The sequence below is a fragment of the Nocardiopsis eucommiae genome, from assembly GCF_965344335.1.
Classification (GTDB): Bacteria; Actinomycetota; Actinomycetes; order Streptosporangiales; family Streptosporangiaceae; genus Nocardiopsis; species Nocardiopsis eucommiae.
In genome coordinates this window covers 115,344-165,586 of sequence record NZ_CBDRIY010000010.1, presented here as the reverse complement: position 1 = coordinate 165,586, position 50,243 = coordinate 115,344, and the positions used below count along the sequence as shown (strand labels likewise).

The window sequence follows — 50,243 nt, the reverse complement described above, 5'->3', positions numbered from 1 at the left end:
TCTGGGTTTGTGCGTTTGTGAATGTTGGTGTGGGCAGCCCTGTGTGGGCGCAGGCGTGGGTTCCCCTGGTATTGAGGTTAGGCGCTTGGGGTGGGGGCTGTCAGGGGCGGCCACGGGGGGCTGTGGACAACCACACACGCGGGTCACATCGTCGTGTGCTGCGGCTTGGTGATGTGCGCCTACGCCATGTCGTAAGCTGGAGGATACGAGTGCTACTACGCGCTGCTACTGCTCAAGGTGGCAGCGCTTTTGAGTGTTGACGGACGGGTTGGATGACTGAGGACAGCCGATCGGGAGACCGCGAGGACTCCGGAGCAAACGACCACAGCGGTAGCCGCTCCGGTGAGCCTGGCGGTCGCGGGCGCGGTGACGATTCCCGTCCCCGGTCTGGCTACAGGGGCTCCCGGGACGACAACAGGGGCGGTTCCGGCGGCGGTGAACGCCGCAACTTCCGTGGTGGCGACGACCGTCGTGGCGGGTTCCGCCGCGATGACCGTGGCGGCCAGCGAGGTGGCCCCGGTGGTGAGCGCCGCGACGACCGCGGTGGATACCGTGGGCGCGACGACCGTCGTGACGACCGTGGCGCCAGGCGCGACGACGACCGCCGTGGTGGCGGCCGTGACTTCCGGGGCAACGATGACCGCCGTGGCGGTTACCGTGGCGGCCCCGGCGGCGACCGCCGAGACGACCGTGGTGGTTATCGCGGTGGTCCCGGTGGTGAGCGTCGAGACGATCGCGGCGGATACCGTGGCGGCGAGGGCCAGCGCGGTGGCTACCGTGGCGACCGGGACCGTCAGGTCGGCGGGCGTGACGACCGTCGTGACGACCGTGGCGGTTACCGTGGGCGCGACGACCGCCAGGGCGGCGGGCGTGACTTCCGTGGCCGTGACGGGCGGGACGACCGTGGCGGCAACCGCGGCGGTCGGGGCCGTGACTTCCAGCGGGACGACCGCCGTCCGCAGCGGGACAACCGCCGTGACGACCGACGCGATGATCGCCGTGACGACCGCGACCCGGCCGACATCGCTCCGCCGCTGCCGGACGAGGCCACCTACGACCAGCTGGACAAGGACACCAAGCGCGACCTGCACTCGCTGCCCAAGACCCTGGCCGAGCTGGTCGGCAAGCACATCGTGGCGGCCGGTCTCCTGGTGGACGAGGACCCGGAGCGTGCCTACAAGCACGCCGCGTACGCGCGTCGCAAGGCCTCCCGCCTGCCTACGGTCCGCGAGGCCTCGGGTATCGCCGCGTACACCGTGGGCAAGTGGCAGGAGGCCCTGTCCGACCTGCGTGCGGCCCGCCGCATGAGCGGTCGGGACACCTTCCTCGCGATCATGGCCGACTGTGAGCGCGGTCTGGGACGCCCCGAGCGTGCCCTGGAGATCACCAACGACCCGGCGGCCAAGGACCTGGACGCCGACGAGCGCATCGAGCTGCGGATCGTCGCCGCCGGTGCCCGCCGTGACATGGGTGACGTGAAGGCGGCCCTGGCCGAGCTCCAGGTTCCGGAGCTCAAGGAGCGCCGGGCCCGTCCCTACGTGGCGCGCCTCTTCTACGCGTACGCCGACGTCCTGGAGGAGCTGGGCCGCAAGGAGGATGCCCGCGAGTACTTCGCGCGCGCATCCTCCGTGGACCGTGAGGGCGTCACCGACGCGGACGAGCGTCTGGCCGCGATCGAGGGTGTGGAGCTGGTCGACAGCGACGTCGAGGACGGCGTCGTCTGGACCGACGTCGAGGAGGAGGCGGACGAGGCCGCGGCGGAGGCCGAGGCCACCGCCTCCCGTGAGCGCCGTGACGACAAGGGTCGCGACCACCGCCGCGACGATCGTCGTGACGACCGCCGAGGCGGACGTGAGGACCGGGGCTGACCCCCTCGGAACACCGTGACGGAGCGCCGCCGAGTGGCCCGGAGCCACTCGGCGGCGCCGTCGTGTACCTGGGGTCGGTCCCCGAACGGTACGACTCGGTGGTGTGCCTGACCTACCTGGGGGATCGCCCCCTCATGGTGCGCCATCGGCGGCGGGCCTGGGAGTTTCCCGGCGGCCACCGCGAGGGCGGGGAGGACCTGTGCGCCACCGCCCGGCGGGAGGCGTACGAGGAGGCCGGGGCCACCCTCGCCGACCTCCGGCCGCTCGGGTACTACGTGCTGTCGGACGGCCACACCACCGTGGTCACGCACGCCCGTGTGAGCGCGCTGGAACCCCTCGGCGGTGAGTACGAGACCGTCGAGGCACGGGCCTTCGACCAGCTTCCACCGGAGCACGAACTCTCCTGGGCGGACGGTCTGTACGCGTACCTCCTGCGTGTGCTCGGACTGCCCGGGGCTCGCTAGGGCGTCCCGGGCACCGCACACCCACGGCGAGACCGGCCCACATGCCGACCTCGCACGCGCGGGCCGACCTCACGAACCCACACGCCTGACGTGGACCCCTTCGACGCCGACCGCCTCGTACCCGAGCCGGTCGTTGATGGCGAGCATCGGCTGGTTGTCCACGTGGTTCTCCGTGAAGGCGTGAGTGATGCCCCGTTCCCGAGCCCGGTGCAGAGCGGAGACCTTGGCGCACCTCGCCAGCCCGCGCTCCCGGTACCCGCGCCGGGTACCCGTCATCGAGGACCCGACACGGGTGTCCCGATCGGACATGTAGGCGGAGAAGGAGACCGGGGCTCCCTCGTGGAGCATCACCATGCTGATCTCCAGATCGATCAGCGGGTTCTCCCAGACCGAGCGCAGCCAGGACTCGTAGGGAACGAAGTCGCCCTCCAGCTCACCGGGTTCGTCCTCGTCGCAGGCCCTGTCGAGCTCGTAGATCGGTCGCGGGTCGTCGGCGAAGTCGGTCATCGGTCGCAGCTCGAAACCCTCCGGCGTCTCCGGCAGGTCCGGCAGTCCACCGAGGTCCAGGCCGAGGACGTGGTGCTCCTCCCGCAGTTCGTACCCGCGCTCCCGGGCCGCCTGACGGAAGAGTTCGCCACCGGCCTGGACCCCCTCCTGCGCACTGTTCACGCGCAGGGTGGTCGCGCCCTTCTCCACGAGGACGGTCTCCGAGGCGGTGAGGAGCCGTTCGACGAGGTCGGCGTTCCGGTGGTCCTCGGCCAGGGCTCCGATGTAGCTGCGGCCCGTGCGGGTCCCGTCCTCGTTGGTCTGCAGGCGACTCAGCAGGTGTCCGACCACGGTCTCGCCCTCCACCGCGACCAGGCGGGTGTCGTCCATCCCCGGGAGCGGGTGGGACATCCGCCACCGCGTGTGCTGTTCCGTGAGGACCAGGCAGGGGAGGGAGGCGCGGATGAGTGCGTGGGCCTGAGGGGCGTCCGCGGGGCGCAGGTCACGAATCAGGGGGCTCATGCCCGGAGGCTACGCCGATCGGAACCGGGCGCGCACGTGAATTTCGGGGTGCTCCCAGGCCTCCCGGCCCCACGGACGAGGGCTCAGGCCCGCTTCTCCTCCGACTTCCGCCTCGCCTCGGCCTGCTCCTGGGCGAGCCGGTCCAGCCAGTGCACGATCCCGCTCACGTTGGCCTCCGGGCCGCTGAGCGTGTCCAGGATGGCGGCTGACCCGCTCGAAGTCCCCTCCGGGAGCGGCTTGTAGCGGCTGATCACCTTGTCGCGCACCATGGCGATGGCGTGGTCGAGGTCCCCGCCGGTGTCCCGGGAGTCGCGCACGGTCTCCACCCACAGTCGGAGTTCGCTCTCGGCGCGGGCGATGGTCTCGGTGACGGCGTCATGCGCGCCGAAGTGGGAGAACATGAGCCGCTGCGCACCGATGTCACCGAACAGGCGCAGGGTGCGCAGGCAGGCGTCCATGTCGAAGTCCGGCGGCGGGGTGGCCGGGCGCAGGTCTCCGGTCAGGGGGTTGTACACGCCGAGGGCGTCTCCGACGTACAGGTCACCGGTGCCGGTGTCCACCAGCCCCATGTGGTGCTTGGCGTGGCCGGGCGCGTAGTGGGAGACGAGCTTGCGGCCCGCGCCGAGGTCGATCTCCCCCGTCTCGCCCACCGCCCGGATCCGGACGGCGTCGGTCGGGTGCATCCGCCCGAACAGGGAGTCGAGCCGTTCGCCCCACACCATCTTCGCGCTGGCCATCAGACGGCTGGGGTCGGCCAGGTGGCGGGCGCCGCGCTCGTGCACGACGATCTCGGCGTTGGGGAACAGGGCGGCCATGTCCCCGGTGCCGCCCGCGTGGTCCAGGTGGATGTGGGTGACGACGATGGTGGCGAGGTCCTCGGGGGCCAGGCCGAGCCGGATGACGGCGTCACGCAGGACCGGTGCCGAACCGGCGGTGCCGACCTCGATGATGCAGGGTCGTTCGCTACGGATGAGGTAGGCGGAGACGACCCCCGGATAACCGGCGAGCATCGTGTCGATCGCGTAGATCCCGTCACCGAGCGGAGTGATCCCCTCGGGCAGTCCGCTGACGTCCACGTCGTCGTGCACGGCGGGCACCCCTCTTCCTCAAGCGTCCTGTGGTCCGCCACGGACCGAACCCGACTCTAGGACAAGGATGTCACGGCAGCTGAGGGCGGGGTCGCCCGCTTGTCCACAGCCCCGGAGACTCCCTTCCCTCCCCACCCCGCCCGGGTGATCCTGGAAGCAGCACACCAGGACGGAAAGGTGCCCTCGTGCCGACACCCACCTCGTCGAACACCGCCCACCACGCCACCCCCGAAACCGACCTCACGGAACGCCCCGACGGACACCGGAACGACGTCTTCGTCGTCGGCCGGGTCACCGCCGCGCCCTCGGAACGCGAGCTCCCCAGCGGCGACCGGCTGGTGACCTGGCGGATCTGCGTGGCCCGCCCCGACGTGCCCGGTCGGAGGCGCGCCCGAGCCGACTCGATGACCCTCGTCTCCTTCGACCCGCGCCTGTGCGCGGCGGTGGAGGGGTGGCGGGTCGGTGACGTGGTCCGGGTGACCGGTGAACTACGCCGCCGGACCTGGCGCGGCTGGAACGGAATCCACAGCGTGCTGGAGGTGGAGGCGGACTCCGCCTCGCGCGTCCGGGAGGCGGATCGGTGATCCGGTCACCAGCCCAGGGTGGCCAGGGCCTCGGCCGCCGAAGACCTGGCGGGGTCGATCGACTCGTCGGCCCAGACCGCCGCGCACAGGGCGCGCAGGCCGTCCAACCGGTCGCCCTCCCCGGTCAGGTGGACCGTTCCCCGGACCGAGGTGACGGTCCATCCCCCGCACTCGGTGCGTGCGGTGTCCCCGTCGACACGGCGCACCGGGCCCGGGTGGGGCTCGTTCATCCCGGAGACGTCCCACGCCAGGTAGCGGGGGCGCTGGTGGGCGGGAGCGGCCAGGACGTCGCGGGGCGTGGCCACCCCGGACAGCACCAGCAGACCGGCGGCGCCGTGCACGGTGGCCCCCTCGATGTCTGTGTCCAGCCGGTCTCCCACGATCAGGGGGTTGCTCGCGCCGGTGCGCATCATGCCCTCCTCGTGGAGGGGGCGCATCGGCTTGCCCGCCACCACGGGCTCCACCCCGGTGGCGTGCGCGATCACCCGCACGAAGGAACCGTTGGCGGGGGTGACGCCCCACTCGGTGGGCGCGGTGGCGTCGGAGTTGCTGGCCACGTAGAACGCGCCTCGCGAGACCGCGAGGGTGCCCTGGTCGAGGAGGTCCCGGGTCATCGATCGTGAATAGCCCTGCACGACCGCCACCACCGAGTCCGAGGTGACCGTGACCGGCCGGAGCCCCATCCGGCGCACGGCCTGACGCAGCCCGGTGTCGCCGACCACCAGCACGTCGGACCCCTCCGGGAACCGGGAGGCGACCAGGCGCGCCGCCGCCTCAGCGGAGGTCACCACGTCCTCGGGGGCGGCGGGGACCCCCAGCTGGGTCAGGTGTTCCGCGATCCGAGCGGGCGTGCGTCCGGCGTTGTTGGTCACGAAGGCGACCCGGGCTCCGGCGGCACGGGCCTTGCCGACGGCCTCGGGCGCGGCGGGCACGGCCGCGGGGCCGATGTAGACCACGCCGTCCAGATCGAGGAGCATCGCGTCGTGGAGCTCGTTGAGCGGGCGGTCAGCGGCCTGCAACATGGTGTGTGGTCCGATTCCTTGTGGCGGGAGAGGTCATCTCCAGGCTAGGCCGCCGGGGCCTTCCCGCCGCCGGGACGCGGATGTGGGCTCCGTCGCAGCCGGGCGGTGCTCGGTGAGCCACCCGACGGCGAAGTCGACCGCGTCCCCCAGGGAGAACAGCCGGGCGGTCGCTGAACCCACACGTCCGAGGGTGACGGCGCCGGTGGCCTCGAACTCGGCGCCCAGCCGTGGGAAGTCGCTCTCGTCCAGGGCCACACCGGTGTAGGTGACCCACTCGCGTCGACCAGCCGAGTTCCTGATCGCGCAGGAGGAGGGTTCCGTCCTCGGCCGGGGGACCCGGTACTCGGCCAGGTGGAAGCAGGTGCAGGAGTCGTAGCCGGTACCCAGCAGAAGCACACGCGCGCCCGCGCGCTCCATCCTGGCCAGGGGAGAGCTCTCACCGAGCGCGGAGGTGATCGGATGGGGAAGCATCAGGTGTGCCGCTCGCGGACCGAGCGCGGCGAAGGAGGTCTGGGGATGGTCGCTGCGCACCGCGCCGGGCCAGGTGCGGACGCGTTCGGGGATCCGTCCCATGTAGGAGCTGGGGGTGATGGCGGGGTCGAAGGCGGGGGCCTCGGCGCGGATCGTCTCCCACCAGGCCTGGGGCACGGGAGGACTCACCCAGCTGGCGGGATCGGTGTTTCCCATGGTCTGCGTGGGCACCACCAGGTTCCCCGTGGGCCCCACGGCGGTCAGGAGTGCCTGGACCACCGCCTGGTCGGCGCCGCACACCCATCCCAGGGAGCGCAGTGAACTGTGGACCAGCAGGGTGTCACCGGGACGCACTCCCAGGTGGGCCAGGTGCATCGCGAGGGAGGCCGCCGTTCGCGGCCCGTCCGACGGAGAGGGGGATGGGGTGGACACGAGAGCTCCTGTGCTGGTGGACACGGGGGACTCCGGTCATTTTCCCAGCGGGTTCCCCACGAGGCCAGCGGGTTTCGGCGGTCGCTGGGCCGTGGCATGATGCGATTCCCAGGGTGTTCGTGAGGATGAGCCATCGAACTTCAAGCGGAGATAACGCCCCGAGGACATGGACGCCCTGCGCCATCGTGACCAGGGCGTCCACCAGGCCCGTGCAAACCCGCACCGCACCGGCTACGGCTCTGGCGAGGAGGCCGGTGACCGGCCGCCGTCGCCGCTGTGGGGATGCCGCGCCCGGGCGCTCCGAAGACGTGAACGAGGCCGATCGCGCCTCCGCTCGCCGACTGGCGGCCGCCGTCGAACGGGCCCAGCGCCGCCAGAAGCAGCAGCCCCTGCTCTACGCGTATTCGAGTGGCCCCTTACCAGCGTTCGGTACGGGGCCACTGTCGTCCTCCAGGACGAGAATCTACGACGCAAAGGAGCGGGCTACTGGTTGTCGCTCCACCCCGCACATACCTTGCCCCGCAGGTCAGCGTGCTTCACTGGGACGAACGCCTGGGTGAACTTCACCCACTCGTCGCAGGCCAGGCACTTCATCCGGCCGTTGCGCCGCTGGTTGGCCACGGTCTTCGTGTGGTGGTACGGAACAGTTCCATCAGGTGAGGAACCGCGGCATTCCTTGAGCCGGTATCCCCAGCCTGAGCGCTCGTTGATGTAGTGCTTCTTGCGCAAGCCGTCCTTGCGCCTCCCGATCTTGCGGTCGCAGTAATGGCACATCCTGGCCTCCCGATTAGCGGTTGATGGCGGCAGCCAGGATCACCAGGCAGATGATGACGGCCGTGGTCCACGGCCAGTCCGAGTACTGCCCGTTGAAGTTGCGTGGGGCCACAGGTGTCTCCGAACACTCAGGGGGAAGAGGGAACGGGATCTGAGTACCACCTGTCAGTGACACTCCGCAGCGATTGGCCACAACAGGTCACCGGCTTGTGCTGTTCGTCCGACATCTTCCGCCTGCGGTCCCCGTCTCCACGACGCCCTGGTCCTAGAAGACGCGGGCTCTGGCCCGGTACACGCGTGCCTCCGGAGGACCTCGGGAACCGAGGATGGGGAGGGGAAGCCGGTCGGGTACGGGTCTGCTGGGGCTGGAATTCCAGGTGGCGTGGCCGCAACCCCTCACCCATCAGTGATCAAGGACCAGCACACCGATGCCGGGGACGCCAACCCTTCGCGCCACCGGGAGCTGCGGCTTCCGCTCCTGCGTCGCTCCACCCGGTCACCCGGTACCGTTGCCGAGCCTCGCTGCGCTCGGTGGTACCCGGCCCCCGGCGTGCTCAGCTCCAGGACCTCCGACGCTCGGGCCGCCGACTCGTACAGCAGCCGCCACAACGTCTTCTCCCGGAGCGCGACTCCCTCGCGGACGAGCAGCTCCTAGACCACGGCGCGGGTCAGCGTTCGGATGCGGTCCAGCGGGACCGGGCGACAGGGGAGCCGCCGCAGGGGTTCGCCGGTGAGCCACCCCTGTTTCGACCACCACGCCAAGGAGAGCGCGCGCAGTCGGGCATTGACGGTGATCGATAGGTAAACCAGGCCGTGACCTGGTCGGCGTCGGCCTCGCCCTCCAGGACGTCGAGGGAGGCGTCCGCGCCGAACTGGGCTGTGAGCCAGCGGCGGGTGGTGTCCCGGTCCCTGCTGCGGAGGGATTCGCGCGGTCCGTGTGTCGGGTGTGGGCCCCGGGGTGCGGGCACCAGGTGACCCCGGGGCGGTCGCCTACTTCTGGTCGGTCGCGGAGTCCGCCGACTTCTCGGACTGCGTCTCCCCGTCGACGGTCCCGTACCCTCCTCCGCCACCACCGCCGCCGCCTGAGGCGGGGCAGCCAGCGGCCAGGAGTACGACGGCCGACATGGTCAGGGCCATTCCGGCGATCCTGCCCACGGGCCGTGCCGGGGCCTTGGTACGTGTGCTGTCGTCGTGCATGGACACTCCCGTCCGTGGCCCCGGCATCCCTCCAGGTGAGCAGAACACCACCGAAGGCCACTCATGGTGATTACCGCACGACTCATCGTAACGATTTGGCGTCGGGTGGCACGGAAGGGGAGCCCTGTGTCCTTCGGAGAGGTCACCGGTCAGTCGAGGACCCGCATGACCAGGCCCGTGCGGGGTTTGGGGCCGAACGACGTGGACTTGCGGGGGGTGAGCTCGCCACGGTCGGCCACGGCGTAGACCTGTTCCACGCGGAGCGGGGGCACGATCACCGCCGTGCCCTTCTCCTCGCGGGCGGCGGCCTCGGCTTCGGCGGGGTCGTCGTGGATCATCCGCACCTGTTCCTCCGGGAAGTTCCACAGCGGCAGGAGCACCTCGTGCAGCGCGGCCGTGGCCAGGTGGCGCCAGTCGGGGGAGTGGTCGGGCATGGCCTCCCGGAGCACGGCCTCGTCGAACCCGCTCACCAGGTGGGCGTCGCCCTCGGCCGACACCAGGAGCAGAGCGGGGGCCCGCCTCTCCTCCAGGAGCGCCGGGTCGGCTTCGGTGACCGGTTCCACTGTGGCCACGGTCCGGGCGGCGGCCAGGGCCTCGGCGGTGTCCAGGCCGGGCAGGACGCGGTGGATGGCGCCCAGCTGGGGTGGGTGGGTGTCGCTGTCCACGAGCAGGGCCAGTCCGTGCGCCCAACCCGGGTCGGTGCTCTCTTGGCGCAGGCGCCGGTAGGCGGCGTAGCGGTGGTGCCCGTCAGCGATCAGCGCGGAGCGTCCGGCGAGGTCGCCGGTGATCTCCCGTTGGATGCGGGGATCGGTGACCGCCCACAGCCGGTGCTCGGAACCGTCGCGGGTCCGCGTGGAGACCAGCGGCCGACGCGAGGTGGTGGCCTCGGTGGCCGTGGAGGCCGCGCCGTTTCCGCCCCGGTACAGCAGGAAGATCGGTTCGAGGTTGGCGCGGGCCACCTCCATCAGGCGGAAGCGGTCGCGTACCGGGGGGGCGGCCACGTCCTCGTGCGGGCGCACGGCGGGGTCGGGCCCGTCGTCGGGCAGCCCCAGGGCTCCCACCAGTCCCCGTTGGGTCCGGCCGTCGGCGGTGACCTGCTCGTAGACGTAGAGCGCCGGTTCCTCGTCCAGGGTCAGCACCCCGTCGGTGATCCAGCTCCGCAGGAGGTCGGCGGCGGCCCGGTAGCGCCGGGAGGCGGCGTCCTCGGGTGACTGCCGGGAGAGCTCGAACGGCAGTGTGACCCTCGCCGCGTTGTGGGGGTCGGAGCGTTGGAGTTCGCGTGCCTCGTCCGCGTCGGGGATGTCATAGGGCGGCGCCAGCAGGCGTGAGATGTCGAGGACACCGTCGATGAAGCGGTCGACATCGGGGGCCGCGTAGCGCAGCCCGCGGAAGGGGGCCAGGACGAGTGGTTGGCGGGACATCACAGCAACGTACCCGTCAGAGGACGCGCCGCAGGCGGAGCATGTCGCTCAGGGTGGCGTCCACCTTCAGCCGACGGGTGATCAGCGCCACGGCCGGGTCCAGGCGGTCCTCGGCCAGGGCGACGAGGTCGTCGCTGGTCACGGTCACCCGGACCTGCGCGCTCCCGGAGGCCACCAGCGGCCCGGGGGTGACGTCGGTGAGCCCGTCCACGGTCAGCCGCATGTCGAAGGCCGTCTCCAGGTCGGGGACGATCACGCGCACCGTGCGTTCGCGGATGTGTTCCCGGCGTCGGTCCAGGGGTTGGGCGAGAATGCGCTCGTTCGCCCGGGCGATGCCCTCAAGGCACGCGTCGATGCTGCTCATGGGCTCATGATGCCCTATGTGCCGGACGCCCTCCGGAGGTCGCGCCCGGTGTGGGCTCCGTCGTTTGCGTGCCACACGCGCCCGGCTCCCGGTAGCGTTGGCGTCGAACCCCCCTGGAGCACGAGGCCCCTCCCTCCCTGCGCCCTCCTTCCCTTTCCTCCTGCGGTCCCTTCAAGGAGCACGTCATCATGGTCGTCGACGCGGTACGCACCTATCTGGACGCCGCCAATGGCCTCACCGAACTCTCGCGCAAGCAGGCCGTCGCGGCTGCCAAGACCCTGTTGCGCGCCAACGGGGCGACGCCCACCGTGGTCGTCCCGGAGGGCGAGGCGCCGCCGAGGGTGGGTCAGAGCATCCAGACCCTGGCGGGCGAGCTGATCGAGACCAGTCAGGCCAACCGTGCGGCCGTGGCCGAACTGGTGCGCTCCGAGGTCCGTGGCGCGCTGGAGCAGATGGACATGGTGCCGCGCGCGGAGTACGAGCGGATGGTCCGCCGGGTGGCGGAGCTGGAGCGCCGGATGGCGGCCCGGCACGCCGTGGAGCGGGTGCTGGAGCCCCGTGGTGGCGCCTCCTCGGAGCTGCCCGTGGAGGAGAAGGCGCCCGTGGCGCGCGTCGAACCCGAGGCGGCGGAGGAGGCCCCGGTGCCCGTGGTGCCTGAGACGGCCCCGGAGTCCGGCGAGGGCGAGAGCGCGCCGCCGGAGGCCGCGGCCGAGGAGACGGCGGCCGTGGCGGACGGTGACGGCGCGAAGGGCGACGACTCCGGGAACCAGGCCCCCGACGGCGCGGCGAAGCCCAAGCCCAGGACGACCCGCACGCGTTCGACCGCCAAGCGCACCAACAAGGGCAAGGGCGCCAAGAAGTAGAGTCCGTTCCGGGCGCCGGAGCACCGGCGCCCGCGCGGGTGGGTGAAGGGACGGGGAGCGATGGATCCGAGCGAGCAGGCCGAGGCACTGGCGGAGCGGACCCTCGGCGCGACCAGGGAACGGTTGGCCGCACTGGACGAACTGCCCACCCATGAGCACGTGGCGGTCTTCGACACGCTCCAGCAGGAGCTGTCGGGTGTGCTGGGCGCGCTGGGACAGAACGCCCGGGGTTCCCGATAGTGGGCGGAACGGCCGGTACCCTAGGTGACCATGGCAAAACGTAGTCGGCTCGACGCGGAACTGGTCCGCCGAGGTCACGCACGCTCCCGGGGCCAGGCGGCCGAGTTGATCGAGAACGGGTTCGTCCTGGTCTCCGGCATGGTGGCGTCCAAGGCGGCGACCCAGATCGGCACCGACCAACCCGTCGTGGTGCGCACGCCTTCGGAGGAACCGGCCTACGTGTCCCGGGGCGCGCACAAGCTCATCGGGGCGCTGGACGCCTTCGAACTGGACGTGCGGGGACGCCGGGCGCTGGACGCCGGGGCGTCCACGGGTGGTTTCACCGACGTCCTGCTGCGGCGCGGGGTGTCGCACGTCACGGCGGTCGACGTCGGTTACGGTCAGCTGGCCTGGCCGCTGCGGAGCGACGACCGGGTGCGGGTGATGGAGCGGGTGAACGTCCGCGAGCTCACTCCCGAGATGGTCGGTGAGCCCCGCCCCGACCTGGTCGTCGGGGACCTGTCGTTCATCTCCCTCAAGCTGGTGCTCGGTGCCCTGCGTGCGTCGGTGGCCCCCGACGCCGACTTCTCGATGATGGTCAAGCCCCAGTTCGAGGTGGGCAAGGACCGGGTGGGCGCCGGCGGTGTGGTCCGTGAACCCGGGCTGCGGGCCGAGGCCGTCTCCGACGTGGCCGCGCACGCCCTGACGTTGGGGCTGGGCGTCGTGGACGTGACCGCGAGCCCCCTGCCGGGTCCCTCGGGCAACGTCGAGTACTTCCTCTGGATGCGGGCCGGGGCCGCCCCGCTGGACCCGGCCGCGTTGGAGCGCGCGATCCAGGAGGGGCCCTCCTGAGGGCGTGGCCTCCTGTCGCAGGAGTCCGGTAACGTGACCCGGCCGGGTGCGGTCGAGCACCCGGCCAGCACCAGGCTTCCCGTGGGAAGCGAACGTAAGGGGACGGCGATGACCAGCGGACGCAGCGTTCTCCTGCTGGCCCACACCGGTCGGCCGGCGGCCGTGCGCAGTGCCCAGTTGGTCCACGCGCGTCTGAGCGCGGCGGGGCTGACCGTCCGGATGCTCAAGAGCGAGGTCGAGGAGCTGGCGGACTCGGGCTGCGTCCTGTCTCCGGTGGATCCGGTCGAGGCGGCGGAGGCCGCTCAGGGCGTGGAGCTGGTCATGGTGCTCGGCGGGGACGGAACCCTGCTGCGCGCCGCCGAGCTCGCCCGCCCGGCGGGCGCGCCGCTGCTGGGGGTCAACCTCGGGCACGTCGGCTTCCTGGCCGAGGCCGAACGCGAGGACCTGGGCGCCACGGTGAACAGCGTCGTCAACCGCGACTACGTGGTCGAGGAACGGATGACCCTCGACGTGGCGGTCTTCAACGGCGGTCGGGGCGACGGTGCCCCGCCGGTGCGTTCCTGGGCGCTCAACGAGGCGACCCTGGAGAAGGCGGACTCGCGCCGCATGCTGGAGATGGTCCTGGAGGTGGACGGGCGGCCCCTGTCCAGCTGGGGTTGTGACGGCGTGGTGTGCGCGACTCCCACCGGTTCCACCGCCCACGCCTTCTCCGCCGGAGGCCCGGTCGTGTGGCCTGACGTGGAGGCGCTGCTGGTCGTGCCGATCAGCGCGCACGCCCTGTTCGCGCGGCCCCTGGTGGTCGGGCCCGAGGCGACGGTGGCGCTGGAGATCCTGCCGGAGACCACACCGGGCGTGCTCTGGTGTGACGGACGGCGTATGGTCGAATTGCCCGTGGGAGCACGAATCGAGATCACCCGTGCCGATACGCCGGTCCGGCTGGCCCGGTTGCACCGTGCGCCGTTCACCGACCGGTTGGTGGCCAAGTTCGGCCTCCCGGTCACGGGGTGGCGGGGACGGGCCGCACACGGACGCTGATCCAGCGCCGTCGCAAGCAAAGGGCGTCAACTATCAGGAGAGGGATCGGTGCTCGAAGAAGTCCGAATCCAAGGCCTCGGTGTCATCGACGACGCCGTGTTGGAACTGTCACCGGGTCTGACCGTCGTCACCGGTGAGACCGGCGCGGGCAAGACCATGGTCGTCACCGGGCTGGGACTGCTCTTCGGTGGGCGCGCCGATCCCCAGCGGGTCCGTCCGGGCGCCGAGCGCGCGGTCGTCGAGGGACGGTTGACCGTGCCCCGGGGCGGCCGGGTGGCCGACCGGGTGCTGGAGGCCGGGGGCGACATCGACGACGACGTCCTGATCCTCACCCGCGCGGTCTCCGCCGAGGGCAGGTCGCGGGCGACCATGGGTGGCCGTTCGGCCCCGGTCAGCCTGCTCGCCTACCTGGCCGACGACCTCGTGGCCGTGCACGGGCAGTCCGACCAGCAGCGTCTGCTGCGTTCGGACCGTCAGCGCTCGTCGCTGGACCGGTTCGCCGGGGACGACCTCGCCAAGGCGATCAAGCGTTACACCACCGCCTACCGCCGCCACCGGGAGGTCTCCGCCGAGCTCGACGAGTTGGTGGAGCGGGCCCGTGAGCGCGCCCAGGAGGCCGACCTCCTGCGGTTCGGAGTCGAGGAGATCGCGGCCGCCGAACCCCAGCCGGGTGAGGACGCCGAGCTGCTCGCGGAGGAGACCCGGCTGGCGCACGCAGACGGACTGCGGGTGGCCTCGACCACCGCTCACGAGGCGCTGACCGGCGATCCGGCCGCGGCCGAGGTCCAGGCCGACGTGGTCGGGCTGCTGTCGGCGGCCCGTCAGGCGGTGGGCGCCGTGCGTGAGCACGACTCCGACCTCGCCGCCATCGGTGACCGGCTGGACGAGGCGTCCTACATCCTCACCGACGCCGCCACCGAACTGGCCTCCTACGCGGAGTCGGTGGACGCCGACCCGGCCCGGTTGGCCGTGATCCAGGAGCGCCGGGCCCTGCTGACCCAGCTCTCACGCAAGTACGGCGAGACGACGGACCAGGTCCTGGCCTGGGCGGAGACCGCGGCCAAGCGCCTGGGGGAGCTGGAGGGCGACGACGACCGGATCGACGGTCTGCGTGCCGAGGCCGATGAGCTGTACGCGCGGATGGACGAGGCCGCGACCGAGCTGACCGAGATCCGGGCCGGGGCCGCCGAGCGGTTCGGGGCGGCGGTCACCGAGGAGCTGACCGCGCTGGCGATGCCGCACGCGCGGGTGAGCGTGCGCATCACCACGGGCGAGGAGTTCGGGCAGCACGGGCGCGACGAGGTCGAGATCCTGCTGGCCCCGCACCCGAGTTCGCCGCCGCTGGCCCTGCACAAGGGTGCCTCGGGCGGTGAGCTGTCCCGGGTCATGCTGGCGATCGAGGTGGTCTTCGCCGGGGCGGACCCGGTGCCGACCTTCGTGTTCGACGAGGTGGACGCCGGTGTCGGCGGCAAGGCCGCGGTGGAGATCGGCCGACGGCTGGCCCGCCTGGCCGGGTTGGCCCAGGTGATCGTGGTCACGCACCTGCCGCAGGTCGCGGCCTTCGCGGACGCGCACCTGGTGGTGGAGAAGTCCACCGAGGGGCTGGTGACGGAGAGCGGCGTGGTCCGGCTGGACCGGGACGGGCGCGTGCGTGAGCTCTCGCGGATGCTCGCCGGACTGGAGGACTCCGAGCTGGGTCGGGCGCACGCGGAGGAGCTGCTGGACAACGCCGATCCGGACCGCGCCTACCCGGCTGGCTGACCAGGGGCGCGGAGGGGTCGTCCTCGCGGTGCCCGTGTCCGAGGGGCGCGGGCACCGTCGGAGTCACGCCCTGGGTTGATTTGCCCAGAAAACGCCGTCCGGTCGCCTGTAGTGACTTACCGTGATCGAGTTCTGACAGTATGCCACCGATGAAGGTATCGGATGCGCTCAGAGCCACAATGCGATTCCGCCGTTCGCGGGCGGAAGTCCCCTTCGGGCTGGTCGCGCCCGTCCGTTCGGACCGCCGCACCAAGAACCTGACCAAACGGCTGCGACCCGGCGACATCGCCGTGATCGACCACGTCGACCTGGACCGGGTCAGTGCCGAGGCCCTGGTGGGCTGCGGGGTCTCGGCGGTGATCAACGTCGCCCGCAGTATCAGCGGACGCTATCCCAACCAGGGGCCCGAGATGATCGTGGCGGCCGGGATCCCCTTGGTGGACGACGTCGACCCCGAGGTCCTGACCCGCGTCCACGACGGGGAACGCCTGCGGCTGGAGGGCGCCACCCTCTACCGGGGAGGCGAGGTCGTCGCCCGGGGCACCCGCCAGGACAAGGAGAGCGTGGCCGCCGCCATGGCCGAGGCCCGCGCCGGGCTCGCCACGCAGCTGGAGGCCTTCGCCGCCAACACCATGGCCTATCTCCAGCGCGAGCGCGACCTTCTGCTGGACGGCATCGGCATCCCCGTGATCGGCACCTCCATGGAGGGGCGCCACGTCCTGATCGTCGTGCGCGGCTACCACTACCGCGAGGACATCGTCGCCCTGCGGCCCTACATCCGCGAGTTCCGGCCGGTCATCATCGCCGTGGACGGGGGAGCCGACGCGGTGATGGAGGCCGGCTACCGGCCCGACATCATCGTCGGGGACTTCGACTCCGTCTCCGACCAGGCCCTGACCAGCGGTGCCGAACTCGTGGTGCACGCCTACCGCGACGGCCGCGCCCCCGGACTCCAGCGCCTGACCGACCTGGGCCACGAGGCGGTCGTCTTCCCGGCGACCGGCACCAGCGAGGACGTGGCGATGATGCTCGCGGACGGCTCGGGTGCCAGCCTCATCGTCGCCGTGGGCACCCACGCCACCCTGGAGGAGTTCCTCGACAAGGGGCGCTCGGGCATGGCGAGCACCTTCCTCACCCGGTTGCGGGTCGGCGGGAAGCTGGTGGACGCCAAGGGCGTGAGCCGCCTCTACCGCTCCCGCATCTCTCCGTGGGCACTGCTCGGCCTGGTGGCCGCGTGCCTGCTCACCATCCTGGTCGCCGCCTACAGCTCGCCGGCCGGGCAGGTCTATCTCACCTTTCTCGCGGCGCGCTGGGACGCGTTCGTCTACTGGATGACGGGGCTGTTCACGTGATCGACTTCCGCTATCACCTCGTGTCCATCGTCGCGGTGTTCCTCGCGCTCACCGTCGGACTCGTCCTGGGCACCACGATGCTCCAGGACCCCCTGCTCAACACCCTCCAGTCCGAGACCGCCGACCTGCGCGGACAGAGCGAGGAGCTGCGCGCCGAGCGCGACGACTCCGAACAGCTCAACATCGGGGCGGACCAGTTCACCGACGCCGTCGCCGCCGACGTCCTGGAGGACCGGCTGCTCGACCGCGAGGTGGTCCTGGTCGCGGCGCCCGGCGCCGACGAGGAGGTCGTGCGGTCCCTGGGCGGGCGCGTGGAGGAGGCGGGCGGATCGGTCGTCGGTCGTCTGCTGTTCGAGGAGGCGTTCCTGGACAGCGGCAGCGCCACCTTCGTGGACGAACTCGCCCTCCAGACCGCCGCTGATCCCGGTGACCTCTCCGGCAACCCCTACGACAAGGCCGGAACAGCGCTCGGACACGCGCTGGCGGTCCCGTCCGAGGCCGACACGGAGACGGAGGGCGCCGAGGGCTCCGAGGACGCTGGCGGGTCCGAGGACTCCGAGGGCCGGGACGAGGAGAGGTCCGACGACTCCGAGGACGGGGCCGAGAGCCGGAGCCAGAGTGAGGGCGACGGTGACCGGGACACCGGCCACGACGCGGCCGCCGTCCTGTCCGCCTTCTCCGAGGGCGGGCTCCTCACGGTCGAGGGGTCCCCGGCGGAGTCGGCCGACACCGTGGTCGTGGTGGCCCCGGCCGCCAACGCTCCCGAGGAGGACCAGGAACGCGTCAACACCGCACTGACCAGCTTCACCGCGGCCCTGCACCAGCAGGTCGGCCCCACACTCCTCGCCGGGGGAGCCGACTCCGGCCGTCCGGGCGGTGTGATCGCCCAGGCACGGGCCCAGGAACGGACCCATGCCACGGTGGACGTGGCCGGGCGACCCACCGGTGATGTGGTCGCCGTCCTCGCCCTGGCCGACTCCCTCGGCGGTTCCGGCTCCCCGTACGGCATCGGTGAGGGTGTGGTCGGCTTCCTGCCCGACCCGCTGCCCGGGCCGGTCGAGACCGCCGAGACCGAGGCGGACACCGACGCCGAGGCGGCGGCGGGGTCCGGCAACGACGAGGCCCGCCGCAAGGCGCCCCGGAGCGGAGAGTGAGGCCCGTGCGCACGACCGCCACGGCCCGGACCTCCGCCGCCTCCCAGGTGGTCCGCGGGCTGACCGGCGCCGCCCTCGGCGCCCTGGCCGCCCGCTCCGCCTACACGGTGCTCAACCGGGTCGGCGACCGGTCCCCGGCCTGGCGGCGCGTCAACTTCCGGGGCCGCACCGTCACCCTCCAGGAGGGCCCGGCCCTGGCCTCGGGCGTGTGCGCCGCCTGCGTGCTCGCCCCCGGCCTCACCCCGCGCGTGCGCGCCGCCGCCTCCCTGGCCGCCGCGTCCTCGGCCGCCTTCGGCGCCTACGACGACCTGGCCGGGAACACGCGGGCCAAGGGGCTGCGCGGACACCTGGGCGCGTTGGCCCACGGTGAGGTGACCACCGGCGCGGTCAAGATGGCCGGGATCGGCGCCACGGGGCTGGCCTCCGCGTATCTGCTGCGCCGGGGACCGCTGGACACCCTGGTGGACGGTGCCCTGATCGCGGCCAGCGCCAACCTGGTCAACCTCTTCGACCTCCGGCCCGGACGGGCCGTGAAGTTCGCGCTGCTCGCCTCGGCACCCGCGCTGGCCTCCCCGGCCGCGCCGCTGCTGGGCCCGGTGCTGGGAGCCTCGGCCGCCCTGCTCCCCGACGAGCTGGCCGAACGCTCGATGCTCGGTGACGCCGGGGCCAACGCTCTCGGTGCCGCTCTGGGCGTGGCCGCCGCCGCCCGTGCGCCGCGACCGGTCCGCCTGGCCCTGCTCGGCGCCGTGGTCGGCCTGACCCTGGCCAGCGAGCGCACCAGCTTCTCCCAGGTGATCGAGCGCGTCCCCGTGTTGAACCGGCTGGACCGGTGGGGACGCGCGGACTCCGGCTCCCACGGGGCCGGGCGCCCCACAGCCGACCACCCGTCCGGGCCCCCCGCACCGAACGGAGCCGGGCGGAGCACGGCCCGAGGCGGAGCGGAGCCCGTGCCGCGCGCACGGCGCTCCACCGCCGCACCGGCTCCGGGGTGACCCGCGGGGTCGCCACGGCGGCGGCGCTCATCGCGGTGGTCACCGTGGGCGCCCGCCTGGCCGGGTTCGGCCGCACCGTCGTCTTCTCCCAGACCGTGGGCGACACCTGCCTGGGCACCGCCTACGTCACCGCCAACCAGCTCCCCGCCGTGCTGTTCGAGATCGTCATCGGCGGCGCCCTGACCGCCATGGTCGTCCCCGTCCTGGCCGCCTCGGTGCGGCGAGGCGACCACGAGCAGGTCCGCCACACCGCCTCGGCGCTGGTCACCTGGGTGCTGCTGCTCTCCCTGCCGTTGGCCACGCTGCTGGCGCTCGTCTCGGTTCCGGCGATGACCCTGCTGCTGGGGGCGGGGGTCGGCTGCGACCACGCCGCGCTGGTCGGTCTGGCCGCCCGCATGCTCGTGGTGTTCGCGCCGCAGATCGTCTTCTACGGGCTCGCCGCGGTGCTCTACGGCGTGCTCCAGTCCCACCGCCGGTTCCTGGCCCCCGCGCTGGCGCCCCTGGTGTCCAGCCTCGTCGTCATCGCCGCCTACCTGGTGTTCGTGCCCCTGGGCGCCGACCACCGGCAGGACCTCGGCGCCCTGCCGGTCTCCGCCGAACTCGTGCTCTCCCTGGGCACGACCGCCGGGGTGGTGGCGCTCTTCCTCACGGTGCTCGGCCCCGGCTGGGGGCTCGGGCTGCGGCTGCGCCCCCGCGTGACCTTCCCTCCCGGCGTGGGCGCGCGGGTGCGCGCCCTGGCCCTGGCCTCCCTGCTGCCGCTGGTGGCCATGCAGGTGAGCCTGCTGCTGTCGGTCGCCCTCGCCAACTGGGGCGGGGGAGCGGGCGCCTCCGTGCTCTACAGCTATGCCTGGGCACTGTTCACCCTGCCCTACGGGGTGATCGCCGTTCCCATCGCGACCAGTGCCTTCACCGCGCTGGCGGTGGCCGACGCCGAGGGGGACCGGGCCGGGTTCGACCGTCTGCTGTCGGGGAGCGCGCGGGCCTGCGTGGTGATCACCGCGGGGGTGGGGACGGCCCTGGCGGCGGCGGCCGGACCGCTGGCGGAGGTCTTCGCGCAGGTGGAACCGGCACCGCTGGAACGGGCCCTGCTGACCTACGCCCCGGGGGTGGTGGGTTTCGGTCTGGTGGCGCTGCTCAGCCGGGCGCTGTACGCGTCCCACCACGGGCGCTCCGCCGCCACCGCGCAGATCGTGGGATGGCTGGTGGTGATGGCGTGCGCAGTGGGGCTGGTGTGGTCGCTGCCACCGGGATGGTCCATCGCCGGGCTGGGCGCGGCGAGCACCACGGGACTCAGCCTGGCCGCCGCCCTGTTGTGCGCGGGGGTCGCGCGGGTCCACGGGGGCGGCGCGCTGTCCGGGCTGGGCCGATCCCTGTGGGCGGCGCTGGTCGCCGGCTGCGCGGGGTGGCTGGCCGGGCGGGGGGTGGCCACGGAGCTGGTCCGGGTCCTGGGAGACGGGATCGGCTGGACGGTGCTCGTCGCCGTCGCGGCGGGGTGCGCGGCGATGGTGGTCTTCGGCGGGGCGGCGGTCCTGGTGGACCGCTCCGCGCTGCGCACGGTCGTGGACCGTGCTCGGAACATGCGTCAACGAGGGAGGGAGTCACGGTGAACGGCAGGATCGCGTTGGTCGTGGGGACGGTCAGCGGCGGGGTGGGACGCCACGTGCGCTCACTGGGTGAGGGGCTGGTGGGCCGGGGGTTCCGGGTGGCGGTGGTCGGACCGCCCTCCGCCGACCGGGAGTTCGGGTTCTCGTCACTGGGCATGCGCTTCTCCCCGGTGCCGATCGGGCCCTCGCCCGCGCCGGGCGACCCCGGGGTGGTGCTGCGGTTGAACGCGCTGCTGCGCGGGGCGGACGTGGTGCACGCGCACGGACTGCGGGCCGGGGCCCTGTGCGCCCTGGCGGGGGCCCGGCCGCTGGTGGTCACCGCGCACAACGCCCCGCCCGTGGTCGGCGGGGTCCTGGGCGCGGTCTACCCGGTGCTGGAGCGGATCGTGGCCCATCGCGCGCAGGTGGTCCTGGGGGTCTCCGGTGACCTCGTGCGCAGACTCGCGGCGGCGGGGGCGAAGGACGCCCGGATGGCGGTGGTGGCCGCCCCGGAGACGGGCAGGCCGCTGAGGGGGCGGTCGGAGACACGGGCCGACCTGGCGGTGGAGCCCGACCGTCCGCTGCTGCTGACGGTGGCCCGGCTCGCGGAACAGAAGGGACTGGACACCCTGCTGGCGGCGGCGCCGGCGATCGCGGACCGGACACCCGAACCCGTGGTGGCCATCGCCGGGGACGGCCCGCTGTGGGGTGAGCTGCACGACGCCGCCGCCGGGATGCCGGGGGACGTGCGCATGCTCGGGCACCGCTCCGACGTGGCGGACCTGCTGGCGGCGGCGGACGTGTTCTGCCTCACGAGCCAGTGGGAGGGGCCCTCGCTGGTCATCATGGAGGCGCTGCGGGCCGGTCTGCCGGTGGTCTCCACCCGTGTGGGCGGCATCCCCGACCTCTACTCGGGGACGGTCCTGATGGTGCCGCCCGGCGACCCGGCCGCCTTCGCGTCGGCGGTCGGTCGGGTCCTGGACGACCCCGACCTCGCCGCCGACCTGCGGACCCGTTCCCGGGAGGCCGCCCGCAGGCTGCCCTCGGAGGAGGACGCGGTGGAGGCGGCGTGCTCGGTGTACAAGTCGGTGGCGCGCTGGTGAGCGTGGCGGTCCGCCCCATCCGGGCCGTGGACCGGACACGCCGCGCCCGGGCCCGGACGGTCGCGGCGCGGCATGTCCGACGGGTGTGAAAGACGTGTCTCCGGGGAGGGGTGCGTACCGCCGCGTGGGTGACTTCCCCGGAGAGGATTTCGATGCCATGCTGAGTACCGGCTCGGATGGCGTAACCTGTTCTGGTGCGCTCTACGCGCCTGCGTCACCTGCTTCACCACGTGAGGGGAGTATCCCTGTCGCGGCGGTGCCGTCATCACGGAGTACAACGGCGTGCTCCCGGTTCCGTCGGTTCACGTCCTCGGACGTGAGCGGGAGAGACCTCCGGTTATCTGCTGTGCGTGCAAACTGCTCGCGCGCACCGACCGGAGGAGAATCCGTCAGTGAACGTTCCTTTGTGGGTCTGGGCCGCCACCATCGCGGCCATGGTGCTGATCCTCGCCCTGGACCTGGTGATCGTCGACCACCCGTGGAGCAAGACCAAGGGTCCCAAGGAGTTCGGGATCAAGCAGGCCTCCTGGTGGGCCGTCTTCTACATCGGCATCGCCATCGTGTTCGGCTTCGGGGTCATGTACTTCGGCAGCCCGACGTCGGGCGCCGAGTACTTCGCCGGGTTCGTCACCGAGAAGAGCCTGAGCATCGACAACCTCTTCGTGTTCTACCTTCTGATGACCGCGTTCGCGGTCCCGAAGAAGTACCAGCACGAGGTCCTGCTCGTCGGCATCGTCATCGCGATCGTCATGCGCGGCTTCTTCATCGTGCTGGGCGCGCAGGTCATCAACGCCTGGAGCGAGGTCTTCTACCTCTTCGGCGTCTTCCTCATCTACACCGGTTACAAGATCGTCCGTGACCACGTGAAGGGCGACGAGGAGGACAAGGACTTCACGCAGACGCCCGTCGTGCGCCTGGTGAAGCGCTTCTGGCCGGTGACCAAGGACTACCACGGCGCCAAGCTGACCGTGAAGCTCGACGGCCGCCGCCACGTGACCCCGATGCTGCTGGTGATCGTCGCGATCGGCGTCATCGACCTCGTCTTCGCCGTCGACTCCATCCCGGCCATCTTCGGCCTGACGCAGGACGCCTACATCGTCTTCACCGCCAACGCCTTCGCCCTCATGGGCCTGCGCCAGCTGTACTTCCTGCTGGCCGGACTGATGGACCGCCTGGCCTACATCAGCTGGGGCCTGTCCGCGATCATGGTGTTCATCGGCGTGAAGATGATCCTGCACGCGCTCCACGAGAACGGCGTGCACGTCATCGACATCGGCATCGGCACCTCGCTCACCGTGATCCTGGGCATCATGACCATCACCATCGTCGGCAGTCTGATCAAGTCCGGCGTCGACCAGCGCCGCGAGGCCGAGGTCGAGGGCAAGGACGAGGACGCCACGGCCGACCGCTCCTGACCCCGAACCGCCCCGTTCCCGGACGTTTCCGGAGTCCGCTCCGGGCAACCGCGGAAACCCACCTCGTTCGAACGGTTGTTCGTTTATAGTGGTGGTGTCCCGACGCACACGCGTCGGGGCACCACCATTTTCGCGTGGCGGAAGAAACCGCCCCGGGTGATCGTTACTGTGGTCGGACGGGGTGTCGCGTCACCATTCCCCGACATCCCCTGAGCGGCCCGGTTCCGGAGCCGCGGCGGCCCCGCGGGGGTCCGCGACCGCCTCAACGCGAAGCCATACACGGGTCCACCGACGTCACTTCGACGTGGTCCGCGTCCTGTGCGTCAGAGCCGAAGGATGTCTCACTCGATGGTCGAACAACTCGTGGTCCGTGGAGCACGGGAGCACAACCTCAAGGACGTGTCGCTGGACCTGCCGCGCGACTCCATGATCGTGTTCACCGGCCTGTCCGGTTCGGGCAAGTCCTCGCTCGCCTTCGACACGATCTTCGCCGAGGGCCAGCGCCGCTACGTCGAGTCCCTCTCCGCGTACGCCCGCCAGTTCCTGGGTCAGATGGACAAGCCCGACGTCGACTTCATCGAGGGGCTGTCCCCGGCGGTCTCGATCGACCAGAAGTCGACCAGCCGCAACCCGCGGTCCACGGTGGGCACCATCACCGAGGTCTACGACTACCTGCGCCTGCTCTGGGCCCGCGTGGGCGTTCCGCACTGTCCGGAGTGCCACCGCGAGATCGCCCGGCAGACGCCGCAGCAGATCGTCGACCGGGTCATGGAGATGACCGAGGGCACCCGCTTCCAGGTGCTCGCCCCGGTCGTGCGCGGCCGCAAGGGCGAGTACGTCGAACTCTTCAAGGACCTCCAGTCCAAGGGCTACACGCGCGCCGTCGTCGACGGCCAGGCGGTCCGGTTGGACGAGGCGCCCAAGCTCGGCCGCTACGACAAGCACGACATCGCCGTGGTCGTGGACCGCCTCGCCGTCAAGCCCGGCGCGAACGGGCGGCTCACCGACTCGGTGGAGACCGCGCTCAAGCTGGCCGGCGGCACCATCGTCCTGGACTTCGTGGACCTGGAGAGCGACGACCCCGAGCGGGAGAAGGTCTTCTCCGAGCACCTCTACTGCCCCTACGACGACCTCTCCTTCGAGCAGCTCGAACCGCGCTCCTTCTCCTTCAACGCGCCCTACGGCGCCTGCCCCGACTGCTCCGGCCTGGGCACCCGCATGGAGGTCGACGCGGACCTGCTGGTCCCCGACCCGGAGAAGACCCTGGCCGAGGGGGCCATCGCGCCCTGGTCGGGCGGGCCCAACGGCGGCTACTGGGAACGCATCCTCAAGGCGCTGGGTGAGGCCGTGGGGTTCGACACCGACACCTCCTGGGAGCGGCTGCCGCGCCGCGCGCGCAAGGCGATCCTGGAGGGCCACGACACCCAGGTCCACGTCAGCTACCGGAACCGGTACGGGCGCAACCGCTCCTACTACACGGAGTTCGAGGGCGTGATCCCCTGGGTGAAGCGCCGCCACTCCGAGGTGGAGAGCGACCACACCCGCGAGCGCCTCGAGGGCTACATGCGCTCGGTGCCGTGCCCCACCTGTGACGGCACCCGGCTCAAGCCGGTCGTCCTCGCCGTGACGGTCGGCGGTAAGTCGATCGCGGACGTCGCCTCCATGGCGCTCGGCGAGAGCGCCGCCTTCCTGGCCGGGCTCCGGCTCTCCGACCGTGACATGGTCATCGCCGCGCAGGTGCTCAAGGAGATCAACGCCCGGCTGGGCTTCCTGCTGGACGTGGGGCTGGACTACCTGAGCCTGGCCCGCTCCTCCGGGTCGCTCTCCGGCGGCGAGGCCCAGCGCATCCGGCTGGCCACCCAGATCGGGTCCGGTCTGGTGGGCGTTCTGTACGTCCTGGACGAGCCCTCCATCGGCCTGCACCAGCGCGACAACGCCCGGCTGCTGGAGACCCTCCAGAGACTGCGCGACATCGGCAACACGCTCATCGTGGTCGAGCACGACGAGGACACCATCCGCGCCGCCGACTGGGTCGTGGACATCGGTCCCGGCGCGGGCGAGCACGGCGGGCACGTCGTGGTCACGGGCATCGTGGACGAGCTGCTCACCTCGTCCGACTCGCTGACCGGCGACTACCTGGCCGGTCGGCGCGCGATCGAGCTCCCGTCCGAGCGGCGCCCGCTGACCAGGGGGCACGAGCTCGTGGTCCGGGGTGCGCGGGAGAACAACCTGCACGGCATCGACGTGTCGTTCCCGCTGGGCGTGTTCACGGCGGTCACCGGTGTGTCCGGTTCGGGCAAGTCCACCCTGGTCAACGAGATCCTGTACAAGGCCCTGGCCAAGGAGCTCAACGGGGCGCGCGACGTGCCCGGCCGCCACCTGCGGGTGAACGGGATGAACAAGGTCGACAAGGTGGTGCACGTCGACCAGAGTCCGATCGGTCGCACGCCGCGCTCCAACCCGGCCACCTACTCCGGGGTCTTCGACCACGTGCGCAAACTGTTCGCGCAGACCACCGACGCCAAGACGCGCGGTTACCAGCCCGGCCGGTTCTCGTTCAACGTCAAGGGCGGCCGCTGCGAGGCCTGCTCCGGCGACGGCACGCTCCGGATCGAGATGCAGTTCCTGCCGGACGTGTACGTGCCCTGCGAGGTCTGCCACGGGGCGCGGTACAACCGCGAGACCCTCCAGGTGAAGTACAAGGGCAAGAACATCGCCGAGGTGCTGGACATGCCGATCGCGGAGGCCCTGGAGTTCTTCGAGCCGGTCAACGCGATCCGCCGCCACCTCCAGACGCTGGCCGACGTCGGTCTGGGCTACGTGCGCCTGGGCCAGCCCGCCACGACGCTCTCCGGCGGCGAGGCCCAGCGCGTGAAGCTCGCCGCCGAGCTCCAGCGCCGGTCCACCGGCCGCACCGTGTACGTGCTCGACGAGCCCACCACCGGTCTGCACTTCGAGGACATCCGCAAGCTGCTGGGGGTCCTCAACCGGCTGACCGACACCGGGAACACGGTGATCGTCATCGAGCACAACCTCGACGTGATCAAGACGGCCGACCACGTCATCGACATGGGACCCGAGGGCGGTTCCGGCGGTGGCACGCTCGTGGCCGAGGGCACCCCGGAGGAGGTCGCCGCGGTCGCGGAGTCCTACACCGGTCAGTTCCTCGCCAAGATGCTCTGACCCGCGTTCCGGCGCCCGCACGGTCTCCGTGCGGGCGCCGTGTCGTGTGCGGGAACGGGTCCCAGTGTGAGCGCCGGTCTTCGTGCTCCGGCTCCGTGGGCCACGGGAGACGCCGCCCCTCCCGACGGCCCGCGAACGGCCCACGCGCGGGCCCTGCCATCGCTGCCCGGTCCTCGGGGCGACGCGTTCTCCCTTGCGCTCTCCGCCAACTCCACGAAGTTCGCGACAGTCACGGGTGCGTGGTCGGGCAGCAGTTCCACCTGATCACGCCGTGGTTGGTGGTGAGCTCGGCCGTTACGGTCTCGGTGGTGGTCATGGCGATTCCTTGAGGTGATCGACTCGGGTGGGGGTGGAGTGGGGAACGCGGACACGACTCTCGGTGCCGTCAAGGCGGGGCCGTCCCCTTCCCGTCTGACAGGCTGTCCCCATGCTTGGACGACTGCGCGCCGTGACCGTCGACTGCCCCGATCCCGGGGCCCTGGCCGACTTCTACTCCGAACTCCTGGGGCTCCCGGTCACCAGGCGTGACCGCGACTGGGCGGGGATCGGTGACGGGACCCGGCCCGTGATCGACTTCCAACGGGTGGAGGACCACCGGGCCCCGGCCTGGCCGGATCCCGAGCGCCCCCAACAGATGCACTTCGAGATCATGGTCGAGGACATCGGGGCGGCCCACGCCCGGGTGCTGGAGTTGGGCGCGCGTCTGCTCGCCGTGTCCGAGGAGCGGCCCGAGAACCTGTACCGGGTCTACGCCGACCCGGCCGGTCACCCCTTCTGCCTGGAGTTCAGGGCGTGACCGCCGTAGGTCACCGGTGTGCGCCCCCTCCGTTCGGTCGACTGGCTGAGGGCGCCGACCGGTTCTCCTCGGCCCTGGGAAGCCTGCGGCGGGGGAGGACCGCCGACCGCGCGAGCAGGGGCCGGTGCGGGGCACCCGAGCCGACCTACTACGATTCGTAGTGGAATTCAGGCGCAGGTGAGGAGCGGTCGGTCGTGGCTGGAACGAGGACATGCGGGTGCGGGGTGAGCAGGCGTCGTCTGCTCGGAACGGCGGGGGCGGCGGCCGCCGTGACCGCCGTGAGCGCCTGCGGTCAGCCCCCGGACCCCCAGGAGGTGCGCCGGGGCCACGTGGTCGGTCAGACCACGGACGTTCCGGAGGGCGGCGGGGCGGTCTTCAGCCACAGCAAGCTGGTGGTGACCCAGCCCGAGGAGGGCGAGTACCGGGCCTTCAGCGCCGCCTGCACCCACGGCGGCTGCACGGTCCAGGAGGTCGAGGACGAGGTCATCCGTTGCCTCTGCCACGGGAGCGAGTTCGACATCGTCTCCGGCGAGGTCGTCACGGGCCCGGCGGAGGAGCCCTTGGAGAAGTTCACCGTCACCATCGACGGGACCGACATCATCCTCGACTGACCCGGCCCACGCACGACGGAGCCCCACCGAACTCTCGGTGGGGCTCCGCGTGCGTACGGGGCGGGGTACGGGGCGTCAGACCTCTTCGGGGTTGCCCGACTGCGCCGAACCCTCGCTGTCGTCGTGGGCCGCGACCGGGGCGGGAGAGGCCCGGCGGAACGCCGAGGTCGGGAACCGCGCCGCGTAGTCGGACTCGTCGTCCCCGGCGCTGATGAACTCCGTGCGGTTGCGCGGCAGGGACTCGGGGTAGTTGGTGGCCAACCAGGTGACCAGGTGCTCGCGGATCTCGCAGGCGATGTTCCACTGGTTGCCGGTGTCGGAGGCGGTGGCCACCACCCGGACCATGACCTCACCGGAGTCGGTGATGTCCACGACCTGGCAGGACCAGCTGCGCCCGTCCCAGAACCTGCTGGCGGTGATCAGCCGCCCGGTCTCCTCGCGCAGGTCCGCGATGGGCACCTCCCAGTCCAGGGGGAGCTGGACCTTGGCGGTGATGTTGGTCCCGGCCTTGGTCCAGTTCTCGAAGCTGGTGGTGGTGAAGTTGGCGACCGGGACGACCAGTCGGCGCTCGTCCCAGATCTTGATGGTGACGTTGACCAGGCTGAGCTCCTCGACCCGGCCCCACTCGCCCTCGACCACGACGACGTCCCCGATGCGCAGGGCGTCGCTGAAGGCCAGCTGGAGTCCCGCGAACAGGTTTCCGAGGGTCGACTGGGCCGCGACACCGGCGACGATACCGATGACACCGGCGGAGGCCAGGAGCCCGGCGCCGAGCGCCTGGACCTCGGGGAAGGTGAAGAGGATGGAGGCGATGGCCAGGACCACGATGACCGAGGTGATGACCCTGCGCAGCAGCCGTACCTGGGTCTGGAGTCGGCGGGCCCGGCGGTCGGCGTCGCCGTTGCGCGCGGAGAGGCGCTCCAGCACCATGTCGGTGGCCGCGTAGGCCAGGCTGATCCCGAGCGCGGTCAGGGTGCCGATCATCAGGATCGTCATCGCGTGGTCGATGGTCTGGAAGGTGCTCCAGGCCACGTCCCCCCGACTGGGGAGCGCGAGGTTGGCCCCGGCGACCGCCGCGGCGGTGTACGCGGTGACCGCCGAACGCGCGACCACGTAGCGGGCCATCGGCCAGACCTTGCCCAACTTGTGGTTGAGCAGCCACTGGAGGATGAAGACCAGGGCCATCGAGACCGAGACGGCGATGCCGATCGCGATCCACTGGGAGACGGACACGTCGAAGCGCCCCCTTGTCGTTCATGTCGGGAAGTTCAGCTGTACCCGCCCAACCTAGACCATGCAGATATCCAATCGTGACGTTTGCTTGTACTGATTCCTCCGGAGTGACCCGCTCCACGGGGGCGCGTCGCGCGGACCGGTGGCCGTCTGTCCCCGGGAGCGACCAGAATGGGGGTATGGCTGCGACTCCTCACCTGCGCCCCGCCCCCGGGTCCATCCCGACCGAGCCGGGCGTCTACCGATTCCGGGACGCCTCCGGCCGGGTCATCTACGTGGGCAAGGCCAAGAACCTGCGGTCGAGGCTGTCCTCCTACTTCCGGGACTTCGCCGGACTGCACCCCCGTACCCAGCAGATGGTCTCCACCGCCGCCGACGTCGACTGGACGATCGTCGGCACCGAGGTCGAGGCCCTCCAGCTGGAGTACTCCTGGATCAAGCAGTACGACCCGCGCTTCAACGTCAAGTACCGCGACGACAAGAGCTACCCCTACCTGGCGGTGACCCTCAACGAGGAGTTCCCCCGAGTCCAGGTGATGCGGGGCGCCAAGCGCCGTGGCGTGCGCTACTTCGGCCCCTACTCGCACGCCTGGGCGATCCGCGAGACCGTCGACCTGCTGCTGCGGGTCTTCCCCGTGCGCACCTGCTCGCCGGGGGTGTTCCGGGGCGCGCGCAACAGCGGCCGCCCCTGCCTCCTCGGTTACATCGGCAAGTGCGTGGCGCCCTGCGTGGGCCGGGCCAGCCCCGAGGAGCACCGCGAACTGGCGGAGGACTTCTGTTCGTTCCTGGCCGGGGACACCGGGCGCTTCATTCGTCAGCTGGAGGCGCGGATGACCGAAGCGGCCCAGGAGATGGAGTACGAACGGGCCGCACGGATCCGCGACGACATCGAGGCCCTGCGCGCCGCCCTGGAGAAGCAGGCCGTGGTCCTGCCCGACTCCACCGACTGCGACGTCATCGCCATGTCCGACGACCCGCTGGAGGCGGCGGTCCAGATCTTCCACGTGCGGGGCGGCCGGATCCGCGGTCAGCGCGGCTACGTGGTGGACAAGGTGACCGACGCCAGCCCCGGGGAGCTCATGCAGAACTTCCTGCGCCAGCTCTACGGCTCCCTGGACGGGTCCGAGGAGACCGAGGGCACCGGCACGTCGATCCCGCGCGAGGTCCTGGTCTCCCACGAGCCGGACGACCCCGACGCCGTGGCGAGCTGGCTGGCCGAGCACCGGGGCGCGGCGGTGGACCTGCGCGTGCCCCAGCGCGGCGACAAGAAGTCCCTCATGGAGACCGTGGACAAGAACGCCCGCGAGGCACTGGCCCGGCACAAGACCCACCGCGCCGGGGACCTCAGCACCCGGGGCCGCGCCCTGAACGAGATCCAGGAGGCGCTGGACCTGCCCGAGGCGCCGCTGCGCATCGAGTGCTTCGACATCTCCAACCTCCAGGGCGAGCACGTGGTGGCCTCGATGGTGGTCTTCGAGGACGGCCTGGCCCGCAAGTCCGAGTACCGGAGGTTCTCCGTGCGCGGCAGCGGGGCCGGAGGAGCGGAGCAGCACGACGTGGCCGCCATGTACGAGGTGGTCAGGCGCCGGTTCCGCCGCTACCTGGAGGAGAGCGCGCGCGCCGGTGAGGTGGCCCGCATGGGCGGCACCGACGACCACGCGGACACCGACGGGCACGGGCTCACGGGCGGGAGCGGCACCTCCGAGGAGCCCGCGCCCGGCAAGTTCGCCTATCCGCCTAACCTGGTGGTGGTGGACGGCGCCCGCCCGCAGGCGGAGGCGGCGCGGCGCGCGTTGGACGAACTCGGCATCGAGGACGTGGCCGTCTGCGGTCTGGCCAAGCGCCTGGAGGAGGTGTGGCTGCCCGACGACGAGGATCCGGTGATCCTTCCGCGCGCGGGCGAGGGCCTCTACCTCCTCCAGCGGGTCCGCGACGAGGCCCACCGATTCGCCATCCAGTACCACCGGCAGAAGCGCGCCAAGGCGCTCACCGGGAGCAGCCTGGACGAACTGCCGGGTCTGGGTCCGGCGCGCAGGACCGCCCTCATCAAGGAGTTCGGTTCGGTGCGCAGACTCGCCTCGGCGAGTACCGAGGAGATCGCGGCGGTACCCGGGATCGGCCCCAAACTGGCCGAGTCCGTGCACGCACATCTGTCCGGTGGCCCCGGCCGGAGGGACGCGGAGGGTGACGGGGCGACGGCAAGGCAAGGCACAGACGGGGGAGGAGACACATGACGGTCGAACTGGGCGGGGAGCTACCGCCGGACGTGGTCATCGTCACCGGGATGTCCGGTGCGGGTCGGAGTACGGCGGCCAGGGCCCTGGAGGACCTGGACTGGTTCGTGGTGGACAACCTGCCACCCGGGCTGCTGCCCACGATGATCGAGCTCGCGGGCCGCACCCACGGGGCGGTTCCCCGGGTGGCGGTGGTGGTGGACGTGCGTTCACTCGCCTTCACGGAGGACCTGCTGTCCACGGTGGAGGAACTGCGCAAGCGCGACATCACCGCGCGGGTGCTGTACCTGGAGGCGGGTGACGACGCCCTGGTGCGCCGCTTCGAGGGGGTCCGCCGCCCCCACCCCCTCCAGGGCGACGGTCGCCTGACCGACGGCATCGACCGTGAGCGGGAGACGCTGCGCGCGATCCGTGGCGAGGCCGACCTGGTCATCGACACCTCCCAGCTCAACGTGCACCAGCTCAAGGCGCGGGTGATCGGGTTCTTCGGGGAGAGCGACGAGGTGCGCCCGCGCGCCAACGTGGTCTCCTTCGGGTTCAAGCACGGCCTGCCGGTCGACGCCGACCTGGTCCTGGACTGCCGGTTCCTGCCCAACCCGCACTGGGTGCCGGACCTGCGGCCGATGAACGGCCGTGACGAGCCGGTCCGGGACTACGTGCTCTCCCAGGACGGCGCCAAGGAGATGCTGGAGGCGTACTCGGAGGTCCTGAAGCTGACCATCGCCGGGTACCAGCGCGAGGGCAAGCACTACATGACGCTGGCGGTGGGCTGTACCGGCGGCAAGCACCGCAGTGTGGCCATGGCGGAGCAGTTCGGTGAGCGGCTGCGGGCGCAGGGCGTGGACGTGCACGTGGTCCACCGGGACGTGGGCCGGGAGTGACGCGCGTTCCGGCGAGCACGGGGTCGGCGGCGGCACGGTCGCCCGGACGTCCGTGACCTGGTGGTGAACGCACCGGACCCACCCCGGGGGACTCGTGTCCCCCGGGGCCGCCGGAGACGGTTCGCCGCACTGGTGTGACGGCCCCGTGACGCTCACGGCCGATCGCCCGTACCTCTGACATCCTGGTGCTCGCGGACACGCGCCAGGCCCGTGGGTGAACCGAATCGCCAATAATGGCGTCTTCCCTTACATTGGCCCGGTCATTGTTGGTGCCGGTCCGCCAAGGGACCGGGACACGGCGGGCCGGGGGCGTGGGTCGGCCGTTCGCTCGCCCCTTCCGGGGCGGGCCGACGCGTCCACCGGACACGGGACGAGGGGGCAGGCCAAAGGCATGTCGAACAGCACCGCTCCGGACGGGGACGACGCCTCACGGCCACCCCGGGTGGTCGCGCTGGGGGGCGGGCACGGCCTGCACGCCTCACTGTCGGCGCTGCGCAGGGTGACCACGGACGTCACCGCGATCGTGACGGTCGCCGACGACGGCGGCTCCAGCGGCCGACTGCGCGAGGAACTGGGCGTGCTGCCGCCCGGTGACCTCAGGATGGCCCTGGCCGCGCTCTGCGGGGACGACGAGTGGGGCCACACCTGGAGCCAGGTGCTCCAGCACCGGTTCCGCTCGGAGGGGGACCTGCACGGTCACGCGGTCGGCAACCTGCTGATCGTCGCCCTGTGGGAACTGCTCGGTGACTCGGTGGCCGGGCTGGACTGGGTGGGACAGCTGCTGGGCGCCCACGGCCGGGTCCTGCCGATGTCGTCGGTGCCGTTGGAGATCTCGGCGGAGGTGTCCGGGATCGATCCGGAGAAACCGGAGGCGCTCACCACGGTGCGCGGACAGGTGGCGTGCGCGAGCACCAGCGGCCGCGTACGTTCCATCTCGCTGATCCCCGAGGACCCCCCGGCCAGCCCGCAGGCGGTCAAGGCCGTGCGGGAGGCCGACTGGGTGGTCTTCGGCCCGGGTTCCTGGTTCACGAGCGTGCTGCCGCACCTGCTGGTCCCGGAGCTGGCCCACGCCCTGGTCACCACGCGGGCGAAGCGGCTGGTGGTGTTGAACCTGTCGCCCCAGCAGGGGGAGACCGACGACTTCCGCCCCGAGACCTACCTCGAGGTGCTCCACGAGCACGCGCCCAAGCTGGGGGTGGACGTGGTGCTGGCCGACTCCGGCACGGTGGACGAGGTCGGGCCGCTCCTGTCCGTCACCAACCAGCTCGGCGGGCGGCTCGAACTGGCCGACCTGAGCCGGGGGGACGGGACCCCGCGCCATGACGCGGACAAACTGGCCGCCGCCCTGGAGCACGTCCTGGAGGACTGAACCCGCCTTCCCGGTGTTGGTGCCGGGCTGGGGTGCCCGTGACCAGGGTCGGGGAAGGGTGGGTTCATGGCTGATCACCGCATCCACCTGGAACGCGTCTACGACGAGGTCCGCGCCGAGAAGCACCCCGGGCAGGGGGAGGAACCCCCGCCCGGGCCCCGGTTCCTGGTGGACCGGCTCTGGCCCCGAGGCGTGAGCAAGAGCGCGGTCGACGGGGACGAGTGGGTCAAGGACGCCGCACCCAGTCCCACGCTCCGCACCTGGTTCGGGCACGACCCGAGCCGCTTCGACGAGTTCGCGCGCCGCTACCGGGCCGAACTGGAGCGCCGCCCGGAGGTCCTCGACCCCCTCCTCGAAGCGGCCCGTGAGGGACCCATCACGCTCCTGTACGCGGCCAGGGACACCGAGCACAACCACGCCATCGTGTTGAGGGACCACCTGGAGTCCCTCCTGGACCCCTCCCCGGGGTCGGGGAGCAATTGACCGCACACCGACACGAAGGGCGACACGCCGCCTGTGATCTGGGCTTGAGGAATCGCGACACGCCGTGCGGGGGTCGGCGTAAAGGCGCGCGTCACGTAGTCTGCACCGAGAAAGCCGCCCAGGGAACAGCCCGTGGCGGCACCCGGTGCCCTGGTGTGCGGTGCCGGTGTTCTGCCAGTTCAAGGGGAGGATCGCGGCGATGGCGATGACCGGCGTGGTGAAGGATGAGCTGAGCCGACTGGCGATCCTCAAGCCATGCTGCCGCAAGGCGGAGGTGTCCACCATCCTGCGGTTCACCGGTGGTCTGCACCTCGTGGGCGGCCGGATCGTGATCGAGGCCGAGCTCGACACGGGCGCGGCCGCGCGGAGGCTGCGCAAGGACATCTCGGAGGTCTTCGGACACGAGTCCGAGGTGGTGGTGCTCTCCCCGAGCGGACTGCGCAAGGGCAACCGGTACGTGGTGCGGGTGATCAAGGACGGCGAGTCCCTGGCCCGCCAGACCGGCCTGGTCGACAACAACGGGCGCCCCGTGCGCGGCCTGCCCCGCCACGTGGTGGCGGGCGGGGCCTGCGACTCCGAGTCCGCCTGGCGCGGTGCCTTCATCGCGCACGGCTCCCTGACGGAACCGGGCCGTTCCATGTCCCTGGAGGTCACCTGCCCCGGCCCGGAGGCCGCGCTGGCCCTGGTCGGTGCGGCCCGGCGCCTGAAGGTGCACGCCAAGGCCCGCGAGGTGCGCGGCGTGGACCGGGTGGTGGTGCGCGACGGCGACTCCATCGGCGCGTTGCTGACCCTGTTGGGAGCCCACCAGAGCGTCCTGGCCTGGGAGGAGCGCCGGATGCGCCGGGAGGTGCGGGCCACCGCGAACCGGCTCGCCAACTTCGACGACGCCAACCTGCGGCGCAGCGCCCGGGCCGCGGTCGCGGCGGGGGCGCGGGTCGAGCGGGCCCTGGAGATCCTGGGGGAGGAAGCCCCCAAGCACCTGGTGGCCGCCGGGCAGCTGCGCCTGGCCCACAAGCAGGCGTCCCTGGAGGAGCTGGGTCAGCTCTCGGTCCCGCCGCTGACCAAGGACGCCATCGCGGGGCGTATCCGCAGGCTGCTGGCGATGGCCGACAAGCGGGCCAGTGACCTGGGCATCGAGGGAACAGAGGCGAACCTCACTCCCGACATGCTCGTGCCCTGACCGCTCTGCGGGCGCGACCGCGCCGGAACACGACCGTGACACCGATGTTCGGCTTTGTTAACTGGGAAAACTCCCGGATAACTTCCGAAAATGGTATAGACCTCTCCGCTTCACGGTGTCAGGATGGTCGCGAATCCGCGAGGGGGCGAGGGGTCGCCGGGCGGGGGTGAGAACGGCTCCCCACCGACACTCCGCTAGGCTCTTTGTGAACACCTGTTACGCGTTCACGCTGTTCAACACGGTCGCGTCGGCCGTACCAGTCCGGTGCTCCGGGAACAGCCACACGCTCGGGTGAAACTGCTGTGCGACATATGAGGAGATTGGTTCCGTGACCATCCGTGTAGGCGTCAACGGCTTCGGTCGGATCGGCCGCAACTTCTGGCGCGCGGTCGCCGCCGGCGGCAGCGACATCGAAATCGTCGCGGTCAACGACCTCACCGACACCAAGACGCTCGCGCACCTGCTCAAGTACGACACGGTGCTGGGCACCCTCGACGGCGACGTCGAGGTCGGTGACGACTTCATCCGCGTCGGCGACAAGACCATCAAGGTCCTCGCCCAGCGCGACCCGGCCCAGCTGCCCTGGGGCGAGCTCAACGTCGACGTCGTCGTCGAGTCCACCGGTATCTTCACCAAGGCCGAGGACGCCCGCAAGCACATCAGCGCCGGCGCCAAGAAGGTCATCATCTCCGCCCCGGCCAAGGGCGAGGACATCACCGTCGTGATGGGCGTCAACGACGACAAGTACGACGCCGCCAACCACGACATCATCTCCAACGCCTCGTGCACCACCAACTGCGTGGCGCCCATGGCGAAGGTCCTCAAGGACGCCTTCGGCATCCAGCAGGGCTTCATGACCACGGTCCACGCGTACACGAACGACCAGGTCATCCTGGACTTCCCGCACAAGGACCTGCGTCGCGCCCGCGCCGCCGCGCAGAACATCATCCCGACCAGCACGGGTGCGGCCAAGGCCACCGCCCTGGTCATCCCCGAGCTCGCGGGCAAGCTGGACGGCATGGCCATGCGCGTCCCCGTGCCGGACGGCTCCGCCACCGACCTGGTCGTCACCGTGGACCGTGAGGTCACCAAGGACGAGGTCAACGCCGCGTTCAAGGCCGCGGCCGAGGGTCCGCTCAAGAACGTCCTGGTCTACACCGAGGACGAGATCGTCTCCTCCGACATCGTCGGCACCTCGCCCTCCTGCACCCTGGACGCCGGGATGACCATGGTCTCCGGCAACCAGGTCAAGATCCTGGGCTGGTACGACAACGAGTGGGGCTACTCCAACCGCCTGGTCGACCTGGCCAAGCTGGTCGGCTCCAACCTGTGACCCACGGGTCCCGACCCGTGGCAGCGCACGCGTGACCCGGCACCCCTTCCGCCTCCGCGCGGTGGGGGTGCCGTCGCGTGCGCGCCCCTCCCAGACTTCGACACCCCAACGAGGAGACCAGTATGCGGACGATCGACGACCTTGACGTCTCCGGCAAGCGCGTGTTCGTCCGGGCCGACCTGAACGTGCCCCTGGACGGTGACCGCATCACCGACGACGGGCGCATCCGCGCGGCCCTGCCGACCATCGAGAAGCTTCGAGAGCGCGGCGCGCGCGTCATCGTCGCCGCCCACCTGGGCCGCCCCAAGGGCGCCCCGGACCCCCAGTACTCCCTGCGCCCCGTCGCCGCCCGCCTCGGTGAGCTGCTCGGCACCGAGGTCGCCTTCGCCGCCGACACCGCCGGTGAGTCCGCCCGCGCCACCTCCGCCGCCCTCGCGGACGGAGAGGTCGCGCTGCTGGAGAACGTGCGTTTCGAGCCCGGCGAGACCAGCAAGGACGAGACCGAGCGCGGCGAGCTCGCGGACCGCTTCGCCCAGCTCGCGGACCTGTACGTGGGTGACGCCTTCGGCGCCGTGCACCGCAGGCACGCCAGTGTCTACGACCTGCCCGGCAAGCTTCCGCACGCCGTCGGTGGCCTGGTGCTGACCGAGGTCGAGGTGCTCAAGCGGCTCACCGAGGACCCCGAGCGCCCCTACGTGGTGGCGCTGGGCGGCTCCAAGGTCTCCGACAAGCTCGCCGTGATCGACAACCTCCTGGGCACCGCCGACCGCCTGTTGATCGGGGGCGGCATGGTGTTCACCTTCCTCAAGGCCAAGGGGTACGAGGTCGGCTCCAGCCTCCTGGAGAACGACCAGCTCGACACGGTGCGCGGGTACCTGGAGCGCGCCGAGCGCGAGGGCGTGGAGATCGTCCTGCCCGTGGACGTCGTCGCCGCCGAGAAGTTCGCCGCCGACGCCCCGCACGCCGCCGTGAACGTCGACGCCATCCCGGCCGACCGGATGGGACTGGACATCGGCCCGAAGAGCCAGGAGCTGTTCGCCGAGAAGCTGGCCGACGCCCGGACCGTGTTCTGGAACGGCCCGATGGGCGTGTTCGAGATGGCCCCCTACGCGGGCGGCACGCGCGCCCTGGCCCAGGCCCTCATCGACTCCGACGCCTTCACCGTCGTCGGCGGCGGTGACTCCGCCGCGGCCGTGCGCTCCCTGGGCTTCGACGAGGCGGCCTTCGGCCACATCTCCACCGGCGGCGGTGCCAGCCTGGAGTACCTGGAGGGCAAGGACCTCCCCGGTATCGACGCTCTGGCCTGAGCGGAGTGTCGACCCGCGCCTCCGCCCGGCGGTGGCGCACACGCAAGCCCTCTCCCACGATTGTGAAGTGAGTCAAGGATGACCAAGCGCCAGCCGCTCATCGCGGGCAACTGGAAGATGAACAACAACCACTTCGAGGCGATCGCGCTCGTCCAGAAGCTGGCCTTCGCCCTGAACGACAAGGACTACGACAACGCGGAGGTCGTCGTCCTGCCGCCGTTCACCGACCTCCGCAGCGTGCAGACGCTGGTGGACGGGGACAAGCTGCGCATCCGCTTCGGCGCGCAGGACATCTCCGCCCACGACAAGGGCGCGTACACCGGCGAGATCTCCGGCGCGATGCTCGCCAAGCTGGAGTGCTCCTACGTCCTGGTGGGCCACTCCGAGCGCCGTGAGTACCACAACGAGGACGACGCCCTGGTGAACGCCAAGGTCAAGGCCGCCTACAAGAACGACATCGTCCCGCTGCTGTGCGTGGGCGAGGGCCTGGAGGTGCGCAAGGCCGGGCAGCAGGTCGAGCACGTCCTGGCCCAGCTGGACGGCGCCCTCAAGGAGATCCCGGCCGAGCAGGCCGAGCGGATCGTCATCGCCTACGAGCCCGTGTGGGCCATCGGCACCGGCGAGGTCGCCACCCCCGAGGACGCCCAGGAAGTGTGCGCGGCGATCCGCGTCCGTCTGGCCGAGCTGTACTCCGCCGAGGTGGCCGACGCCGTCCGCGTGCTGTACGGCGGTTCGGTCAAGGGCGACAACGCTCCCGGCATCATGGCCAAGGAGGACGTCGACGGCGCCCTCGTCGGCGGTGCCTGCCTGAAGGCCGACGAGTTCACCAAGGTGATCCGTTTCGGCGAGAACGGCTGACCAAACGTCTCGCGGACCGGGCCCGTCACTCTCTGACGTCCAGGGGTGACGGCCCGGGTGCCCGACAGGTGCCCCGTTCGGGCTAGACTTCGCTGTGGGGAATTCCCTGCCTTGGGGTTTTCCCGCGCGTGCCTTCACCGGCACGGTAAAATCCGAAAACGTCCCCGGTCTCCTCCTTCCGTGGCCCGCTCCGGACCGACACCTCCTGTCGGCCCTGGTACGGGTGGGAAAAGGGGGATCGAGGTGTCCATTCCCCCCTGCTGCGGGGTCGAGCTACGGGTGAGCGTGTGATCCTCGGTCTGTCCATCTTCGTGATGCTTCTCAGTGTGCTGTTGGTCCTCCTCGTGCTGATGCACAAGGGCAAGGGCGGTGGCCTGTCCGACATGTTCGGCGGCGGTGTCACGTCCTCGCTCGGCGGCTCCTCCGTGGTCGAGCGCAACCTCGACCGGATGACCATCGGGATCGCGATCACGTGGATCGTGACGATCGTCATCCTCGGTCTGCTCATCAACCGGGGAATGTAGCGCGCCGATCGGCCGCGGCCCCCTCGTCCAAGACAATCTCGCCCGAGTCAGGCAGCGAGTTCGCTGAAGGAGTTTTTCGTGGGTAGTGGCAGCGCCATTCGTGGCAGCCGAGTCGGAGCTGGCCCTATGGGCGAGGCGGAGCGGGGCGAGGCCGCTCCCCGCGTCCGGGTCCCGTTCTACTGTGCGAACCTGCACGAGGTCATTCCCAGCTTCGCCAGCGAGGCCGCCGTTCCCGACGAGTGGGACTGCCCGCGCTGCGGCTTCCCCGCGGGCAAGGACAAGGCCAACCCGCCGTCGCCGCCGCGCACCGAGCCGTACAAGACCCACCTGGCGTACGTGAAGGAGCGGCGCAGCGAGGAGGAGGGCAAGCTCATCCTCGACGAGGCGCTGGCCAAGCTCCGCGCCGACCGCGCCGCGGTCGAGGCCCACATGAGGGCCTCCCAGAACTAGGGCTTCGCAGGGGCCCGCGACCGGTCACCGGACCGGACGCGGGCCCCTGCGCGTGCCCGGCGACACCACGTCGGACATGAGGGATCCAGGTATCTTCTCATTCCCGAGACTGGTGTGGCTGGTGGGAAATACGATGACCGACACACCCCCGAAGCCCCCTTCCTGAGGAGTTGGTGTCGATGTCAGCGTGCCCCACCGGCGGAGACCACGACTGGATTCTCGGTGACGACCGCAAGTTCCAGTGCGCCAAGTGCGGTGCTCAGAGCGCCAGGCGGTTCTGAAGCACCTCCCCGGGCCGCGCGGTGCCCCGGGCCTCGGGTTCGTTCTTGGCCTCCGCCCTCCAGGTCACGGGCCTGCCCAGGCTCTCGGCCACGGTCGTGGCCCAACGCTCCAGGGGTGCGAACCGCTCCGCCCCCTCCTCGTCGAGCATGGTCCGCCCCCGGTAGACGATCCCCTCGATGACCAGGACCTCCCCGTCCACCAGGAGTGCGGTCTCGTACTCTCGCGTGCTGCGCCTCATGTGAAAGGACTGTAGCGCCGGAGAGGTGCGGACATCAGGCGTTCGCCGGGATTGACCGCACATGGCCGGGAAGGAGGGGCACCAAGCACCTCGGAAGCTTGGAAGAATGGAGGTATGGCCTCCCCCGAAGCATCGGACGTCCCCCCTGAGACACGGGGTGTCCCCTCGGACCTGACCCAGCGACCCGCGAGCGTGTCCCATCTGCGCCGCTACGTCAGTCTGCGCGGCCCCAACACGCGCATGTGGATGACGGCGGCCTACTTCTCCGGCGGCCTCACCCTGGGGTTCGTGGTGGTGGTGGGATCCATGCTCTGGCACGTCATGCGTGAGGACACCACGGTCGGCTCCGTCTCCCTGTGGGCGTTCGCGGCGCTGGTCATGTTCTTCATCGGCCCGGGCAGCAACGTCTTCCTCGTTCGGGGGCTGCCCCAGCGCATCACCCGCCAGGGCATCAGCGCCGACAGCGACGGCGTCACCGTGCTCCAGGAACGCAAGTGGTGGTTCCCCGGCGAGGGCACCTTCATCGCCTGGTCCGAGATCCGCCGCATCCGCGAGGTCCACACCGGTGGCCGCAGGATCACGTACTTCATCGAGTTCGCGCTGGACACCCACCGCACCGACCCCGAACTGCCCAGCTGGGCCGAGACCCCGGAGAGCCTGGACCTGGAGGTCGACCCCGAGGCGGCCACGCAGTTCTACGTGCAGGTGCCGCGCGACATCAAGGAGCACATCCTGAAGATGGTGGAGCGCACCGCGCCCCTGCCCTCGGTCGTGGAGCGGACCCCGCCGCTGCGCCAGCGCCGCTAGGACCGGCCGCTGAGTCTGCGCGTGAGTTCACCGGCGGCGTCCCGCACCCGTCCGGCCAGGGCCCGGGGGGTGACCGGACGCGCGACCGGCACGGTCAGGCTGATCGCCGCGGCCGGGCGCCCGTTGTGGTCCGAGGCGGCCGCCGCCACCGAGAGGAACCCCTCGGTGACCTGCCCGCTCTCGATCGACCACCCCTGCTGGCGCTCCTGTGTCAGCAGGTTCCGCAGTTCCCCGGGCGTGGTGGGCCCGCGCCCGGTGCGGTCGGTGAAGGCACCCGTGTCCGGGTAGAGCGCCCGCACCTGAGCGCGGGGGAGCCGGGCCAGCATGGCCCGCCCCGACGCGGTCAGGTGCGCGGGCAGGCGCACGCCCACCCCGGTGATCAGCGTGGGCGCGTGCGGCGGCTGCTCCTTGAGCAGGTACAGCGTGTCCGCGCCATGGAGCACCCCCAGGTGCGCGGTGGCCCCGGTGGTCTCGGTGAGCTGGTGCAACAGGGGACGGGCCAGCCGCTCGATGCCGTCGTGGCGCAGGTAGGCCGAACCGATCTCGAAGGCCGCGACCCCCAGGCCCCACCGCCGCTCCTCGGGCAGGTGGGTCACGAACCCCTCCTCGGCCATCGCCTCCAACAGCTGGTAGACGCTGGAGCGGGGCAGGCCGAGCCCGTTGGCGATGGCCGAGGCCGAGACCGGCCCCGGCCGCGAGGCCAGGAAGCGCAGCAGCCGCAGCGCGCGCGTGGCGGCCGGAACAACACTCATGCCCCCAAGGGTGCCACGACATGCGGCACTACCTCGGACGAGCCCGGGTGTCTGGTATCTCGGACGGTTCCGCCGTGTTGGCTCTTCCGGCGGGGTCGCGGACAGGGTCGAATGGGGGCATGTCCACAGCAGTTCCTTCCGTTGCCGTCGGCGGTGCTCCGCTCACCCCGGCCCAGGTCCTCTCCGTCGCCCGCGAGGGCGCCCACGTCGTCCTCAGCGAGGACACCCGCAAAGCCGTGCGCCACGGCCGTGAGCAGGTCGAGGCGCTCGCCCGGGGCGAGGTGCCCGCCTACGGCGTCAGCACGGGGTTCGGCGCGCTGGCCACCCGGCACATCGCCCCCGACCTGCGCGCCCGCCTCCAGCGCTCCCTCATCCGCTCGCACGCCGCCGGGGCCGGCCCCGAGGTGGAGCGGGAGGTCGTGCGCGCCCTGATGCTGCTGCGCCTGCGCACTCTGGCCTCGGGCAACACCGGGGTCCAGGTCGTCACCGTCGAGACCCTGGCCGCCCTGCTCAACGCCGGGATCACCCCCGTCGTCCACGAGTACGGCAGCCTGGGCTGCTCGGGTGACCTGGCCCCGCTGTCCCACGTCGCCCTGGCCCTCATGGGAGAGGGGCGGGTCCGTGACGCCGCCGGTGAGCTCAGGGATGCCGGGGAGGCCCTGGCCTCGGCGGGAATCACGCCCGTGGAGCTCGGAGCCAAGGAGGGCCTGGCCCTCATCAACGGCACGGACGGCATGCTCGGCATGCTCGCCATCGCCTGCATGGACCTGGAGCGCCTGCTCAAGGTCGCCGACATCACCGCCGCCATGAGCGTCGAGGCGCTGCTCGGCACCGACCGGGTCTTCGCGGAGGAGCTCCAGAGGCTGCGCCCGCACCCGGGTCAGGCCGCCTCCGCCTCGAACCTGCGCGCGATGCTCGCGGACTCACCGATCGTCGCCTCCCACCGGGGGCCGGACTGCAACCGGGTCCAGGACGCCTACTCGCTGCGCTGCGCCCCGCAGGTGGCCGGTGCCGCACGCGACACCCTCACCCACGCCCTGCTCGTGGCCGGGCGCGAGCTGGACAGCGTCATCGACAACCCGGTCGTGCTCGACGACGGCCGCGTGGAGTCCAACGGCAACTTCCACGGTGCGCCGGTCGCCTACGTTCTGGACTTCCTGGCCGTGGCCGTGGCCGACACGGCGTCGATCGCTGAACGCCGCACGGACCGCATGCTCGACGTCGCCCGTTCGCACGGCCTTCCGGCCTTCCTCGCGGACGACCCCGGCGTGGACTCGGGCCACATGATCGCCCAGTACACCCAGGCCGCCATCGTCTCCGAGCTCAAGCGCCTGGCCGTTCCCGCCAGCGTCGACTCCATCCCGAGCTCGGCCATGCAGGAGGACCACGTCTCCATGGGCTGGGCCGCCGCCCGCAAGCTGCGCCGCGCGGTGGACGGACTCACCACCGTGCTGGCCGTCGAGCTGCTGACCGCCGCCCGTGCCCTGGACCTGCGTTCCCCGCTGGAGCCCGGCCCCGCCACCGGAGCGGTCCTGCGCACCGTGCGCGAACGGGTCGCCGGTCCCGGCCCCGACCGCTACCTGGCCCCGGAGATCGCCGCCGTGGCCGCCCTGGTCGCGGACGGCTCGGTCGTCGAGGCCGCCGAGACCGTCACCCCGCTCGCCTAGCCCCCAAGGAGACCCCGATGAGCAACCCACGCACCGTCCGCGCGGCCCGCGGCCTCACCCTGTCGGCCAAGGGCTGGCAGCAGGAGGCGGCCCTGCGCATGTTCCACAACAACCTCGACCCCGAGGTGGCCGAGCACCCCGAGGACCTGGTGGTCTACGGCGGCACCGGCAGGGCCGCGCGGGACTGGCGCAGCTTCGACCGCATCACCGCCTCCCTGCGCGATCTGGAGGGCGACGAGACGCTGCTCGTGCAGTCCGGCCGCCCCGTGGGGATCATGCGCACCCACGAGTGGGCGCCGCGCGTGCTGCTGGCCAACAGCAACCTGGTGGGGGACTGGGCCAACTGGCCCGAGTTCCGCCGCCTGGAGGCCGAGGGCCTGACCATGTACGGGCAGATGACCGCCGGTTCGTGGATCTACATCGGCACGCAGGGCATCCTCCAGGGCACCTACGAGACCTTCGCGGCCGTGGCCGCCAAGAAGTTCGGCGGCACCCTGGCCGGAACCATCACGCTGACCGCCGGGCTCGGCGGCATGGGCGGCGCCCAGCCCCTGGCCGTCACCATGAACGACGGCGTGGCGATCGTGGTCGAGTGCGACGGCAGCCGCATCGACCGCCGTATCGAGCACCGCTACCTGGACGTGCGCGCCGACAGCCTGGACGAGGCGCTCGACCTGGCCGTGCGCGCCCGCGACGAACGCCGCCCGCTGTCCATCGGCGTCCTCGGCAACGCCGCCGAGGTCTTCCCCGAACTCCTGTCCCGCGGCGCGCCGATCGACGTCGTCACCGACCAGACCTCGGCCCACGACCCGCTGGCCTACCTGCCGGTGGGCCTCTCCTTCGAGGACTGGAAGGCCCTGGCGGCGGCCAAGCCCGAGGAGTTCACCGTCCGGGCCCGCGAGTCCATGGCCGCGCACGTGGAGGCCATGGTCGGCTTCCTCGACGCGGGCGCGGAGGTCTTCGACTACGGGAACTCCATCCGCGACGAGGCGCGCGAGGGCGGCTTCACCCGCGCCTTCGACTTCCCCGGGTTCGTGCCCGCCTACATCCGTCCCCTGTTCTGCGAGGGCAAGGGCCCGTTCCGCTGGGCCGCGCTGTCCGGCGACCCCGCCGACATCGCCCGCACCGACGACGCCATCCTCGACCTGTTCCCCGACAACGAGCACCTGGCCCGGTGGATCCGCATGGCGCGCGAGCGGGTCGCCTTCCAGGGCCTGCCAGCCCGGATCTGCTGGCTGGGCCAGGGTGAGCGGGCCGCCGCCGGGCAGCGCTTCAACGAGCTGGTGGCCTCCGGGGAGATCACCGCTCCGCTGGCCATCGGTCGCGACCACCTGGACACCGGGTCGGTCGCCTCGCCCTACCGCGAGACCGAGGGCATGAAGGACGGATCGGACGCGATCGCCGACTGGCCGCTGCTCAACGCCCTGGTCAACACCTCCTCCGGTGCCTCCTGGGTGTCCATCCACCACGGCGGCGGGGTCGGCATGGGCCGCTCCATCCACGCCGGTCAGGTGAGTGTCGCGGACGGCACCGAGCTGGCCGCCGCCAAGCTCCAGCGGGTGCTCACCAACGACCCCGCCATGGGCGTCATCCGCCACGTGGACGCCGGTTACGAGGAGGCGGAGCGGGTCGCGGACGCGCACGGCATCCGCGTCCCCATGAAGGAGGGCGAGTGAGCTTCGACCAGCTCTGGGCCGACCTGGCTCCGGTGGGGCGCTCCGCCGACAGCGGCGGCTACCACCGCCACACCTGGGCGGGCGCCGACACCGACGCCCGCGCCTGGTTCACCGAGGCGGCCGCCGCCCGGGACCTGGACGTGCGCACCGACCGCAACGGCAACCTCTGGGCCTGGTGGGGCACGCCCGGTCCGGGCGCCGTGGCCACCGGCTCCCACCTGGACTCCGTGCCCGACGGCGGAGCCTTCGACGGTCCCCTCGGGGTGGCCAGCGCCCTGGCCGCCGTGGACGAGCTGCGCGCCCGCGGGTTCACCCCCGCGCGGCCGCTGGTCCTGGGCGTGTTCGTCGAGGAGGAGGGCGGCCGGTTCGGGGTGCCCTGCCTGGGCAGCCGCCTGAGCACCGGGGAGATCGACCCGGCGCGCGCCCGGTCCCTCACCGACGCCTCCGGTGTCACCTGGGAGCGGGCCATGGCGGGGGCGGGGCTGGACCCCGAGGCGATCGGACCCGACCCCGAACTCCTCTCCTGGCTGGACGTGTTCGTCGAGCTGCACGTGGAGCAGGGGCGTGCGCTGGAGGACACCGACCACGCCGTGGGTGTGGCCAGCGCGATCTGGCCGCACGGCCGGTGGCGGATGGACTTCCGGGGCCGGGCCGACCACGCGGGGACGACCCGCCTGGAGGACCGCGCGGACCCCATGCTCCCGTTCGCCCACACGATCCTGGCCGCCCGCGCCCTGGCCGAGCGGCACGAGGCCCGGGCCACCGTGGCCAAGGGCCTCATCACCCCCAACGGCACCAACGCGATCCCCTCACTGGTCAGTGCCTGGCTGGACGCCCGCGCCGCCGACCGCGCCGCCCTGGAGTCGGTGGTGGAGGGCGTACGGGAGGCCGCCGACCGGGCCGCCCGCGACCACGGGGTCTCGCTCGCGATGACCGCCGAGTCCACCACGCCCCTCGTGGAGTTCTCCCACGACCTCCGCGACCGGCTCGCGGGGATCGTGGGCGGCCGCGCCGCCGAGTCCGCGGGCCCGGTCCCCGTGCTGCCCACCGGGGCCGGGCACGACGCCGGTGTGCTCTCCGCTCACGTGCCCACGGCGATGCTGTACGTGCGCAACCCGACCGGGATCTCCCACTCCCCGCAGGAGTGGGCCCGCCCCGAGGACTCCCACGCCGGGGTCCTCGCCCTGGCGGACGTTCTGGCCGACCTGCTCGCCGTGCCCGGAGGGACGCGGTGACGGGGCCGCGCCGGTACTGGTGCGAGTGGGCGTGGCTCGGCGGCGCGGCACCCGAACCGGGGGTGCTCCTCACCGTGGACGGCGCCGGACGGCTGGCCTCGGTCGTGGCGGGGTCCGCCCCGGACGGCGCCGAACGCCTGCCCGGCCTCACCCTGCCCGGTCTGGCCAACGCCCACTCGCACGCCTTCCACCGGGCGCTGCGCGGCCGCACCCACACGGACGGCGGCTCCTTCTGGACCTGGCGCGAGGTGATGTACCGGGCGGCCGCGCGCCTCGACCCGGACTCCTACCTCCGCCTGGCCCGGGCCGCCTACGCCGAGATGGCCCTGGCCGGGGTCGCCTGTGTGGGCGAGTTCCACTACCTGCACCACGGTCCCGGGGGGCGGCCCTACGCCGACCCCAACGCGATGGGAGAGGCCCTGGTCGAGGCCGCCGCCGACGCCGGGGTACGGATCACGCTGCTGGACGTGTGCTACCTGTCCGGCGGGTTCGCGGAGGACGGCACCCACCTGCCCCTGACCGGTCCGCAGCTGCGCTTCGGTGACGGCACCGCCGACGCCTGGGCCGCGCGGGTCGGCGCCTTCGCCCCCTCGGGGAGGCACGCCCGGGTGGGCGCCGCCGCGCACTCGGTCCGGGCGGTCCCCGCCGCCGACCTGTCCACCGTCGCCGGGTTCGCGGACGCGGGCGGGCTGCCCCTGCACGTCCACGTCTCCGAGCAGCCCGCCGAGAACGCCGCCTGCCTGGCCGCCCACGGAACCACCCCGGTTCGTGTGCTGGCCGATGCGGGGGCGCTCACCGAACGCACCACCCTGGTGCACGCCACCCACCTCACCGACGCCGACGTGCACACCGTCCGTGACCACGGGTCCGCCGTGTGCCTGTGCCCGACCACCGAGCGCGACCTGGCCGACGGTCTGCCGCGCACCGGTGACCTCGTGGCCGCCCCACACCCGATCCCGCTCAGTCTGGGAACCGACCAGCACGCCCAGCTGGATCTGTTCGAGGAGGCCCGTGCCGTGGAGCTGCACGAACGCCTGCGCACGCACCGCCGGGGCACCCTGGGCAGCGGAGAGCTGCTGCGCGCCGCCACCGTCGACGGCCACGCCGGACTCGGCTGGCACGACGCCGGGACCCTGGTCCCCGGTGCCCGCGCCGACCTGGTCAACGTGTCCCTGGACCACGTGCGTCTGGCCGGGGCCGACCCCGCGCGCGCCACCGACGCCGTGGTCTTCGCCGCCACCGCCGCCGACGTGCGGCACGTGATGGTGGACGGGGAGTGGACCGTCCGCGACGGCGTGCACGTCCGCCTGCCCGACACCGCCCGAGAACTCGACGCCGCCATCAAGGAGCTGCTGTGACCCCGACCGGCCCCGACGCCACGCCCGCGACCCCCGGCACGATCCTCGTCGACGCGATCGGCACCCTGGTCACCAACGACCCGGAGGTGGGGGAGGGGCCGCTGGGTGAGATCGGCGACGCCGCCCTCGTGATCGAGGACGGCCGCGTGGCCTGGGCGGGACCGCGCGCGCAGGCGCCCGCCGCCGACGCCCGGGTGGACGCCGCCGGGCGCTGCGTCCTGCCGGGGTTCGTGGACAGCCACTCCCACATCGTGTTCGCGGGGGACCGCAGCCGCGAGTTCGCCGCCCGGATGAGTGGCACCCCGTACTCGGCGGGCGGTATCCGTACCACGGTGGCGGCCACCCGCGCCGCCACGGACGCCGAACTCCTGGCCGGGGCCCGACGGTTCGTCCGTGAGGCGCAGGCCCAGGGCACCACGACCCTGGAGGTCAAGTCCGGATACGGGCTCACCGTGGAGGACGAGCGCCGCTCCCTGGAGGTGGCCGGTCGGGTCACCGACGAGGTCACCTTCCTGGGCGCCCACGTGGTCGCCCCCGAGTACGCTGACGACCCGACCGCCTACGTGGACCTGGTCACCGGTCCCATGCTGGACGCCTGTGCCCCGCACGCCCGCTGGGTGGACGTGTTCTGCGAGCGCGGGGCCTTCGACGAGGAGGCCTCCCGCCGGGTGCTCACCGCGGGGATGGCCCGTGGGCTCCTGCCCCGCGTCCACGGCAACCAGCTGGGTGAGGGGCCCGGGGTCCGCCTGGCGGTGGAGCTGGGGGCCGCCTCCGTCGACCACTGCACCTACCTGTCCGGTGAGGACGTGGACGCCCTCGCGCAGGCCGCCAAGCGTCCCGAGCCCACGGTGGCCACGCTGCTGCCCGGGGTGGACTTCTCCACCCGCCAGCCCTACCCGGACGCCCGTTCCCTCATCGACGCGGGCGCGGTCGTGGCCCTGGCCAGCGACTGCAACCCGGGTTCGTGCTTCACGTCCAGCCTGGCCTTCTGTATCGCGGTGGGCGTGCGGGACATGGGTATGACCCCGGACGAGGCCGTGTGGGCGGCCACCATGGGTGGGGCGCTGGCGCTGCGCCGCGACGACGTCGGACGCCTCTCACCGGGGGCCCGCGCCGACCTCACGCTGCTCGACGCCCCGAACCACCTCTACCTGGCCTACCGTCCCGGTGTGCCCCAGGTGGCGGCGGTCTGGAAGGACGGCGCCCTGGTCTCCGGCCAGCCGTAGCCCACGCACGCCCGCCCGCGAACCGGCCGGTCGTGCCCACGGCCCGGCCGCGCAACGCTCCGGGCACGGGGGAGGTGACGCCCGCGCACTGCGGGCCTCCCTCATCCCTCGTGCCCGACGGGCGTCCCGAGGCGGGCGGTCCACGCCCGGTGCGCCAGGCGGTGCGCGGCGCGTCCGAGCATGGCGCGCACCACCAGGGGGTGCAGCGGGCGGACCACCGCCCAGTACAGGCGCCCGCGCCGGTTGTGCAGCCGTACCACCGTGGTGAGGGTGACCGTCTCCCGCCCGTCGTCGGTGTCCACCAGGACGGAGGCGCGGAAGTCCAGGTGCCCGGAGTCGGTGCCCAGGAGTACCTCGCCGGGCCGGGACCGCACGGTGTCGAAGGCCTCGCGGCCGGCGCGTTCGACACCGATCAGCCCCACCAGGGCCTCGCGCAGCAGGAGCAGGCCGAGCACCCACCGGGGCGGGTCGCGGAAGACCGCGTCCGCCCACTCCTGGGGCCCGGCCCCGGTGCCGGGCCGGGCCCGCACCGCGACGGCGTCGAGGGGGCGAACCCCGTCGAGGGCGTCGTGCGCGAGCCGCGCGGCCTCCGGGACGGGGCACGCGGAGGCCACGGGGCGGGTCCGGAGCCGCAGCACGCGGACCCAGGGTGACCAGCGTGCCGGCCGGGGGGAGCGCGCGGACACGGCGCGTTCGGCGTTGTCGAACAGGTCCTCGATCAGGGCGTCGTGCAGCGGGCGCACCGCGAGGTGCCACAGGAGGCGCATGAGGCCGCGCGGTCGGCCCGTGACGGTGTGGCGCAGCAGGGCCCGGTCCTCGCCGAGGGGCCGGATCTCGAACGCGTGGGTGCCGTCGAACCGCGTCGGGAGCCGGAAGGCGAACCGGACCCGGCGACCCGGCTCGTACGCGCTCACCCGGTAGCGGATGGGGCCGTGGCCGCCGTCGGCGCCGACGCCCAGGGGTCGGTCCAGGCGCATCGGCATCCACGCCGGGCTCGGCCACAGGAGGTCCTCCGCACCTCCCAGCGTGCCGAGGAGACCGGCCACGGCCTCGGCGGGCGCGTGGATCTCACGTTGGTGGGTGTTGTGGACCAGTCCCATGACGACCTCCGTCGTGCCTTCCATACGCCACCGTATGGAAGTCTCCATACGGTACCGTACGGACATGGCCAACGAGAAGACCCGGGGACGCCTCTCCGCGACCGACTGGGCCCGCGCGGCCCTCACCGCGATGGGCGAGGGGGGACTCGCCGCCGTCTCCGTCGAACCGATCGCCGCGCGGCTGGGCACCACCAAGGGCAGCTTCTACTGGCACTTCGCCAACCGCGACGCACTGGTCGCGGCGGCGCTGGACCTGTGGGAGCGCGAGCACACCGAGGCCGTGGTCCGCAGGGTCGAGTCCGAGCCGGACGCCCGCGCCCGGCTCCGGCGCCTGTTCACCGACGTCACCCTCGGCGTCGCCCGGACACCGGAGAACCGGATCGAGGTGGCGCTGCTCGCCACCGCCTCGCACCCGCTCGTGGCCGCCACCGTCTCGCG

At 71.9% G+C, this 50,243-nt stretch carries 47 protein-coding genes (1 of these 47 only partly in view); 34 read left to right on the top strand and 13 right to left on the bottom strand.

Annotated features, from left to right (window positions below):
* Positions 1–215: 215 nt before the first annotated feature.
* A complete protein-coding gene (locus ACRWK8_RS08820) occupies positions 216–1,184 on the bottom strand; it encodes a hypothetical protein (RefSeq protein WP_431869490.1) in 969 nt (322 codons plus the stop codon).
* Between ACRWK8_RS08820 and ACRWK8_RS08815 the strand changes: the two genes are divergently transcribed.
* Both ACRWK8_RS08815 and ACRWK8_RS08810 read left to right on the top strand, forming a co-directional pair.
* Positions 1,152–1,868: a tetratricopeptide repeat protein gene (locus tag ACRWK8_RS08815; RefSeq protein WP_431869488.1), complete on the top strand. Its 717-nt coding sequence runs from the start codon at positions 1,152–1,154 to the stop codon at positions 1,866–1,868. The two genes, ACRWK8_RS08820 and ACRWK8_RS08815, sit on opposite strands and share 33 nt — an antisense overlap.
* A gap of 62 nt (positions 1,869–1,930) precedes the next feature.
* Complete coding sequence (locus tag ACRWK8_RS08810) at positions 1,931–2,332, top strand: NUDIX domain-containing protein (RefSeq protein ID WP_431869486.1); 402 nt, start codon at positions 1,931–1,933, stop codon at positions 2,330–2,332.
* Positions 2,333–2,401: 69 nt separating this feature from the next.
* On the opposite strand, the gene ACRWK8_RS08805 is transcribed toward ACRWK8_RS08810, so the two are convergent.
* Complete coding sequence (locus ACRWK8_RS08805; RefSeq protein ID WP_431869484.1) at positions 2,402–3,340, bottom strand: N-acetyltransferase; 939 nt, start codon at positions 3,338–3,340, stop codon at positions 2,402–2,404.
* A gap of 83 nt (positions 3,341–3,423) precedes the next feature.
* Positions 3,424–4,428, bottom strand: a complete 1,005-nt coding sequence (locus tag ACRWK8_RS08800; RefSeq protein WP_431869502.1) for an MBL fold metallo-hydrolase — start codon at positions 4,426–4,428, stop codon at positions 3,424–3,426.
* Positions 4,429–4,613: 185 nt separating this feature from the next.
* On the opposite strand from ACRWK8_RS08800, the gene ACRWK8_RS08795 reads away from it, so the two are divergent.
* Complete coding sequence (locus tag ACRWK8_RS08795; protein ID WP_431869482.1) at positions 4,614–5,012, top strand: single-stranded DNA-binding protein; 399 nt, start codon at positions 4,614–4,616, stop codon at positions 5,010–5,012.
* Positions 5,013–5,017: 5 nt separating this feature from the next.
* Here ACRWK8_RS08795 and ACRWK8_RS08790 read toward each other — a convergent pair whose 3' ends face one another.
* From ACRWK8_RS08790 to ACRWK8_RS08765, 6 genes are all read right to left on the bottom strand, one after another.
* Positions 5,018–6,034: an HAD-IIA family hydrolase gene (locus tag ACRWK8_RS08790; protein ID WP_431869480.1), complete on the bottom strand. Its 1,017-nt coding sequence runs from the start codon at positions 6,032–6,034 to the stop codon at positions 5,018–5,020.
* A 33-nt stretch (positions 6,035–6,067) separates the two neighbouring features.
* On the bottom strand, positions 6,068–6,937 hold the full coding sequence (locus ACRWK8_RS08785; RefSeq protein WP_431869478.1) for an AAC(3) family N-acetyltransferase: 870 nt from the start codon (positions 6,935–6,937) through the stop codon (positions 6,068–6,070).
* Between the two features lie 483 nt (positions 6,938–7,420).
* Positions 7,421–7,666, bottom strand: a complete 246-nt coding sequence (locus ACRWK8_RS08780; RefSeq protein ID WP_431869476.1) for a hypothetical protein — start codon at positions 7,664–7,666, stop codon at positions 7,421–7,423.
* Between the two features lie 1,035 nt (positions 7,667–8,701).
* Positions 8,702–8,908: a hypothetical protein gene (locus ACRWK8_RS08775; RefSeq protein ID WP_378739090.1), complete on the bottom strand. Its 207-nt coding sequence runs from the start codon at positions 8,906–8,908 to the stop codon at positions 8,702–8,704.
* 149 nt (positions 8,909–9,057) lie between these two features.
* On the bottom strand, positions 9,058–10,329 hold the full coding sequence (locus ACRWK8_RS08770) for a DUF1015 family protein (protein WP_431869474.1): 1,272 nt from the start codon (positions 10,327–10,329) through the stop codon (positions 9,058–9,060).
* 16 nt (positions 10,330–10,345) lie between these two features.
* Positions 10,346–10,693 (bottom strand): SCP2 sterol-binding domain-containing protein, encoded by a 348-nt coding sequence (locus ACRWK8_RS08765; RefSeq protein WP_431869472.1) that lies wholly within the window; start codon positions 10,691–10,693, stop codon positions 10,346–10,348.
* A gap of 188 nt (positions 10,694–10,881) precedes the next feature.
* Between ACRWK8_RS08765 and ACRWK8_RS08760 the strand changes: the two genes are divergently transcribed.
* The 14 genes from ACRWK8_RS08760 to ACRWK8_RS08695 all read left to right on the top strand — a co-directional run bounded on the left by ACRWK8_RS08760 (position 10,882) and on the right by ACRWK8_RS08695 (position 27,612).
* Complete coding sequence (locus ACRWK8_RS08760) at positions 10,882–11,556, top strand: coiled-coil domain-containing protein (RefSeq protein ID WP_378739100.1); 675 nt, start codon at positions 10,882–10,884, stop codon at positions 11,554–11,556.
* A gap of 60 nt (positions 11,557–11,616) precedes the next feature.
* On the top strand, positions 11,617–11,796 hold the full coding sequence (locus ACRWK8_RS08755) for a hypothetical protein (RefSeq protein WP_378739103.1): 180 nt from the start codon (positions 11,617–11,619) through the stop codon (positions 11,794–11,796).
* Between the two features lie 30 nt (positions 11,797–11,826).
* Positions 11,827–12,627 (top strand): TlyA family RNA methyltransferase, encoded by an 801-nt coding sequence (locus ACRWK8_RS08750; RefSeq protein ID WP_378739106.1) that lies wholly within the window; start codon positions 11,827–11,829, stop codon positions 12,625–12,627.
* 108 nt (positions 12,628–12,735) lie between these two features.
* The gene (locus ACRWK8_RS08745; protein ID WP_431869469.1) at positions 12,736–13,662 is read left to right on the top strand and encodes an NAD kinase; all 927 of its coding nucleotides are present in this window, start codon (positions 12,736–12,738) and stop codon (positions 13,660–13,662) included.
* A gap of 48 nt (positions 13,663–13,710) precedes the next feature.
* Positions 13,711–15,423: a DNA repair protein RecN gene (gene recN, locus ACRWK8_RS08740; RefSeq protein ID WP_378739111.1), complete on the top strand. Its 1,713-nt coding sequence runs from the start codon at positions 13,711–13,713 to the stop codon at positions 15,421–15,423.
* A 179-nt stretch (positions 15,424–15,602) separates the two neighbouring features.
* Positions 15,603–16,775: a putative cytokinetic ring protein SteA gene (gene steA / locus ACRWK8_RS08735; RefSeq protein ID WP_378739114.1), complete on the top strand. Its 1,173-nt coding sequence runs from the start codon at positions 15,603–15,605 to the stop codon at positions 16,773–16,775.
* Positions 16,772–17,929, top strand: a complete 1,158-nt coding sequence (locus tag ACRWK8_RS08730; protein ID WP_431869466.1) for a copper transporter — start codon at positions 16,772–16,774, stop codon at positions 17,927–17,929. Before steA ends, ACRWK8_RS08730 begins: the two co-directional genes overlap by 4 nt.
* 83 nt (positions 17,930–18,012) lie before the next feature.
* Positions 18,013–18,921, top strand: coding sequence for a hypothetical protein (locus ACRWK8_RS08725; RefSeq protein ID WP_431869500.1), 909 nt, complete (start codon positions 18,013–18,015; stop codon positions 18,919–18,921).
* Positions 18,918–20,528, top strand: a complete 1,611-nt coding sequence (gene murJ / locus ACRWK8_RS08720; RefSeq protein ID WP_431869464.1) for a murein biosynthesis integral membrane protein MurJ — start codon at positions 18,918–18,920, stop codon at positions 20,526–20,528. The genes ACRWK8_RS08725 and murJ overlap by 4 nt, the downstream gene beginning before the upstream one ends.
* A complete protein-coding gene (locus tag ACRWK8_RS08715) occupies positions 20,525–21,607 on the top strand; it encodes a glycosyltransferase family 4 protein (protein WP_431869462.1) in 1,083 nt (360 codons plus the stop codon). Before murJ ends, ACRWK8_RS08715 begins: the two co-directional genes overlap by 4 nt.
* 392 nt (positions 21,608–21,999) lie before the next feature.
* On the top strand, positions 22,000–23,022 hold the full coding sequence (locus ACRWK8_RS08710) for a TerC family protein (RefSeq protein WP_378739127.1): 1,023 nt from the start codon (positions 22,000–22,002) through the stop codon (positions 23,020–23,022).
* A gap of 348 nt (positions 23,023–23,370) precedes the next feature.
* Positions 23,371–26,205 carry an excinuclease ABC subunit UvrA gene (uvrA, locus tag ACRWK8_RS08705; protein ID WP_378739129.1) on the top strand — a complete coding sequence of 945 codons (2,835 nt, stop codon included), beginning with the start codon at positions 23,371–23,373 and terminating at the stop codon, positions 26,203–26,205.
* A gap of 427 nt (positions 26,206–26,632) precedes the next feature.
* Positions 26,633–27,001 (top strand): VOC family protein, encoded by a 369-nt coding sequence (locus ACRWK8_RS08700; protein ID WP_378739131.1) that lies wholly within the window; start codon positions 26,633–26,635, stop codon positions 26,999–27,001.
* Between the two features lie 224 nt (positions 27,002–27,225).
* Positions 27,226–27,612 (top strand): Rieske (2Fe-2S) protein, encoded by a 387-nt coding sequence (locus tag ACRWK8_RS08695; RefSeq protein ID WP_378739133.1) that lies wholly within the window; start codon positions 27,226–27,228, stop codon positions 27,610–27,612.
* A gap of 75 nt (positions 27,613–27,687) precedes the next feature.
* Here the strand turns inward: ACRWK8_RS08695 and ACRWK8_RS08690 are convergent, their stop codons facing one another.
* Positions 27,688–28,845, bottom strand: coding sequence for a mechanosensitive ion channel family protein (locus ACRWK8_RS08690; protein ID WP_378739135.1), 1,158 nt, complete (start codon positions 28,843–28,845; stop codon positions 27,688–27,690).
* A gap of 179 nt (positions 28,846–29,024) precedes the next feature.
* Here ACRWK8_RS08690 and uvrC point away from each other — a divergent pair, with 179 nt between their 5' ends.
* The 10 genes from uvrC (at position 29,025) to ACRWK8_RS08640 (ending at position 39,464) form a co-directional block, all read left to right on the top strand.
* Positions 29,025–31,079: an excinuclease ABC subunit UvrC gene (gene uvrC, locus ACRWK8_RS08685; RefSeq protein ID WP_431869458.1), complete on the top strand. Its 2,055-nt coding sequence runs from the start codon at positions 29,025–29,027 to the stop codon at positions 31,077–31,079.
* Entirely contained in the window at positions 31,076–31,960 is an 885-nt protein-coding gene (rapZ, locus tag ACRWK8_RS08680; protein WP_378739139.1) for an RNase adapter RapZ, read from the top strand. Before uvrC ends, rapZ begins: the two co-directional genes overlap by 4 nt.
* 391 nt (positions 31,961–32,351) lie before the next feature.
* Positions 32,352–33,329, top strand: a complete 978-nt coding sequence (locus ACRWK8_RS08675; RefSeq protein WP_378739141.1) for a gluconeogenesis factor YvcK family protein — start codon at positions 32,352–32,354, stop codon at positions 33,327–33,329.
* Positions 33,330–33,395: 66 nt separating this feature from the next.
* Positions 33,396–33,812, top strand: coding sequence for a DUF488 domain-containing protein (locus tag ACRWK8_RS08670; RefSeq protein WP_378739143.1), 417 nt, complete (start codon positions 33,396–33,398; stop codon positions 33,810–33,812).
* 199 nt (positions 33,813–34,011) lie between these two features.
* Positions 34,012–34,992, top strand: a complete 981-nt coding sequence (gene whiA / locus ACRWK8_RS08665) for a DNA-binding protein WhiA (protein ID WP_330094586.1) — start codon at positions 34,012–34,014, stop codon at positions 34,990–34,992.
* Between the two features lie 328 nt (positions 34,993–35,320).
* Positions 35,321–36,325 (top strand): type I glyceraldehyde-3-phosphate dehydrogenase, encoded by a 1,005-nt coding sequence (gene gap / locus ACRWK8_RS08660; protein WP_378739146.1) that lies wholly within the window; start codon positions 35,321–35,323, stop codon positions 36,323–36,325.
* 122 nt (positions 36,326–36,447) lie between these two features.
* A complete protein-coding gene (locus ACRWK8_RS08655) occupies positions 36,448–37,632 on the top strand; it encodes a phosphoglycerate kinase (RefSeq protein ID WP_431869455.1) in 1,185 nt (394 codons plus the stop codon).
* A 78-nt stretch (positions 37,633–37,710) separates the two neighbouring features.
* On the top strand, positions 37,711–38,490 hold the full coding sequence (tpiA, locus tag ACRWK8_RS08650) for a triose-phosphate isomerase (RefSeq protein ID WP_378739150.1): 780 nt from the start codon (positions 37,711–37,713) through the stop codon (positions 38,488–38,490).
* Between the two features lie 287 nt (positions 38,491–38,777).
* Positions 38,778–39,014: a preprotein translocase subunit SecG gene (secG, locus tag ACRWK8_RS08645; RefSeq protein WP_352387973.1), complete on the top strand. Its 237-nt coding sequence runs from the start codon at positions 38,778–38,780 to the stop codon at positions 39,012–39,014.
* Positions 39,015–39,092: 78 nt separating this feature from the next.
* On the top strand, positions 39,093–39,464 hold the full coding sequence (locus tag ACRWK8_RS08640) for an RNA polymerase-binding protein RbpA (RefSeq protein WP_083926821.1): 372 nt from the start codon (positions 39,093–39,095) through the stop codon (positions 39,462–39,464).
* Positions 39,465–39,723: 259 nt separating this feature from the next.
* On the opposite strand, the gene ACRWK8_RS08635 is transcribed toward ACRWK8_RS08640, so the two are convergent.
* The gene (locus ACRWK8_RS08635; RefSeq protein ID WP_378739152.1) at positions 39,724–39,984 is read right to left on the bottom strand and encodes a hypothetical protein; all 261 of its coding nucleotides are present in this window, start codon (positions 39,982–39,984) and stop codon (positions 39,724–39,726) included.
* 114 nt (positions 39,985–40,098) lie between these two features.
* On the opposite strand from ACRWK8_RS08635, the gene ACRWK8_RS08630 reads away from it, so the two are divergent.
* Entirely contained in the window at positions 40,099–40,791 is a 693-nt protein-coding gene (locus ACRWK8_RS08630) for a hypothetical protein (protein WP_378739155.1), read from the top strand.
* Here ACRWK8_RS08630 and ACRWK8_RS08625 read toward each other — a convergent pair.
* Positions 40,788–41,543, bottom strand: a complete 756-nt coding sequence (locus tag ACRWK8_RS08625; protein ID WP_431869451.1) for an IclR family transcriptional regulator — start codon at positions 41,541–41,543, stop codon at positions 40,788–40,790. The two genes, ACRWK8_RS08630 and ACRWK8_RS08625, sit on opposite strands and share 4 nt — an antisense overlap.
* A 119-nt stretch (positions 41,544–41,662) precedes the next feature.
* Between ACRWK8_RS08625 and hutH the strand changes: the two genes are divergently transcribed.
* The 5 genes from hutH to hutI are packed head-to-tail and all read left to right on the top strand — an operon-like array spanning position 41,663 to position 48,705.
* Positions 41,663–43,210, top strand: a complete 1,548-nt coding sequence (hutH, locus tag ACRWK8_RS08620; RefSeq protein ID WP_431869449.1) for a histidine ammonia-lyase — start codon at positions 41,663–41,665, stop codon at positions 43,208–43,210.
* A 17-nt stretch (positions 43,211–43,227) separates the two neighbouring features.
* Entirely contained in the window at positions 43,228–44,886 is a 1,659-nt protein-coding gene (gene hutU / locus ACRWK8_RS08615; RefSeq protein WP_431869447.1) for a urocanate hydratase, read from the top strand.
* Positions 44,883–46,121: an allantoate amidohydrolase gene (locus ACRWK8_RS08610; RefSeq protein WP_431869445.1), complete on the top strand. Its 1,239-nt coding sequence runs from the start codon at positions 44,883–44,885 to the stop codon at positions 46,119–46,121. The genes hutU and ACRWK8_RS08610 overlap by 4 nt, the downstream gene beginning before the upstream one ends.
* A complete protein-coding gene (locus ACRWK8_RS08605; RefSeq protein ID WP_378739166.1) occupies positions 46,118–47,479 on the top strand; it encodes a formimidoylglutamate deiminase in 1,362 nt (453 codons plus the stop codon). The genes ACRWK8_RS08610 and ACRWK8_RS08605 overlap by 4 nt, the downstream gene beginning before the upstream one ends.
* Positions 47,476–48,705 (top strand): imidazolonepropionase, encoded by a 1,230-nt coding sequence (hutI, locus tag ACRWK8_RS08600; RefSeq protein ID WP_378739168.1) that lies wholly within the window; start codon positions 47,476–47,478, stop codon positions 48,703–48,705. Before ACRWK8_RS08605 ends, hutI begins: the two co-directional genes overlap by 4 nt.
* 101 nt (positions 48,706–48,806) lie before the next feature.
* Here hutI and ACRWK8_RS08595 read toward each other — a convergent pair whose 3' ends face one another.
* Entirely contained in the window at positions 48,807–49,829 is a 1,023-nt protein-coding gene (locus ACRWK8_RS08595) for a DUF2867 domain-containing protein (RefSeq protein ID WP_431869442.1), read from the bottom strand.
* A 40-nt stretch (positions 49,830–49,869) separates the two neighbouring features.
* On the opposite strand from ACRWK8_RS08595, the gene ACRWK8_RS08590 reads away from it, so the two are divergent.
* Positions 49,870–50,243 carry the 5' portion of a TetR/AcrR family transcriptional regulator gene (locus tag ACRWK8_RS08590; RefSeq protein WP_378739172.1) on the top strand. It continues 247 nt past the right edge of the window, so only the first 374 of its 621 coding nucleotides appear in the window; its start codon is at positions 49,870–49,872; the stop codon falls past the right edge of the window.

Excerpts from the sequence above, each read along its gene's own strand:
- ACRWK8_RS08805 (WP_431869484.1), bottom strand. The coding sequence starts at position 3,340 with ATGAGCCCCCTGATTCGTGACCTGCGCCCCGCGGACGCCCCTCAGGCC.
- ACRWK8_RS08790 (WP_431869480.1), bottom strand. The coding sequence starts at position 6,034 with ATGTTGCAGGCCGCTGACCGCCCGCTCAACGAGCTCCACGACGCGATG.
- ACRWK8_RS08775 (WP_378739090.1), bottom strand. The coding sequence starts at position 8,908 with ATGCACGACGACAGCACACGTACCAAGGCCCCGGCACGGCCCGTGGGC.
- ACRWK8_RS08770 (WP_431869474.1), bottom strand. The coding sequence starts at position 10,329 with ATGTCCCGCCAACCACTCGTCCTGGCCCCCTTCCGCGGGCTGCGCTAC.
- ACRWK8_RS08765 (WP_431869472.1), bottom strand. The coding sequence starts at position 10,693 with ATGAGCAGCATCGACGCGTGCCTTGAGGGCATCGCCCGGGCGAACGAG.
- ACRWK8_RS08760 (WP_378739100.1), top strand. The coding sequence starts at position 10,882 with ATGGTCGTCGACGCGGTACGCACCTATCTGGACGCCGCCAATGGCCTC.
- ACRWK8_RS08755 (WP_378739103.1), top strand. The coding sequence starts at position 11,617 with ATGGATCCGAGCGAGCAGGCCGAGGCACTGGCGGAGCGGACCCTCGGC.
- ACRWK8_RS08750 (WP_378739106.1), top strand. The coding sequence starts at position 11,827 with ATGGCAAAACGTAGTCGGCTCGACGCGGAACTGGTCCGCCGAGGTCAC.
- ACRWK8_RS08745 (WP_431869469.1), top strand. The coding sequence starts at position 12,736 with ATGACCAGCGGACGCAGCGTTCTCCTGCTGGCCCACACCGGTCGGCCG.
- steA (WP_378739114.1), top strand. The coding sequence starts at position 15,603 with ATGCGATTCCGCCGTTCGCGGGCGGAAGTCCCCTTCGGGCTGGTCGCG.
- uvrA (WP_378739129.1), top strand. The coding sequence starts at position 23,371 with ATGGTCGAACAACTCGTGGTCCGTGGAGCACGGGAGCACAACCTCAAG.
- ACRWK8_RS08700 (WP_378739131.1), top strand. The coding sequence starts at position 26,633 with ATGCTTGGACGACTGCGCGCCGTGACCGTCGACTGCCCCGATCCCGGG.
- uvrC (WP_431869458.1), top strand. The coding sequence starts at position 29,025 with ATGGCTGCGACTCCTCACCTGCGCCCCGCCCCCGGGTCCATCCCGACC.
- rapZ (WP_378739139.1), top strand. The coding sequence starts at position 31,076 with ATGACGGTCGAACTGGGCGGGGAGCTACCGCCGGACGTGGTCATCGTC.
- ACRWK8_RS08675 (WP_378739141.1), top strand. The coding sequence starts at position 32,352 with ATGTCGAACAGCACCGCTCCGGACGGGGACGACGCCTCACGGCCACCC.
- ACRWK8_RS08670 (WP_378739143.1), top strand. The coding sequence starts at position 33,396 with ATGGCTGATCACCGCATCCACCTGGAACGCGTCTACGACGAGGTCCGC.
- whiA (WP_330094586.1), top strand. The coding sequence starts at position 34,012 with ATGGCGATGACCGGCGTGGTGAAGGATGAGCTGAGCCGACTGGCGATC.
- ACRWK8_RS08655 (WP_431869455.1), top strand. The coding sequence starts at position 36,448 with ATGCGGACGATCGACGACCTTGACGTCTCCGGCAAGCGCGTGTTCGTC.
- tpiA (WP_378739150.1), top strand. The coding sequence starts at position 37,711 with ATGACCAAGCGCCAGCCGCTCATCGCGGGCAACTGGAAGATGAACAAC.
- ACRWK8_RS08635 (WP_378739152.1), bottom strand. The coding sequence starts at position 39,984 with ATGAGGCGCAGCACGCGAGAGTACGAGACCGCACTCCTGGTGGACGGG.
- ACRWK8_RS08630 (WP_378739155.1), top strand. The coding sequence starts at position 40,099 with ATGGCCTCCCCCGAAGCATCGGACGTCCCCCCTGAGACACGGGGTGTC.
- ACRWK8_RS08625 (WP_431869451.1), bottom strand. The coding sequence starts at position 41,543 with ATGAGTGTTGTTCCGGCCGCCACGCGCGCGCTGCGGCTGCTGCGCTTC.
- hutH (WP_431869449.1), top strand. The coding sequence starts at position 41,663 with ATGTCCACAGCAGTTCCTTCCGTTGCCGTCGGCGGTGCTCCGCTCACC.
- hutU (WP_431869447.1), top strand. The coding sequence starts at position 43,228 with ATGAGCAACCCACGCACCGTCCGCGCGGCCCGCGGCCTCACCCTGTCG.
- ACRWK8_RS08595 (WP_431869442.1), bottom strand. The coding sequence starts at position 49,829 with ATGGAAGGCACGACGGAGGTCGTCATGGGACTGGTCCACAACACCCAC.